Annotated in this window: 72 protein-coding genes, 1 tRNA gene and 1 CRISPR repeat array (2 of these 74 cut by a window edge); of the genes, 27 read left to right on the forward strand and 46 right to left on the reverse strand. The window is 53.3% G+C overall.

Annotation, left to right across the window (positions count from 1 at the left end):
• Nucleotides 1-502: the beginning of a cysteine desulfurase family protein gene (locus NBE99_RS10230; RefSeq protein ID WP_250681979.1), read on the reverse strand. 650 nt of this gene lie to the left of the window's left edge; 502 of the gene's 1152 nt are visible here — the first part of the coding sequence; its start codon is at nt 500-502; the stop codon falls past the left edge of the window.
• A gap of 125 nt (nt 503-627) precedes the next feature.
• Between NBE99_RS10230 and NBE99_RS10235 the strand changes: the two genes are divergently transcribed.
• Together NBE99_RS10235 and NBE99_RS10240 are read left to right on the forward strand one after the other, a co-directional pair.
• Nucleotides 628-700: transfer RNA gene (locus NBE99_RS10235), tRNA-Ile, on the forward strand.
• A 77-nt stretch (nt 701-777) separates the two neighbouring features.
• Entirely contained in the window at nt 778-1149 is a 372-nt protein-coding gene (locus NBE99_RS10240) for a ferredoxin-thioredoxin reductase catalytic domain-containing protein (RefSeq protein WP_250681980.1), read from the forward strand.
• On the opposite strand, the gene NBE99_RS13485 is transcribed toward NBE99_RS10240, so the two are convergent.
• The 33 genes from NBE99_RS13485 to rplC all read right to left on the reverse strand — a co-directional run bounded on the left by NBE99_RS13485 (nt 1146) and on the right by rplC (nt 18637).
• Complete coding sequence (locus NBE99_RS13485) at nt 1146-1406, reverse strand: spore coat protein U domain-containing protein (protein ID WP_399371074.1); 261 nt, start codon at nt 1404-1406, stop codon at nt 1146-1148. The genes NBE99_RS10240 and NBE99_RS13485 overlap by 4 nt on opposite strands.
• Nucleotides 1407-1651: 245 nt before the next feature.
• Complete coding sequence (gene aguB / locus NBE99_RS10245; RefSeq protein ID WP_250681981.1) at nt 1652-2509, reverse strand: N-carbamoylputrescine amidase; 858 nt, start codon at nt 2507-2509, stop codon at nt 1652-1654.
• On the reverse strand, nt 2506-3531 hold the full coding sequence (locus tag NBE99_RS10250; protein WP_250681982.1) for an agmatine deiminase family protein: 1026 nt from the start codon (nt 3529-3531) through the stop codon (nt 2506-2508). Before NBE99_RS10250 ends, aguB begins: the two co-directional genes overlap by 4 nt.
• A gap of 9 nt (nt 3532-3540) precedes the next feature.
• Nucleotides 3541-3816 carry a 50S ribosomal protein L31 gene (gene rpmE, locus NBE99_RS10255; protein ID WP_250681983.1) on the reverse strand — a complete coding sequence of 92 codons (276 nt, stop codon included), beginning with the start codon at nt 3814-3816 and terminating at the stop codon, nt 3541-3543.
• Between the two features lie 39 nt (nt 3817-3855).
• Entirely contained in the window at nt 3856-4269 is a 414-nt protein-coding gene (gene rpsI, locus NBE99_RS10260; protein WP_250681984.1) for a 30S ribosomal protein S9, read from the reverse strand.
• Between the two features lie 2 nt (nt 4270-4271).
• A complete protein-coding gene (gene rplM / locus NBE99_RS10265; RefSeq protein ID WP_250681985.1) occupies nt 4272-4730 on the reverse strand; it encodes a 50S ribosomal protein L13 in 459 nt (152 codons plus the stop codon).
• A gap of 16 nt (nt 4731-4746) precedes the next feature.
• The gene (gene truA, locus NBE99_RS10270; protein ID WP_250681986.1) at nt 4747-5601 is read right to left on the reverse strand and encodes a tRNA pseudouridine(38-40) synthase TruA; all 855 of its coding nucleotides are present in this window, start codon (nt 5599-5601) and stop codon (nt 4747-4749) included.
• 6 nt (nt 5602-5607) lie between these two features.
• Nucleotides 5608-5958, reverse strand: coding sequence for a 50S ribosomal protein L17 (gene rplQ, locus NBE99_RS10275; RefSeq protein WP_250681987.1), 351 nt, complete (start codon nt 5956-5958; stop codon nt 5608-5610).
• Between the two features lie 22 nt (nt 5959-5980).
• Complete coding sequence (locus tag NBE99_RS10280) at nt 5981-6946, reverse strand: DNA-directed RNA polymerase subunit alpha (protein ID WP_250681988.1); 966 nt, start codon at nt 6944-6946, stop codon at nt 5981-5983.
• A gap of 29 nt (nt 6947-6975) precedes the next feature.
• Complete coding sequence (gene rpsK / locus NBE99_RS10285; protein ID WP_011055959.1) at nt 6976-7368, reverse strand: 30S ribosomal protein S11; 393 nt, start codon at nt 7366-7368, stop codon at nt 6976-6978.
• Nucleotides 7369-7395: 27 nt separating this feature from the next.
• Nucleotides 7396-7776 (reverse strand): 30S ribosomal protein S13, encoded by a 381-nt coding sequence (gene rpsM, locus NBE99_RS10290; protein WP_024125578.1) that lies wholly within the window; start codon nt 7774-7776, stop codon nt 7396-7398.
• A 33-nt stretch (nt 7777-7809) separates the two neighbouring features.
• On the reverse strand, nt 7810-7923 hold the full coding sequence (gene rpmJ, locus NBE99_RS10295) for a 50S ribosomal protein L36 (RefSeq protein ID WP_011055957.1): 114 nt from the start codon (nt 7921-7923) through the stop codon (nt 7810-7812).
• A 60-nt stretch (nt 7924-7983) separates the two neighbouring features.
• Nucleotides 7984-8208 carry a translation initiation factor IF-1 gene (infA, locus tag NBE99_RS10300; protein WP_011055956.1) on the reverse strand — a complete coding sequence of 75 codons (225 nt, stop codon included), beginning with the start codon at nt 8206-8208 and terminating at the stop codon, nt 7984-7986.
• Nucleotides 8201-8788: an adenylate kinase gene (locus NBE99_RS10305; protein WP_250681989.1), complete on the reverse strand. Its 588-nt coding sequence runs from the start codon at nt 8786-8788 to the stop codon at nt 8201-8203. The genes infA and NBE99_RS10305 overlap by 8 nt, the downstream gene beginning before the upstream one ends.
• Nucleotides 8788-10098 (reverse strand): preprotein translocase subunit SecY, encoded by a 1311-nt coding sequence (gene secY / locus NBE99_RS10310; protein ID WP_250681990.1) that lies wholly within the window; start codon nt 10096-10098, stop codon nt 8788-8790. Before secY ends, NBE99_RS10305 begins: the two co-directional genes overlap by 1 nt.
• A 12-nt stretch (nt 10099-10110) precedes the next feature.
• The gene (gene rplO, locus NBE99_RS10315; RefSeq protein ID WP_250681991.1) at nt 10111-10575 is read right to left on the reverse strand and encodes a 50S ribosomal protein L15; all 465 of its coding nucleotides are present in this window, start codon (nt 10573-10575) and stop codon (nt 10111-10113) included.
• 13 nt (nt 10576-10588) lie between these two features.
• On the reverse strand, nt 10589-11113 hold the full coding sequence (gene rpsE / locus NBE99_RS10320; RefSeq protein ID WP_011055952.1) for a 30S ribosomal protein S5: 525 nt from the start codon (nt 11111-11113) through the stop codon (nt 10589-10591).
• A gap of 11 nt (nt 11114-11124) precedes the next feature.
• Complete coding sequence (gene rplR, locus NBE99_RS10325) at nt 11125-11487, reverse strand: 50S ribosomal protein L18 (RefSeq protein WP_250681992.1); 363 nt, start codon at nt 11485-11487, stop codon at nt 11125-11127.
• The gene (gene rplF / locus NBE99_RS10330; protein ID WP_250681993.1) at nt 11488-12051 is read right to left on the reverse strand and encodes a 50S ribosomal protein L6; all 564 of its coding nucleotides are present in this window, start codon (nt 12049-12051) and stop codon (nt 11488-11490) included.
• Between the two features lie 18 nt (nt 12052-12069).
• On the reverse strand, nt 12070-12471 hold the full coding sequence (gene rpsH, locus NBE99_RS10335) for a 30S ribosomal protein S8 (RefSeq protein WP_149817898.1): 402 nt from the start codon (nt 12469-12471) through the stop codon (nt 12070-12072).
• A gap of 29 nt (nt 12472-12500) precedes the next feature.
• Complete coding sequence (rplE, locus tag NBE99_RS10340; protein WP_250681994.1) at nt 12501-13046, reverse strand: 50S ribosomal protein L5; 546 nt, start codon at nt 13044-13046, stop codon at nt 12501-12503.
• Nucleotides 13047-13104: 58 nt separating this feature from the next.
• Nucleotides 13105-13458, reverse strand: coding sequence for a 50S ribosomal protein L24 (rplX, locus tag NBE99_RS10345; RefSeq protein WP_226971991.1), 354 nt, complete (start codon nt 13456-13458; stop codon nt 13105-13107).
• Nucleotides 13458-13826, reverse strand: a complete 369-nt coding sequence (gene rplN, locus NBE99_RS10350; protein WP_149817900.1) for a 50S ribosomal protein L14 — start codon at nt 13824-13826, stop codon at nt 13458-13460. The genes rplX and rplN overlap by 1 nt, the downstream gene beginning before the upstream one ends.
• A 12-nt stretch (nt 13827-13838) precedes the next feature.
• On the reverse strand, nt 13839-14087 hold the full coding sequence (gene rpsQ / locus NBE99_RS10355) for a 30S ribosomal protein S17 (protein WP_011055945.1): 249 nt from the start codon (nt 14085-14087) through the stop codon (nt 13839-13841).
• Entirely contained in the window at nt 14087-14299 is a 213-nt protein-coding gene (gene rpmC, locus NBE99_RS10360) for a 50S ribosomal protein L29 (protein WP_206201511.1), read from the reverse strand. Before rpmC ends, rpsQ begins: the two co-directional genes overlap by 1 nt.
• A 2-nt stretch (nt 14300-14301) precedes the next feature.
• Complete coding sequence (gene rplP, locus NBE99_RS10365) at nt 14302-14733, reverse strand: 50S ribosomal protein L16 (protein WP_149817904.1); 432 nt, start codon at nt 14731-14733, stop codon at nt 14302-14304.
• 14 nt (nt 14734-14747) lie between these two features.
• Nucleotides 14748-15464, reverse strand: a complete 717-nt coding sequence (rpsC, locus tag NBE99_RS10370) for a 30S ribosomal protein S3 (protein WP_250681995.1) — start codon at nt 15462-15464, stop codon at nt 14748-14750.
• A gap of 12 nt (nt 15465-15476) precedes the next feature.
• Complete coding sequence (gene rplV, locus NBE99_RS10375) at nt 15477-15845, reverse strand: 50S ribosomal protein L22 (RefSeq protein WP_011055941.1); 369 nt, start codon at nt 15843-15845, stop codon at nt 15477-15479.
• A 30-nt stretch (nt 15846-15875) separates the two neighbouring features.
• Nucleotides 15876-16154 (reverse strand): 30S ribosomal protein S19, encoded by a 279-nt coding sequence (gene rpsS / locus NBE99_RS10380; protein WP_250681996.1) that lies wholly within the window; start codon nt 16152-16154, stop codon nt 15876-15878.
• A 22-nt stretch (nt 16155-16176) separates the two neighbouring features.
• On the reverse strand, nt 16177-17043 hold the full coding sequence (gene rplB / locus NBE99_RS10385; RefSeq protein ID WP_149817908.1) for a 50S ribosomal protein L2: 867 nt from the start codon (nt 17041-17043) through the stop codon (nt 16177-16179).
• Between the two features lie 11 nt (nt 17044-17054).
• On the reverse strand, nt 17055-17357 hold the full coding sequence (locus tag NBE99_RS10390; protein ID WP_250681997.1) for a 50S ribosomal protein L23: 303 nt from the start codon (nt 17355-17357) through the stop codon (nt 17055-17057).
• Entirely contained in the window at nt 17350-17982 is a 633-nt protein-coding gene (gene rplD / locus NBE99_RS10395) for a 50S ribosomal protein L4 (RefSeq protein ID WP_250681998.1), read from the reverse strand. The genes NBE99_RS10390 and rplD overlap by 8 nt, the downstream gene beginning before the upstream one ends.
• Before the next feature lie 16 nt (nt 17983-17998).
• A complete protein-coding gene (rplC, locus tag NBE99_RS10400; protein ID WP_250681999.1) occupies nt 17999-18637 on the reverse strand; it encodes a 50S ribosomal protein L3 in 639 nt (212 codons plus the stop codon).
• A 365-nt stretch (nt 18638-19002) separates the two neighbouring features.
• Here rplC and tgt point away from each other — a divergent pair, with 365 nt between their 5' ends.
• The 3 genes from tgt to NBE99_RS10415 are packed head-to-tail and all read left to right on the forward strand — an operon-like array spanning nt 19003 to nt 21130.
• Complete coding sequence (gene tgt / locus NBE99_RS10405; RefSeq protein ID WP_250682000.1) at nt 19003-20139, forward strand: tRNA guanosine(34) transglycosylase Tgt; 1137 nt, start codon at nt 19003-19005, stop codon at nt 20137-20139.
• Nucleotides 20123-20596: a DUF2752 domain-containing protein gene (locus NBE99_RS10410; RefSeq protein WP_250682001.1), complete on the forward strand. Its 474-nt coding sequence runs from the start codon at nt 20123-20125 to the stop codon at nt 20594-20596. Before tgt ends, NBE99_RS10410 begins: the two co-directional genes overlap by 17 nt.
• Nucleotides 20597-20599: 3 nt before the next feature.
• On the forward strand, nt 20600-21130 hold the full coding sequence (locus tag NBE99_RS10415) for a class I SAM-dependent methyltransferase (protein ID WP_250682002.1): 531 nt from the start codon (nt 20600-20602) through the stop codon (nt 21128-21130).
• Nucleotides 21131-21134: 4 nt separating this feature from the next.
• Here NBE99_RS10415 and NBE99_RS10420 read toward each other — a convergent pair whose 3' ends face one another.
• Nucleotides 21135-22097, reverse strand: a complete 963-nt coding sequence (locus tag NBE99_RS10420) for a transposase (RefSeq protein ID WP_399371026.1) — start codon at nt 22095-22097, stop codon at nt 21135-21137.
• A 236-nt stretch (nt 22098-22333) separates the two neighbouring features.
• Here NBE99_RS10420 and NBE99_RS10425 point away from each other — a divergent pair, with 236 nt between their 5' ends.
• The 5 genes from NBE99_RS10425 to NBE99_RS10445 all read left to right on the forward strand — a co-directional run bounded on the left by NBE99_RS10425 (nt 22334) and on the right by NBE99_RS10445 (nt 25659).
• Nucleotides 22334-22669 carry a hypothetical protein gene (locus tag NBE99_RS10425; RefSeq protein WP_250682004.1) on the forward strand — a complete coding sequence of 112 codons (336 nt, stop codon included), beginning with the start codon at nt 22334-22336 and terminating at the stop codon, nt 22667-22669.
• Nucleotides 22670-22755: 86 nt separating this feature from the next.
• Complete coding sequence (locus NBE99_RS10430; RefSeq protein ID WP_250682005.1) at nt 22756-23187, forward strand: BLUF domain-containing protein; 432 nt, start codon at nt 22756-22758, stop codon at nt 23185-23187.
• A gap of 1 nt (nt 23188) precedes the next feature.
• On the forward strand, nt 23189-23686 hold the full coding sequence (locus NBE99_RS10435; protein WP_250682006.1) for a DUF177 domain-containing protein: 498 nt from the start codon (nt 23189-23191) through the stop codon (nt 23684-23686).
• Nucleotides 23683-25182 (forward strand): AAA family ATPase, encoded by a 1500-nt coding sequence (locus NBE99_RS10440; protein WP_250682007.1) that lies wholly within the window; start codon nt 23683-23685, stop codon nt 25180-25182. Before NBE99_RS10435 ends, NBE99_RS10440 begins: the two co-directional genes overlap by 4 nt.
• 3 nt (nt 25183-25185) lie before the next feature.
• Nucleotides 25186-25659 carry an SH3 domain-containing protein gene (locus NBE99_RS10445; RefSeq protein WP_250682008.1) on the forward strand — a complete coding sequence of 158 codons (474 nt, stop codon included), beginning with the start codon at nt 25186-25188 and terminating at the stop codon, nt 25657-25659.
• A gap of 9 nt (nt 25660-25668) precedes the next feature.
• Here the strand turns inward: NBE99_RS10445 and NBE99_RS10450 are convergent, their stop codons facing one another.
• Nucleotides 25669-26103, reverse strand: a complete 435-nt coding sequence (locus NBE99_RS10450) for a hypothetical protein (RefSeq protein WP_250682009.1) — start codon at nt 26101-26103, stop codon at nt 25669-25671.
• A 151-nt stretch (nt 26104-26254) separates the two neighbouring features.
• Here NBE99_RS10450 and murD point away from each other — a divergent pair, with 151 nt between their 5' ends.
• Genes murD through NBE99_RS10470 form a run of 4 tightly spaced genes read left to right on the forward strand, consistent with a single transcriptional unit; the run spans nt 26255 to nt 30273 of the window.
• A complete protein-coding gene (gene murD, locus NBE99_RS10455; protein ID WP_250682010.1) occupies nt 26255-27619 on the forward strand; it encodes a UDP-N-acetylmuramoyl-L-alanine--D-glutamate ligase in 1365 nt (454 codons plus the stop codon).
• The gene (locus NBE99_RS10460) at nt 27616-28788 is read left to right on the forward strand and encodes an AI-2E family transporter (RefSeq protein ID WP_250682011.1); all 1173 of its coding nucleotides are present in this window, start codon (nt 27616-27618) and stop codon (nt 28786-28788) included. Before murD ends, NBE99_RS10460 begins: the two co-directional genes overlap by 4 nt.
• 4 nt (nt 28789-28792) lie before the next feature.
• Nucleotides 28793-29470, forward strand: coding sequence for a hypothetical protein (locus tag NBE99_RS10465; RefSeq protein WP_250682012.1), 678 nt, complete (start codon nt 28793-28795; stop codon nt 29468-29470).
• A 2-nt stretch (nt 29471-29472) separates the two neighbouring features.
• Nucleotides 29473-30273 (forward strand): DUF1838 domain-containing protein, encoded by an 801-nt coding sequence (locus NBE99_RS10470; RefSeq protein ID WP_250682013.1) that lies wholly within the window; start codon nt 29473-29475, stop codon nt 30271-30273.
• 17 nt (nt 30274-30290) lie between these two features.
• Here NBE99_RS10470 and NBE99_RS10475 read toward each other — a convergent pair whose 3' ends face one another.
• Entirely contained in the window at nt 30291-30596 is a 306-nt protein-coding gene (locus NBE99_RS10475; protein ID WP_250682014.1) for a DUF3780 domain-containing protein, read from the reverse strand.
• Between the two features lie 58 nt (nt 30597-30654).
• Here NBE99_RS10475 and NBE99_RS10480 point away from each other — a divergent pair, with 58 nt between their 5' ends.
• The 5 genes from NBE99_RS10480 to NBE99_RS10500 are packed head-to-tail and all read left to right on the forward strand — an operon-like array spanning nt 30655 to nt 36242.
• Nucleotides 30655-32523, forward strand: a complete 1869-nt coding sequence (locus NBE99_RS10480) for a hypothetical protein (RefSeq protein WP_250682015.1) — start codon at nt 30655-30657, stop codon at nt 32521-32523.
• Between the two features lie 59 nt (nt 32524-32582).
• Nucleotides 32583-33545 carry a transposase gene (locus NBE99_RS10485; protein ID WP_399371026.1) on the forward strand — a complete coding sequence of 321 codons (963 nt, stop codon included), beginning with the start codon at nt 32583-32585 and terminating at the stop codon, nt 33543-33545.
• Nucleotide 33546: 1 nt separating this feature from the next.
• Entirely contained in the window at nt 33547-33765 is a 219-nt protein-coding gene (locus NBE99_RS10490; protein WP_250682016.1) for a hypothetical protein, read from the forward strand.
• Nucleotides 33731-34501, forward strand: a complete 771-nt coding sequence (locus NBE99_RS10495; RefSeq protein WP_250682017.1) for a phospholipase D-like domain-containing protein — start codon at nt 33731-33733, stop codon at nt 34499-34501. Before NBE99_RS10490 ends, NBE99_RS10495 begins: the two co-directional genes overlap by 35 nt.
• A complete protein-coding gene (locus tag NBE99_RS10500) occupies nt 34440-36242 on the forward strand; it encodes a helicase-related protein (protein ID WP_250682018.1) in 1803 nt (600 codons plus the stop codon). Before NBE99_RS10495 ends, NBE99_RS10500 begins: the two co-directional genes overlap by 62 nt.
• On the opposite strand, the gene NBE99_RS10505 is transcribed toward NBE99_RS10500, so the two are convergent.
• The 3 genes from NBE99_RS10505 to NBE99_RS10515 form a co-directional block, all read right to left on the reverse strand.
• Entirely contained in the window at nt 36239-37261 is a 1023-nt protein-coding gene (locus tag NBE99_RS10505; protein ID WP_250682019.1) for an aspartate-semialdehyde dehydrogenase, read from the reverse strand. The genes NBE99_RS10500 and NBE99_RS10505 overlap by 4 nt on opposite strands.
• Nucleotides 37262-37331: 70 nt before the next feature.
• Nucleotides 37332-37868: a 6,7-dimethyl-8-ribityllumazine synthase gene (gene ribH / locus NBE99_RS10510; protein ID WP_250682020.1), complete on the reverse strand. Its 537-nt coding sequence runs from the start codon at nt 37866-37868 to the stop codon at nt 37332-37334.
• A 47-nt stretch (nt 37869-37915) separates the two neighbouring features.
• Entirely contained in the window at nt 37916-38368 is a 453-nt protein-coding gene (locus NBE99_RS10515) for a hypothetical protein (protein ID WP_250682021.1), read from the reverse strand.
• A 139-nt stretch (nt 38369-38507) separates the two neighbouring features.
• On the opposite strand from NBE99_RS10515, the gene NBE99_RS10520 reads away from it, so the two are divergent.
• Genes NBE99_RS10520 through NBE99_RS10545 form a run of 6 tightly spaced genes read left to right on the forward strand, consistent with a single transcriptional unit; the run spans nt 38508 to nt 44042 of the window.
• Entirely contained in the window at nt 38508-39341 is an 834-nt protein-coding gene (locus NBE99_RS10520; protein WP_305879873.1) for a thiazole synthase, read from the forward strand.
• On the forward strand, nt 39338-40486 hold the full coding sequence (locus NBE99_RS10525; protein WP_250682022.1) for a glycosyltransferase: 1149 nt from the start codon (nt 39338-39340) through the stop codon (nt 40484-40486). Before NBE99_RS10520 ends, NBE99_RS10525 begins: the two co-directional genes overlap by 4 nt.
• Nucleotides 40487-40538: 52 nt before the next feature.
• Nucleotides 40539-40709 carry a photosystem II assembly protein Psb34 gene (gene psb34, locus NBE99_RS10530; RefSeq protein ID WP_250682023.1) on the forward strand — a complete coding sequence of 57 codons (171 nt, stop codon included), beginning with the start codon at nt 40539-40541 and terminating at the stop codon, nt 40707-40709.
• A gap of 40 nt (nt 40710-40749) precedes the next feature.
• The gene (gene tsaB / locus NBE99_RS10535) at nt 40750-41328 is read left to right on the forward strand and encodes a tRNA (adenosine(37)-N6)-threonylcarbamoyltransferase complex dimerization subunit type 1 TsaB (protein ID WP_250682024.1); all 579 of its coding nucleotides are present in this window, start codon (nt 40750-40752) and stop codon (nt 41326-41328) included.
• Nucleotides 41318-42772, forward strand: a complete 1455-nt coding sequence (locus NBE99_RS10540; protein ID WP_250682025.1) for a CIA30 family protein — start codon at nt 41318-41320, stop codon at nt 42770-42772. The genes tsaB and NBE99_RS10540 overlap by 11 nt, the downstream gene beginning before the upstream one ends.
• Before the next feature lie 13 nt (nt 42773-42785).
• Entirely contained in the window at nt 42786-44042 is a 1257-nt protein-coding gene (locus NBE99_RS10545) for an exonuclease SbcCD subunit D (protein ID WP_399371076.1), read from the forward strand.
• Here the strand turns inward: NBE99_RS10545 and NBE99_RS10550 are convergent.
• The 5 genes from NBE99_RS10550 to NBE99_RS10570 all read right to left on the reverse strand — a co-directional run bounded on the left by NBE99_RS10550 (nt 44039) and on the right by NBE99_RS10570 (nt 47955).
• Nucleotides 44039-44782, reverse strand: a complete 744-nt coding sequence (locus tag NBE99_RS10550; RefSeq protein ID WP_250682027.1) for a DUF928 domain-containing protein — start codon at nt 44780-44782, stop codon at nt 44039-44041. The two genes, NBE99_RS10545 and NBE99_RS10550, sit on opposite strands and share 4 nt — an antisense overlap.
• A 70-nt stretch (nt 44783-44852) precedes the next feature.
• Nucleotides 44853-45758, reverse strand: a complete 906-nt coding sequence (locus NBE99_RS10555) for a serine protease (protein ID WP_250682028.1) — start codon at nt 45756-45758, stop codon at nt 44853-44855.
• A 175-nt stretch (nt 45759-45933) separates the two neighbouring features.
• Nucleotides 45934-46539 carry an urease accessory protein UreG gene (gene ureG / locus NBE99_RS10560; protein ID WP_250682029.1) on the reverse strand — a complete coding sequence of 202 codons (606 nt, stop codon included), beginning with the start codon at nt 46537-46539 and terminating at the stop codon, nt 45934-45936.
• A gap of 4 nt (nt 46540-46543) precedes the next feature.
• Nucleotides 46544-47467 carry a GTPase Era gene (gene era, locus NBE99_RS10565; RefSeq protein ID WP_250682030.1) on the reverse strand — a complete coding sequence of 308 codons (924 nt, stop codon included), beginning with the start codon at nt 47465-47467 and terminating at the stop codon, nt 46544-46546.
• Nucleotides 47468-47475: 8 nt separating this feature from the next.
• Nucleotides 47476-47955: a biopolymer transporter ExbD gene (locus NBE99_RS10570; protein WP_250682031.1), complete on the reverse strand. Its 480-nt coding sequence runs from the start codon at nt 47953-47955 to the stop codon at nt 47476-47478.
• Nucleotides 47956-48031: 76 nt separating this feature from the next.
• On the opposite strand from NBE99_RS10570, the gene gmk reads away from it, so the two are divergent.
• The gene (gene gmk / locus NBE99_RS10575; RefSeq protein ID WP_250682032.1) at nt 48032-48607 is read left to right on the forward strand and encodes a guanylate kinase; all 576 of its coding nucleotides are present in this window, start codon (nt 48032-48034) and stop codon (nt 48605-48607) included.
• Here the strand turns inward: gmk and NBE99_RS10580 are convergent.
• Entirely contained in the window at nt 48604-49326 is a 723-nt protein-coding gene (locus NBE99_RS10580; protein ID WP_250682033.1) for an ABC transporter ATP-binding protein, read from the reverse strand. The two genes, gmk and NBE99_RS10580, sit on opposite strands and share 4 nt — an antisense overlap.
• Nucleotides 49327-49702: 376 nt before the next feature.
• Nucleotides 49703-51161: a CRISPR direct-repeat array (repeat unit 36 nt; unit sequence GTGCTGGGATTCTTTCCCAGCCGAACTAATGGAAAC).
• Between the two features lie 147 nt (nt 51162-51308).
• Between NBE99_RS10580 and NBE99_RS10585 the strand changes: the two genes are divergently transcribed.
• A protein-coding gene (locus tag NBE99_RS10585; protein WP_250682034.1) for a zinc-dependent alcohol dehydrogenase family protein crosses the window boundary here: on the forward strand, nt 51309-52074 show its 5' portion. It continues 248 nt past the right edge of the window; the window shows 766 of its 1014 coding nt (coding positions 1-766); its start codon is at nt 51309-51311; its stop codon lies beyond the right edge, outside the window.

A 52074-nucleotide genomic window follows, 5' to 3' on the forward strand; every position in this document is an offset into this window, starting at 1 on the left:
GACAGCGGTGACCAATTTCAGCCAAGGGTTGGAGCACGCCAATTTCATTATTCGCGGCCATCACGGACACTAAGATGGTCTCATGGGTAAAGGCTTGCTCTAGCTCAGTTAGATCAATGAACCCTTGCTGATTCACCCCCAGATAGGTCACCCGAAAGCCCAAGGACTCCAGATAGCGGCAGGGGGCAAGCACGGCATTGTGTTCTGTCTGAACCGTAATAATATGGCGACCGCGACCGTAGTAGGCTTCGGCCACACCCTTGATCGCCAAGTTGTCTGCCTCGGTGGCACCACTGGTAAAAATAATCTCCTCTGGATGAGCGTGGATGGCTGAGGCAATGATTTCGCGAGCACGATCAATGGCCGCCGCTGCCTCCCAACCGTAGGCATGGGCACGATTACTGGCATTGCCGGGGCGATCGCTAAAATAGGGCAACATGGCTGCCAGCACTTGGGGATCCACCGGTGTTGTTGCCAGTCCATCTAAGTAAATTGGCTTCATTCCCCGTCTGCTTGACCCCCCCTCTCCTTTAGCCTAGCAAGGAATCCCGCACTCAATGGCCATTCAGACAATCGAGCGGTAGAAGGCGCCAAGGGGGACTATATTGAAAAATGATAGGTATTTGCCCAGGGTTGGCCGAGCGGATGAGGCAGCGAACTCATAATTCGCCATAGGCTGGTTCAACTCCAGCACCCTGGATTTTTTAATCCACTCAAGGCCAATCGAGCGATCGCCTTCCGCTACACTGAAAGAAGTTTCGTGTCGCAAATTTTGCCATGAGTCGCACCTACAAACCCCAACAGGCCTCTGATAAAAATCTTGAAGCCATGCGCAAGTTTGCGGAAACCTATGCCAAGCGCACGGGTACCTATTTTTGCTCAGACTTGGGGACAACAGCGGTGGTTCTAGAGGGATTAGCCAAGCACAAAGATGATTATGGCTCCCCCTTGTGTCCCTGTCGCCACTATGAGGATAAAGAAGCAGAGGTGGAGGCGGCCTACTGGAACTGCCCTTGCGTGCCGATGCGGGAGCGGCGCGAGTGTCACTGCCTCCTCTTTTTAACACCTGATCATCCCTTTGCCGGCACTGCTCAGGAGATTACATTCGAGCAAATCCGCGAGGAAACTAATCGCTTCACCGTGTCCTAGTATTCCAGCGTAACCACAATCGTGTCACTGTAGATGCCCGCAGGAACGAACTGTCGAGGGGGAATGCGGTCAAAAATGCTGAGGATTGTAGGGGCATTATTCACAGGCACTAAGGTTCGCAAAGTGCTCCCGCCAGTACCATCCCCCCAGATTTGGGTGCGAGCGGCATCAATGTAGAGATTGTAATCAAGGCGACCTCTTCCTGAGGTTGTTTGCCGGGGGGTAAAACGACTGGCATTGCCAGTGCTCAGGCGAATCGAATCGTAATTGCGCCTTGGACATTCCTACAGACGAAGATAAGACCTGTGGCATTGTTAGCAGAGGGACTAGAGATGCTGTAGTTGCCAAAGCTGAGACCCGTCACGCTGTTAATTGTGCAGTTTGCAAAAGCAACTGTTGAGAGAGCAAAACTACTGGCGATCGCGAGCAGGATACTGAAATGTGGCTGCACCACTCACAAGTATTTAAGAACAACCTACGCCAATGATAATTGAGCTATAGGTTAGATAACACCATCCGCAGTCAATAGAGCTTTGTAGAGTCCGGGTCGGCGATCGCGAAAAAAGCCATAGGCCGCCCGTAGGCGTTCAATTTCCTCTAAATCAAATTTATGAACCAGCACTGCTTCTTGGGAGCGATCAGCCTCGGCCACCAGATCTCCCCTTGGATTGGCAATAAATGAACTGCCATAAAATACTTGCCCCCCCTCATCACCCACACGGTTCGCTGCCACCACCGGAATCACATTTGCTACTGCATGGCCAATCATCACCCGCTGCCAGGGGTCTTTGGTATCCAATGTGGGATCATGGGGTTCACTGCCAATGGCCGTGGGATACACCAGCACTTCCGCACCCATAAGGGTCATCACCCGTGCAGCCTCTGGAAACCACTGATCCCAGCAGATGCCGACGCCGATTTTGCCGTAGCGAGTACGCCAGACCCGAAAGCCTGTATTCCCCGGTCGGAAGTAAAACTTCTCCTCATAGCCGGGACCATCGGGAATATGGCTTTTGCGATAGACACCGAGGTTGACTCCCCCCGCATCAATCATGGCCACACTGTTGTAATAGACGGTGCCCGCCTTTTCAAAAAAGGACACTGGAATCACTACCTCCAGTTCCCCCGCCAAAGCTTCAAAGTGGGCGATCGTCGGATGCTTTTTCACAGGGTGTGCCCGCTGAAAGTGAATCTCCCGCTCTTCCTTGCAAAAATAGTGTCCCTCAAAGAGTTCTGGCAGGACAATCACTTGGGCGCCCTGCTGATGCGCCTGCCGCACCAAATCACTGAGGTGCAGAATATTGGTTTCAACGTCATCGGTCAATTGAGCCTGAATGGCAGCAACAGTAATGGTTCTCATAGTTCCTGCTGAGTAATGCAATGGAAGGCGCCTCCCCCCTCTAGAATCGTGCGTGCGGGGAGGCCGATGGTTCTGCGACTGGGAAAGAGCTTGGCGATCGCCTCAACCGCTTTGGCATCCGCTTCGACACCATAGGTGGGGACGACAACGGTGGTATTGGCGATATAAAAATTGACATAGCTAGCGGGCAAAATCTCCCCCTCTTGACTCGTCACCCGCCCCGGCGAAGGCACTGGGATCACCTCTAAGGAGCGCCCCTTGGCATCTGTCAGTGTTTGCAACTGCTCATAGATAGCAACCAAGACCTCATAGTTTGGATCCTCAGGGCTTTCGGGTAACATGCAGACCACCGTTGCAGGGGCAACAAAACGCACCAACGTATCAATGTGACCATCGGTGTGATCATTGACTAATCCCGATTCAATCCAGAGGATTTTGCTCACACCAAGAGCGGGTTTGAGGCGAGATTCGACTTCTTCAATGTCTAGGTAGGGATTACGGTTGGGGTTGAGGAGGCACTGCTGGGTCGTCAAGCAAGTTCCTTCGCCATCTACTTCGATCGCCCCCCCCTCAAGAAATAAGGGCACAGCACCATGGGGAACCCCCATGATCATGGCTAGGCGCACGGCCAAGTCACTGTCGCCGGGAAGTTGATACTTTTTGCCCCAACCATTAAAAGGCAAACAGAGGAGTCGCCGCTCCCCTGCTGCATTGATTAAGCTTACAGGTGCTGTATCCCGCAGCCAAATATCGCCGAAGGCCAGTTGATAAAACTGTGGATTGAGATCCCCTAGGTAAGAACGCGCTGTTGCTTCTCCCGCCTCATCTAGCACCAGAATTTTTAGTTGCTCTCCCCGGCACTGTCCAGTGATTGGATCAGGGTCAGCGATCGCCCGACATAGGGCAGCAAATTCTAAACGCACCTGCGGTAATAGTTCTCCCCACAAATCCTCGTGACTAGGGAAAGCTAACCAACAGGCGCGATGGAGCAGCCACTCAGCGGGCTGAAAAAACGGGAACATGAAGAGCGATTAGCCCTTTTTGTTAGTCTTGGGTGCAGGTTTAGCGGCGGTTTTTTTCCCTTTAGCGGTTTGCTGGGGCTTAGCACCGCTGTATTTACGGCGGAAGCGTTCCACCCGCCCCTCAGCATCAACAATTTTCTGAGTACCCGTGAAGAAGGGGTGGTTGCCTGACCAGATGTCCACGTGCAGTTCCGGTTTCGTGGAACCGACGGTCATAACCACTTCACCATCACAATAGACCTTGGCTTCGGGATACCACTGGGGATGAATGTTCGGTTTTGGCATAGAAGTCTCACCACAAACGAGAAGTAAAAAACGAAAATCTTAGCGTTTTGAGTATTGGGGGGCTTTGCGGGCTTTGCGCAGACCGTACTTACGCCGCTCCTTGGCACGGGGATCGCGGGTGAGGTAGCCTTCCGTTTTCAACGGCTTACGGTTTTCGATGTCCAGTTGACACAGGGCACGAGCAATCCCTAAACGAATGGCATCCGCTTGCCCTGTCAGACCACCCCCCGTAGCATTGACATAAATATCGTAGCTACTTTCAAGGCCAAGGGTTTCAAGGGGTGCTTTCACTAAGTTGAGATAGATGGGGTTGTTTTGCAGGTAATCAGCCCCGTTGCGGCCATTGATCAACAATTGACCGCTGCCAGGGATCAGGCGTACCCGTGCCACCGCCGACTTGCGGCGACCAGTTCCCAAGTAAACTACCCGCTTAGACTGATCAGCAATCTGCATCGTTAGGCTCCCGGAATCGTGTTAATGGTCAAAGGCTGGGGTTTTTGCGCTTGGTGGGGATGCTCTGGCCCAGCATAAACTTTCAGCTTGGTAAAGAGTTTGCGGCCAAGGGAATTTTTCGGCAGCATCCCTTTGACGGCGTGCTCAATAATCCGCTCAGGAATGCGGGCTTGCAGTTGTTCAAACGTTTCAACTTTCATCCCCCCTGGGCGTCCGGAGTGACGACGGTAGAGTTTTTGGGAGCGTTTTTTACCGGTAACGGTGACTTTCTCGGCGTTGATCACAATCACAAAGTCACCCGTGTCCATGTGGGGGGTGTAAATGGCTTTGTTTTTGCCCCTGAGAATGCGGGCAATTTCTGCGGCTAGCCGACCCAACCGTTGATCAGCGGCATCAATGACATACCACTGGGGAGCAAGGTCATCCACGGCGGGCAGTGGTGTCTTTACGGTACTGGTCATTACAAACTCCATGGTTCTATGCAATGGACAATTCAGGGGTAATGGAGGCTAACTGAAACTGAGGCATCGCCTCGGTGCACAGGGCAAGGGGGAAAGGCGATTCAGGATAACCCACCCCCAACAGACAAAGACCGGTAGGGGGGGCAGCATACTTGACGAGGTGGCGTTGCTCCCGCTGCCAAATTTCCGTAAAACTGGCGGGCGATCGCTGGCCTTGCCCCACCTGTACCAAGAGTCCCACCAACAGGCGCATCATACCGTAGAGAAACCCCGAAGCTTGCACCTCAATTTCCACAAGGGCACCCCGCCGCTGGCAGCTCACCGCCTGCACCTCCACCCAAGAATGGGCACGATTGGAGCCAGAACGGTGAAAGGCACTCAAGTGATGTCGCCCCACAAGGGGCTTGAGAACCGCTGCCATTTTCTCCACATCCAAGGGGGCATAGTAGTAGTGCCATGTCCAGGGACGCAGAAAAATATTTGGGCAGGGATCGGTATAGAGGGTATAGCGATAGCGACGCCACAGCGCCGAGAAACGGGCATGCCAGTGATCGGGCACCACCGCCGCCGCACGAATCACCACATCGGCGGGCAAGCGAGCATTGAGAATCCCCGGCCAACGATGAACGGGAATGGGGGAGTTGACTGTAACGTGTGCCACTTGACCCGCTGCATGAACCCCTGTATCGGTGCGACCTGCTGCGACAACAGAGACGGGATGATTGACAACGCTGGCGATCGCCTGCTCAATCACCTCCTGTACCGTGCGTTGTCCCACTTGCCGTTGCCAGCCGTGGAAATGGGTGCCTTGGTACTGAATGAGTAGTGCCAAGCGTTGCCCCGTTTGGGGAGGTGCGATCGCCGTCATCATTGCCTGCTACACAAGTTCAATCACAGCCAGTTCAGCATTGTCCCCTCGCCGCCGTACACTGCGGATAATGCGGGTATAGCCACCCTTGCGATCGCCATAGCGCTCTCGCGCTTGAGCAAACAGGGCATGCACCAGTTGCTTGTCGTAAAGATAGCCGAGGGCACGACGACGTGCTGCCAAGGAGCCATCCTTTGCCAATGTGATCATCCGCTCCGCCTCTGCGCGTACCGCCTTTGCCCGCGCTTTGGTGGTGGTAATGCGGCCGTGACGAATCAATTCAGTGGTCAATGCCCGCAGCAGTGCTTTTCGTTGATCGGCTGGCAGTCCGAGCTGGGGAACCCGACGTTGGTGACGCATAGACAAACCTCATTCAATCTCTCTAGTTACGGGCAGTTTTTTGGGGAGGCAGGGTAATTCCCAAATGCTTTTGCAGAGCTTCGATCACTTCTTCGGCAGACTTTTGACCGAAGTTTTTGATCTCCAGTAGCTCTTCTTGGGAATACTCAAGGAGGTCAGCAACCGTATTCACTTGGGCACGCTTGAGACAGTTGTAGGCACGCACCGACAAATTGAGTTGCTCAATGGGAATCTGTCCCGTTTCGTCATGCTCATCGGTGGTGGTGGCCTCAGATGTGTGCAGGGGCACTTCCTTCAAGGGGCTAAAGAGATCAACGAGAATCGTTGCTGCCTGATTGAGGGCATCTTGGGGGGTCAAACTCCCATTCGTCCAGATTTCCAGCTTTAGATAGTCTTGGAGCTGGCGATCGCCCTCTGCACCCGTACTGCGCACCGAATCAACGGTATAGTTCACCCGTCGCACGGGCATGAAAACCGCATCCAACTGGAGATAGTCCAAAGCAAGGCGATCGTCCCGTACCCGCTCCACTGAGCGATAGCCGCGATCCTGTTCAATCTTGAATTCCATTTCCAAGGTTGCCCCCGGCATCAGCGTGGCAATATAGTGGTTGGGGTTGACCACCTCCACTTCAGAGCCAAGTTGCACCATACCAGCGGTGACCGTCAATGGCTCATTCTCAGGGGCTTGGGCAAAAAGGCGACCCATGTGGGGTTCTGAAGTGTGGCTGCGAATCACCAGCTGCTTCATTTGCAGCAGAATGTCCATGACATCTTCGCGCACACCGGGAATCGTTGAAAACTCATGATTCACGCCGGCAATGCGCACCGCTGTCACGGCACTACCGGGTAAGTTGGAAAGGAGAACCCGCCGCAGGGCATTCCCCACCGTAATCCCTTGACCGGGGGCGAGGGGGTGCAGCGCAAATTGGCCGTACTGCCCCTGATCCTCCTCAACCCGTGTTTCCAAACATTCAATTTGATATGCCATAGCTGTGCTCCCAAGTGACCCAAACCAACCTAAACCCGTCGCCGCTTGGGGGGACGGCAACCATTGTGGGGAATGGGGGTCACATCCCGAATGAGGGTAATTTCTAGGCCTGCGGCTTGCAACGCCCGAATCGCTGTCTCGCGACCGGAGCCGGGACCACTCACCATTACCTCAATTTGCCGCATTCCCTGATCAATGGCACGGCGAGCCGCATTATCAGCAGCAGTTTGGGCTGCAAAGGGTGTGCCTTTTTTGGCACCTTTGAAACCACTGGAGCCAGCAGAGGCCCAAGCAATCACCTCACCATTGGGGTCGGTAATTGAGACAATCGTGTTATTAAATGTGGACTGAATGTGGGCAACGCCACTGGGGACATTGCGCTTTTGCTTACGAGGGCCAGAGCGTTTTGCAGAGGGTGCCATAATCTATCCAAACCGTGAAGGAAAAACTTATTTCTTGGCAGCGGGTTTTTTCTTACCAGCCACAGTGCGGCGACCACCACGACGGGTGCGAGCATTGGTACGGGTGCGCTGACCACGAACCGGCAATCCAAGGCGATGCCGACGCCCCCGGTAGCAACCAATGTCCATGAGCCGCTTGATATTCATGGCCTCGAGGCGGCGGAGATCCCCTTCCACTTGGTACTCGTCAATAGCAGCCCGCAGTGCCGCAATATCGGCATCCGTCAAATCGCGGGTGCGTGTATCTGGGTTAACACCCGTTTTTGCCAAAATTTCTTTGGAGCGGGTCAAGCCAATGCCATAAATGTAGGTGAGGGCAATTTCAATGCGTTTGTCGCGGGGTAAATCAACACCAGCAATACGAGCCATGAATCTAGTTCCTATGTGTGCAACAACAGTGGGTTACCCTTGGCGCTGCTTGTGCTTCGGATTGGTGCAAATCACCATGACCCGACCACGTCGCCGAATGACGCGGCATTTTTCACAAATACGCCGTACCGATGCTCTTACTTTCATATCAGGTGCTCATGTAGTCGCAAATTTTATATTTTAGCAGAGTAGCCAACAAAGATCAAACTACTTTTTGCGCAGGCGATAGGTAATGCGCCCCTTGGTCAGGTCATAGGGGGTCAATTCCACCTTCACGCGATCGCCCGGCAAAATTTTGATGTAGTTGCGGCGAATCTTACCGGAAATATGGGCAAGGACATTAAAGCCATTGTCCAGATCCACCCGAAACATGGCGTTGGGCAATGACTCGGTCACTGTTCCTTCAATTTCAATGGCATCCTGTTTAGACACGGTTCACCTCCCCAATACGTGCTTGAATGGCAGCAGTTACCTCTTCAATCGTACGTGTTCCATTAATGTGCACAAACTTGGGATGACTCATGTACTGTTGAATCATCGGTAGGGTTTCCCGCTCATAGACCTGTACCCGCTTGAGGATGGTTTCAGGGGTATCATCGGAGCGCTGCTGACCATTGGCAGCTTGCTTGGCGCGATTGAGGGCGCGTTCTTGGAGAATCGCAGCAGGCACATCTAAGAAGAGCAAGTAATCATAGTCTTGGTGAATGCTTTTGAGCATCTCCTCAAAGACTGCTGCTTGTGCCACATTGCGGGGGAAGCCGTCCAAAAGCCAACCCGCAGCGGTATCTGGCTGTTGCAAGCGATTGGCCACCATATCCACAATCACCTGATTCGGTACCAGTTCACCGCGATCCATGTAGCTTTGAGCCTGTTGACCGAGGGGGGTGCCCGCAGCTCGCTCTGCCCGCAGAATATCTCCTGTGGAAATATGGGGAATCCCCAAGAGCGTGGTCAGAATTGCTGCCTGTGTCCCTTTGCCCGAACCAGGGCCGCCAAACAAAATTAAGCGCATTACTGCTTCACCATCCCCTCATAACGTTGTGAAATCACATAGGTTTGAATTTGTTTTGAGGTGTCAATGGCCACCCCCACCAAGATCAACAGGGAGGTCGCCCCCAGCCCTTGGAATGTTGTTACTTTGGTTGCACTTTCGACTGCCGTCGGAATAATCGCCACCAGACCCAAAAAGATCGCTCCAAGAAAGGTCAAACGATTGAGAACCCGCTCTAGGTAGTCGGAGGTGGCTTTCCCGGGTCGAATTCCTGGAATACTGGCGCCCATTTTCTTGAGGTTCTGGGACATATCCACCGGATTGACGATCAAGGAGGAGTAAAAGTAGCTAAAGAAGAGAATCAAAAGCAAGTAGAAAATGACATACAACCATGGGGTAGGCCCTGCCGGCGAAACATAGCTCGCAAATCGTGCCACGAGTTCGTTACGGGTAAACTGCGCCAAGGTCGAAGGCAGAATCAGTACTGCTGAGGCAAAAATAATCGGCATCACCCCCCCTTGGTTTAAGCGCAGGGGCAGGTAACTGGTTTGCTCGCGGTAGAGTTTGCGCCCCACTTGGCGACGTGCCGAAACGATGGGGATGCGGCGGGTACCCTCTTGCACAAAGACGATGCCGACAATCATGGCCAAAAAGACGGCCACCAGAATAACGATGCCGCCAATATTGCCACCACTTTCCGCAAGGGCGATCGTTTGACCGACGGAGGAGGGTAAGTAGGCAACAATGCTCAAAAAGATTAGCAGGGAGGCACCATTACCCACACCCCGCTCAGTAATCAATTCGGAAATCCACATCACCACGATTGAGCCAGCGGTCAAACCAAGGACAATTTCAGCGACAAACCACGCGCCGGGATGCAATGCCGCACCGGGAATTGAACTCACAAAAATGGCAATGCCAAAACTTTGCAGAACCGCCCAGCCCACAGCGACGTAACGAGTAATTTGGGAAATTTTGCGGCGGCCGGCTTCCCCCTCATCCTTTTGTAACCGCTCCAAGGAGGGGAGAGCGGCAGTCAGCAATTGCATGATGATGGAGGCGTTAATATAAGGCAGGATACCAAGGGCAAAAATCCCGAGGGCAGAGAGGCCACCGCCTGAAAAGATGTCGAGGAAGCGAATCACGGCATTATCTTGGACGCTCTGGGCAAAAACGGCGCGATCGATCCCCGGAATGGGTAGATAGATCCCAAGCCGTACCAAGATGAGTAGCCCAATGGTGATCAGGAGTCGCCCCCGCAGGCCAGCCGCTTGAGCCATCTGCATAAACGTTTCTTGGGCAGTGGGTGCCTTGCCGCGATTCACAATCATATTGGGGTTCCTCTATTCACTGTCGGCAGCAACGGAGGTCTCCACACATACCCCACCAGCGGCTTCAATCTTGCTGCGGGCACTGCCACTAAAAGCAGCAGCATGAACCTCTAGCTTGACGTTTAGCTCACCATCCCCCAGCACTTTGAGGGGATATTTGGCGGTGGTGAGAATGCCAGCCTCAAGGAGAGACTCAACCGTCACTACGCTATTGGCGGGTAGGGTATTGAGACGACCCACGTTGATCGTAGTGTAAACCTTCCGGTTGACGAGGGGAAAGTGCTTGAGTTTGGGGAGACGACGGTAAAGGGGGTTTTGACCGCCTTCAAAGCCGGGACGGGTGGGGCGACCAGAACGGGATTTTTGCCCGCGCATACCAAAGCCACCGCTTGCCCCTTGACCTGCGGCAATGCCTCGACCAATCCGCCGTTTACGCCGTCGCGATCCTGCTTGGGGGTGCAGATCTGGAAACCGCATGGACAACTCCTAACTATTTGCTATAGAGGTTTTCAATGGGGATTTCCCGCTCCTCGGCAACTTCTTGGAAGGTGCGCAAAGCCGCAAGGGCTTCGAGGGCGGCGCGGGCATTGTTGAGGGGGTTGCTGGAGCCCAGTTGTTTGGCCAGCACGTTGCGTACCCCTGCCAGTTCCAGAACGGTGCGCACAGAGCCACCGGCAATGACCCCCGTTCCGGGTGCAGCAGGGCGAATCATGACGCGGGCAGCACCACCTTCACCAAAAGTGGGGTGGGGAATAGAGTTGGATTTGGTAATCGGAACATCAATAAGGTGCTTTTTGCCATCGGCGACACCTTTGCGCACTGCACCAATGACATCGGCAGCTTTACCGACACCCACACCCACTTGGCCACGCTCGTTGCCAACAACAACAATGGCGCGGAAGCTCAGTTTCTTACCGCCTTTGACCACTTTGGAGACGCGGCGGATCTGGACGACCCGCTCTTGCCAGTCGGTTTCTTTTTCAACTTTGCGGGGGTTTTTACGACGATTTGCCATCGGGTCATCCTCTAAAAGTCTAGTCCAGCTTCACGGGCGGCATCCGCCAAGGCCTTGACACGACCATGGTAGATATTGCCACCGCGATCAAAGACAACGCGCTCAATGCCAGCGGCTTTGGCACGCTCTGCAATCAGTCGCCCCACTTCGATAGAGGCGGCACAGGTGCTGCCATCCCCCAGCTTTTGCCGTAGTTCTGGCTCAACACTCGAAGCAGCCACGAGGGTATGGTGCTGGGTGTCATCAATTACCTGGGCATAGATGTGCTGATGGGAGCGAAAGACAGCGAGGCGGGGGCGATCGCTGGTACCTTTGACTTTGCGGCGAATGCGCTGATGCCGACTTTGGCGAGCCGCAGTACGAGTTTGCTTCATCTATTTCTTCCCTGTCTTACCAACTTTACGACGCACCAATTCACCCATATAGCGAATGCCCTTGCCCTTGTAGGGTTCAGGGGGACGTACGGCGCGAATACGGGCAGAGGTGTTGCCGACCAGTTCTTTATCAATGCCACTGACAAGGACAATCGTGCCCTGCTGCACTTTTTTACCTTGGTTGTCCTCAATTTCTAGGGTAATGCCCTCGGGTGGCACAATCTCAACGGGGTGGCTGTAGCCCATGCTGAGGACAAGGTTTTTGCCTTGGAGTTGGGCGCGGTAACCAACCCCTTGGATCTCCAGCTTTTTCGTAAACCCTTGGGAGACGCCTTCCACCATGTTGGCCAGTAGCGTACGGCAGAGGCCGTGGCGTTCTTTGGCGGGTCGAGAGTCATCGCGGCGTTTGACAACAATGGTTTCGCCCTCTTGGGCAACCTTCACCTCAGGCGGAAAAACGCGACTGAGTTGACCCTTGGGGCCTTTGACTGTGACCTGCTGCCCCTCTAGGGTGAGGGTGACATTTTTTGGCAGGGGGATGGGACGCTTGCCAATACGAGACATGTGGGACTTCCTCCGAGCTTACCAAACGTAACAGAGTACTTCGCCGCCAATGCCCTGCTTCCGTGCCTCGCGATCGGTCATGATACCGCTAGAGGTGGAGATGATGGCAATGCCGATGCCACCGAGCACCCGGGGCAACTCACGGGAATTGGCATAGACGCGCAGACCGGGTTTGCTCACCCGCTTGAGCGCAGTAATAATCGGCTGGCGCTGCTTGCCGCGATATTTTAGGGAAACCACAAGATGCCGTTTGATGCCGTCCCCTTGCTCTTCAAAATCGCGAATAAACCCTTCCGCTTTCAGTACCTGCGCAATACTGCGGGTCATGCGCGTGGCCGGAATTGTGGTGGTTTGATGACGCGCAAGGTTTGCGTTGCGGATGCGAGTTAGCATATCGCCAATCGTGTCATTTACTGCCATAGTTGCTCCTTAAAAATCTGCCTCCGGCGTTAGTTCTCACGGAACGGCATGCCCATTGCTTTGAGCAGGGCGCGTCCTTCTTCATCAGTATTGGCAGTGGTGATGATTGAGACATCCATGCCGCGAATTTGATCAATATCGTCGTAGTTGACTTCGGGGAAAATCAGTTGCTCGCGCAAACCTAGGGTGTAGTTGCCCCGGCCATCAAAGCTTTTGGGGTTGACACCGCGAAAGTCACGAATTCGTGGCAGTGCCAAGTTAATCAAGCGATCCAAAAAGGCATACATGCGATCGGAACGCAGTGTCACTGCAACCCCCACGGGCATGCCTTTGCGAATTTTGAAGCCAGCGATCGCCTTCTTGGCACGGGTGACTACGGGCTTTTGGCCTGTAATCGTGGCAATTTCTGCCAGTGTGGCTTCAAGGGCTTTGGCGTTTTGCGCCGCTTCACCGAGACCCCGGTTGACAGTTATTTTGACAATCTTGGGCACTTGGTGAATGTTTTTGTACTGGAATTGCTGCATGAGCTGCGGCACAACGGTTTTGTTGTAGTGATCTTTGAGGCGTTGGGACATGGGGCTTCTCCTAGGGGCATTCTCTGGGCTGGGTCAGAGAGGGGGAAACGAGTTAGACCTAATCAATGATTTCGCCAGTTTTCTTGAGCATCCGTACCTTACGGCCATCTTCGGTGTAGGTGTAGCAGATGCGGCTGGCCACGTTTTGCTTGGTGGAGTAGAGCATCACCTTACAACTGTGAATCGGGGCTTCCTTGGTGATAATTTGCCCGGATTCTCCCTCTTGGCGAGGCTTGACGTGTTTGGTTTTCAGGTTTACCCCTTTGACAATCACTTGACTGGTCTTGGGGAAAACGGCAAGGACTTCCCCCACTTTGGCTTTGTCACTGCCGGCGATGACTTGAACTGTGTCCCCTTTTTTCACGTGCATGCGATAGCGCACAGGCTTTTTGTTTGCTTTCTTGGCCGCCATTAGAGTACCTCCGGTGCCAATGAAACAATTTTCGTGAAGTTTTTATCCCGCAGTTCACGAGCCACAGGACCAAAGACACGGGTGCCGCGAGGGTTGCCCTCTTGGTTGATCAAGACAGCGGCATTGTCATCAAAGCGAATGCTCATGCCACTTTCACGACGGATGGTTTTGCGGGTGCGCACAATTACAGCTCGCACCACATCGGATTTTTTCACTGCCATATTGGGGGTGGCGTCTTTGACGGTGGCAATGATCACATCGCCGACACTGCCGTAGCGACGGTTGCCGCCGCCGAGCACACGAATGCAGAGGAGCTTTTTGGCGCCGCTATTGTCGGCAACGTTGAGATAGGTTTCCTGTTGAATCATGGCTGGCTCTCCTTAGGCAGTGCGAGGACTGAGAATCTCGGCAATGACCCAACGCTTGGTGCGACTTAGGGGACGGGTTTCCCGAATGCGCACGCGATCGCCCACTTTGGCTTCGTTGTTTTCATCATGGGCTTTGTAGCGGCGGGTTTTGACGACAATTTTGCCGTACTTAGGATGGGGGGCGCGGTTTTCGACGGCAACGACGACGGTTTTTTGCATTTTGTCGCTGACGACGACGCCAACACGTTCTTTAACTGCCATTAGTCTTGGCCTCCACTGCGGCGACGTTCATTCTCAAGGGTTAAAAGCTGTGCCAACTCGTGGCGCAAATGCTTAAATTGATGGGGCTTGACCTCTTGGCGGGTGGCTTTTTTGAAGCGCAGATCAAAAAGCTCTTTCTTAATCGCGGCAATCCGATCGCTCACCTCTTGATCACTCAGTTCCCGCAGGTCTTTCATTTTCGTTAGTGCCATTCTTAACCCTCCTGTTGTTCCTCTTCTTGATTGCGCACCAGAAAACGGGTCTTGATCGGCATTTTGTAGGCAGCAAGGCGCATGGCTTCGCGGGCAACTGCCTCCGGCACACCGGCAATTTCATACATAATGCGACCGGGTTTGACCACCGCTACCCAGTACTCCGGTGAGCCTTTCCCTGACCCCATCCGCGTTTCCGCTGGCCGCATCGTCACGGGCTTATCGGGGAAAATGCGAATCCAGATTTTGCCGCCCCGGCGGATATAGCGGGTCATGGCACGACGACCGGCCTCAATTTGCCGTGAGGTGATCCAAGCGGGTTCAAGGGCTTGAAGGGCATAGTCGCCAAAGTGGATGGAGTTACCGCGACTGGCAACCCCGGTCATGCGACCCCGCTGCTGTTTGCGAAATTTTGTACGCTTTGGACTTAACATCGCTGGCTTCCCTGTTAGTTAGAGCGATTTTCAAATTGGGGTAGGCGGCGTTGGGGACTGCGGCGACTGGGTTCCCGTGTTACTACTTCGGTTTGCCTTGGCAGTACCTCACCTTTGAAGATCCACACCTTCACGCCCAAAATGCCGTAGATCGTGCGCGCGGTGCGGTAGGCATAGTCAATGTCTGCCCGTAGGGTATGCAGGGGAACGCGACCCTCCCGTGTCCACTCGGTGCGGGCAATCTCTGCCCCATTCAGGCGACCCGCCACTTGGACTTTGATTCCCTCAATGCCTGCTCGCTGTGCCCGCTGAATGGCTTGGCGCACAGCTCGTCGGAAGGCCACCCGTCGCTCCAGTTGCTGGGTGATGTATTCCGCCAAGAGGCTGGCCTCAGCATCGACACGGTTGACTTCCACCACGTTCACTTTGATCGTGCGGTTGCTGGGGAGCATCTGCCGCAGTTGCTTGCGTAGTTCCTCAATCCCTTGACCCCCCTTGCCGACAACCACGCCAGGACGCGCCGTGCGAATTTGCAACTCCACTTGATCTGCTTTGCGCTCAATGCGTACTTCAGCAATGCCGGCGTTGGCCAATTGCTTGTTAATGAAGGTGCGGATGCGGTAGTCCTCTTGGAGTAGCTCTGGATAGCGATCGCTATCGGCGTACCAGCGGGAGCGGTGTTCTTGAGTAATGCCGAGGCGAAAGCCAATTGGGTGAATCTTCTGTCCCACGGTGGTATCCTTCTACGATTCGTCAGCAGTGTTTTGGGGCGCCACAGCAATCGTGATGTGGCAGGTGGGCTTGCGAATTTGGTAAGCCCGGCCTTGGGCACGGGGGCGAAATCGCTTTAGACAGGGGCCTTGATCGGCATAGGCCTGACTAATCACCAAGGTGGCGGGATCCAAGCCTAAATTGTGGGTGGCATTGGCTGCTGCCGATCGCAAGACCTTCGTAATCGGCTCACAGGCACGATAGGGCATAAAGCGCAGCATAATCAGGGCATCGCGGTAGGTGCGACCCCGCAGTTGATCCAGTACCCGCCGCACCTTGTGGGGTGACATACGGACATACTTGGCGCAGGCACGGGCAGTAGGAGAAGAGGTAGAAACCATAGACGGCTATCCCAGACGCGAACAAGAGAATCAATGGCGGGCTTTTTTATCGCCCTTAACATGACTGCGGAAGTTGCGGGTGGGGGCAAATTCCCCCAGTTTGTGACCCACCATCTGCTCAGTGATGTACACGGGCACGTGCTGCTTGCCGTTGTGGACAGCGATCGTGTGGCCAATCATTTCTGGCACAATCGTTGAGGCACGCGACCACGTTTTGATCACTTCCTTGACATTGCGCTCATTGAGGGCTTCAATCTTGCGTAAGAGATGATCCGCCACAAAGGGGCCTTTTTTTAATGAACGTCCCATAACCTAACTTCTCCGCAAAAAACTAAGACTGACGACCACCGCGACCCCGCTTGGAAGACTTCTTGCGACGACGCACGATGAGGGCATCGCTGAGTTTTTTCTTCTTGCGAGTTTTGTAGCCAAGGGTGGGTTTACCCCAAGGTGTGACAGGCCCAGGACGACCAATGGGGGCGCGCCCTTCACCACCACCGTGGGGGTGATCCACCGGGTTCATTACCGAACCGCGCACCTTCGGACGACGACCTTTCCAGCGATTGCGACCCGCTTTCCCCAAACTGATGTTGTTGGCTTCAACATTCCCCACTTGGCCAATGGTGGCGTAGCACTCCTTGCGGAAGAGCCGCACTTCACCCGAGGGAAGCTTGAGGGTGACCATATCCCCTTCTTTGGCCACCACTTGTGCCATTGCACCGGCAGCTCGCACCATTTGGGCACCGCGACCGGGGGTAATTTCCACATTGTGAACACTGGTTCCCAAGGGAATTTTGCCCAGAGGAAGGGAGTTGCCCACTTCGATAGGGGCATCGGGACTGGCAATAACCTCGGTGCCGGGGGTCAAATCCCGAGGATGGATGATGTAGCGTTTCTCGCCATCGCGATAGTGGAGCAGGGCAATGCGAGCATTGCGGTTGGGATCGTACTCCACGGTTGCCACTTTGGCGGGGACATTGAGCTTGCTGCTGCGGCGAAAATCAACAATGCGATAGCGACGCTTGTGGCCACCCCCCCGCCGCCGACTGGTAATGACACCGCGATTGTTGCGGCCTTTGTCGCGCTTGAAGCCACGGGTCAGTGACTTTTCGGGCTTGTCGGTGGTAATTTCAGCAAAGTCAGAAACAGTTTTTTGGCGAACGCCGGGGGTGTAGGGTCGGTAAACGCGAATGCCCATGATCTACTCCGTTAAACTTCGGGGAAGAGAACGATCTTGCTGTCGGGGGCAAGGGTGACGATCGCCCGCTTGTAGCGAGGACGATGACCAACAAACCGACCCACGCGGCGCTCTTTGGGGGGCAGATGATAGGTATTGACTGCCGTGACTTTGACGTTAAAGAGTTCCTCAATTGCCGCCTTGATTTGCGGTTTGGTAGCGCGCCGATCCACATCGAAGCTGTATTGATTGTTTTCTAGTAAAATCGTGGCCTTCTCTGTGATGATGGGGCGCTTGATGAGATCCGCAAAGGCGCGGGGTTGGACTTTAGTCACCGTACACCTCCTGAATTTTGGCGATCGCTCCTGTGGTGGCAACAATGCGATCGGCATAGAGCAAATCAAAAACATTCAATTGATCGGCACGCAGTAGTTTCAGGGTGGGCACGTTTCGCGCCGAGAGTGCCACCATTTCCGGAATGTTTGCCAGCAGTAGCAGCACTTTTTGCTCTGGCTCAATGCCCCAACGCTGGAGCGCCGTCACGAGTTCCTTAGTTTTGGGACGCGGCAGGTGATCGGCAAACTCTTGCACGACGATCAGGTCTTCAACGCGACTCATCAGGGCTGTCCGTAGGGCGAGCCGCCGCTCCTTACGATTCATTTTTTGGCTGTAGTCGCGGGGCTTCGGACCAAAGATCACACCGCCACCCCGCCAGAGAGGGGAGCGAATCGAACCAGCCCGGGCACGACCTGTTCCCTTTTGCCGCCAAGGCTTACGCCCACCCCCACGCACTTCTGCACGGGTTTTGGTAGAAGCTGTTCCCTGACGCGCATTGGCCAGTTGCCGCACAAGGGCACGATGAACAATATGACTAGCGGTTTCAGGTTTTGCTGTCGCCAGATCAAGGGTGGCTTCACCACTGTCGGCACCCTGCCAGTCTTTAACCACACATGCAACCATAACTACTCTCCAGCCCTTATTTGCGACCGACAACCTTGGCGGGGGTAATGCTCACCAGTGCTCCCGGTTTACCCGGTAGTGCCCCTTTGATCAGGATTAAGTTGCGCTCAGGATCAACGCGCACCACCTGCAACTTGCGAATGGTGACTGCCGTATTGCCCATGCGACCGGCCATCCGCTTGCCGGGGAAAACCCGACCCGGGGTGGTTCCTGCCCCAGTGGAACCGGGGAGACGGTGGTTTTTCGAGCCGTGTGCCATTGGACCGCGCTTGAAGTTGTGGCGTTTTTGATAGCCAGCAAAGCCTCGGCCAATGCTGATGCCGTGGACATCCACAAGCTGCCCCGGACTAAAAACATCCACGGTTATGGCCTGCCCCAATTGGTAGCTAGAGGCATCTTCGAGGCGAAATTCCCGCAGATGACGCATGGGGGGCGTTTGCGATTTGTTGAGGTGGCCGCGCTCGGGGCGACTCAGGTTTTTCTCCCGCACTTCACCATAGGCCACTTGAATTGCCGTGTAGCCGTCGGTTTGGGGGGTTTTGATTTGTGTGATCGGACACGGCCCCGCTTGTACCACCGTAATGGGGACAGATCGGCCCGCCTCGTCAAAGATTTGGGTCATGCCCAACTTTGTCCCTAAAATACCAACTGTCACGATCGCGTTCCTTAAAAATACGAATCACAACAAAACAGCGAGAGGCAGCCGCAAGGCTACACCTCGGCAGATTCCTACAGTTAGGAATGGTGGATTGACCCAGCAGTTACACGGTCAAGACGATGACGCTCAGGGCGATCCATCGTTGATCAAGGACAGGCGCAGGTAAAGATGGCAAGGCTATGATTGCAAGTTGCGAACACGCTGCCACCCCTGGATCAGTGGAACCTAGGACTTAAGGGGGTTGAGGCGATCGCGCCCACTCAGTATCCCTTTTTGGTCACAAGTTTTAATCATAGATCAGTAATTGTGGGTTTGTCTAGGCATTTGGTAACATTTTTTACGCCTTCTCTGGATCGACCCCTGTGTTTGAATTTATCTGCCAGCAGAAATGCGCCCATACCCAAGCACGGGCAGGCCTGTTTCACACGCCCCATGGCACCGTGGCTACGCCGCGTTTTATGCCGGTGGGCACCTTGGCCAATGTAAAAACCCTCACTCCAGAACACTTAAAGGCTGCGGGTGCGCAAATGGTGTTGGCCAATACATACCACCTGCATTTACAACCAGGAGAGGACATCGTGGCAGCAGCGGGGGGGCTGCACCGTTTTATGGGCTGGTCAGGGCCGATTCTCACGGATTCGGGGGGGTTTCAGGTCTTTAGCCTCAGTGAAATGCGGCAAATTTCCGATCAGGGCGTGGTGTTTCGTTCCCCCCACGATGGTCAGATCATTGAATTGTCGCCGGAGCGGGCGATCGCCATTCAAGAGGCCTTGGGGGCAGATGTGATCATGGCCTTTGATGAATGTCCTCCCTATCCTGCTAGCCGGGAGGCGGTGATCCAAGCTACCAAACGCACGCTGCATTGGTTAGAGCGCTGCATTGCTGCCAAGCAACGATCCGATCAAGCCCTCTTTGCCATTGTTCAGGGGGGGGTGTATGCTGACCTGCGGCGAGAATGTGCCGCGGCCATGGTGCCCTATGACCTGCCGGGCTATGCCATTGGTGGCGTGAGTGTTGGTGAACCCAACAGTGCCATGCACGAGATTGTGGCGCTGACGGCTCCTCTGTTGCCTTTCCATAAGCCACGGTATCTCATGGGGGTGGGGACTCACTTGGAAATGTTGCGGGCGATCGCCGCTGGGGTTGATCTCTTTGATTGTGTCATTCCCACCCGCTTGGCTCGCCATGGCTGCGCCATTGTCCAAGGGCAGCGCTGGAACCTGAAAAATGCCCGCTTTCGCCGCGATTATGAGCCTTTAGACCCCACCTGTTCCTGCTATACCTGCACCACGTTTAGCCGAGCCTACTTGAGTCATCTCGTGCGTGCCAAGGAGCTACTGGCCTACACCCTACTCTCGATCCATAATGTGACCGAACTGATCCGCTTTACCCAAGCAGCACGGCAGGCGATTTTAGAAGAGCGATTTGCGGCCTTTGCGGCAGAATGGGAGCAGCGACTAGTGCTGGATGCTGAGGAACCGGATGCTGCGCTTCTCTGATGCCGTTTTATCAAGACAGGAACGCTTGAGCCGCTGGGGCTTTTTGGGACTGACCACAGCACCTTTAGTGGGAGCAGTGGTATTTAACCATACGGGAACGCCTCCTTTTTTACTTTGTCTCTTTCGAGCGACAACGGGCATTCCCTGTCCGGGGTGCGGTCTGACACGTTCTTTTATGGCGATCGCCTGCGGCAATGTTGAAGAGGCTCTGAGAATGCATCTCTTTGGTCCTGTGCTCTTTCTGGCATTTACAGTGGCCGCTATATTGATGGCCATTGAATTGAGAGCGGGGCGACGATTGCAGCACACCCCCTTTCGTTACATCAATGAACGCATTCAAAACTGGTGGTGGCTGGGGGTGATTTATCTCGGCTACTATGGCCTGCGGCTGTACAGCCTATTTCACACAGGGGAATTTTACATTAATCCCCTAGAAAGCGTTTTTCTGAGGAGTTGATCAATGACGGTCTCCATTCACTACGTTGATCCCAAGACGAAAGCACCACTCAGAAAGGATGATACTGCGTACTATAGTGAGACGGGTTCTGTTTATCCAATTGTTAATCAGATTCCTAGGTTTGTAGATTCAAGCCAAAACTATACTCAAAGTTTTGGTCTGCAATGGAATACATTCTCAAAAACACAAATAGATGGTACAGATCAAAAACAATCTGAAACTCGATTTTTTGCAACAACCAACTGGAAACCTGAAGAGCTTGCTGGCAAAAACATTCTAGAAGCAGGTTCAGGTGCAGGTAGATTTACGCGGGTCATATTAGAAAAAACATCTGCTCATCTTTGGAGTTTTGATTATTCAGAGGCCGTTGAGGCAAATTGGCAAAATAATGCTGATATTGCTGGTGGCAGACTGCACCTATTTCAGGCCAGCATTTATCAAATTCCTTTACCCGAAGTGACTTTCGATAAAGTTTTTTGCTTTGGTGTCCTACAACACACACCCAGAAGTGTTGAATTCTGCAACAAAACTTAACATCCTAAGTGACAAGTAGCTCTGGCTGCCAATCAAAGCTCCAATGCACTATCGAGCAGCGGCGACTCAGTTCCAGTTGCAAATATCGCAATTTGTCTAATAGCTTCCTGCCAAAGTATTCAGGTATCTCCATTAGCTCTAAAATTAAGTACCCAATCAAAACCATATAAATCTGATTTATCACCCCATTCAAACTCTTCGTAATCAGCTTGTCTAATGATAAATGCATCTTTAGAAACTTCCATAAGTTCTCAATCCCCCACCGATGCCGATACAGCTCACTCACTTCCTCATCACTTAGATGCATTAGATTCGTCGCAATACGAAACTCTGTTCCATGCTCATCAAAAAATTGAACCACTCGGTATCTCTCATGATTGAGCTTCATTCTCATGTTATTCTTGATACGCACAACAAATAAACACTTCCTCTCACTCAGCCGCTCTAAAAATCTCCAACTCGCAAACCCTCTATCCATGATGGCAACGGCATTCTCAGGGATCATTTCTAAAATCTCGTCTTGAAAGCTTAGGTCATGTCTCTCCCCAAAAGAGACTACTGCCTTACCCAGGATGTTCTCTGTTAAATCAAATCCTGTAATTAACTTCACTTGATGGTATTTGTAGAACCAAAAGAGCTTACTCGTCAGGGTAATGACGGTTGAATCAATAGGAAACAGCATCAGACTTGAACAACGATGTCTCTTGCGAGCTTGAGACATGAGATGAGTGTAAATCCTCTCAAATAAGGTGGTTGTTCGAGTTTTGTTCGCCTTGGAAAACGTGGACATATCCACTGTAATCCCCGAATGATTCAAGCGATAAAATAAGGCTCTCATGCTGGTTAATCCTTGGTCGAGAATGTAGGTCAACCAGATTTTGAAGAACAATTGAGAGTTGAGGACGGGGTAGTCGCAAGGGCTGAGCTGCTTGAGAATAGACTTGACAAGAACTGAAAAAGATGCCATAGTAAGCTGATTACTTTTTCTTCTTTTGAGGGAAGAATACGACATTTCTTCCCTTTTTTCTAGCCTCTTAAACTATCTTTCAACACTTCTGACACACACCTAACTTTGAAGACTCTGTAAAAAGTCTCATTAAATACGCAAAGATAGGTGGTGAGATTGTAGTTGATTTCTATCCGATTAAAGGCTTTTGGACAAAAATACATGCAAAATATCTTTTAAGACCTATAACAAAGAGGATGTCGTACCAAACTCTTTTGAAAATCATTGAAAAGAACATAGATAGTTTAATGACTGTTTTTGATTTTTTAGTAAAAATTAAACTAGGTGTACTGACTCGATTTCTGCCAATCGTTGACCTGCGAACAATTCCCAGTACGGTTGATCAACAAAAACGTCGTGAATGGGCAATTTTAGACACTTTTGATATGTTCTCTCCAGAGTATGATCACCCCCAAAGAATCAAGGATGTTGCTGCCATGTTTGAACGTAACGGAGCCAAGGTTACTTTTGCAGGATTTGTGAAATCCAGTGCCGGCACTAGTGCAGTCGTCAGGGGAGTTCGCGAAAGTTAACGTAATAATCGCAGGAATCGTATTTAGTAATGTTCCTTTTCATGGGATATTGAAATCGGTTGTGTTCGATCGAGAACAGGAGACCCATGAGATTACATCGCCTGCTCTATCTCAGTTGTGCTATGGATGGCCTGTCCTATCCAGACCTGCGGGACATTATGGCCAAGTCAGAGGTGAATAATGTCCGTGATGGCATGACAGGGATCCTGTGCTACGGCAATGGTATGTTTCTGCAAACCCTTGAAGGCGATCGCCAGAAAATCAGTGAAACCTATGCCCGCATCCTCAAGGATCCCCGCCACCACAGCGCTGAAATCATTGAATTTAAGGCGATTGAAGAGCGGACGTTTATCCACTGGTCAATGCGTCTGGTGCAGTTGGGCGAGATGGACAGCGATACCATTCGGCTGCTGCGGTTAAAATACTCTGCAGCAGCAACGTTTCAGCCTACCTCCATGACGGCTGAGCAATGCTTCAATTTTCTAAAAGCCCTGTATGAAATGAGTCAGGGAACCTAGCGTGACCCTTGCCCACTGGCTAACTATTCCAGAGTTGTTACGGCTGCCCGCCCAGACCTATGAGTGGCGGGTAGATACCGATTTTCCTGACTTGGAAACCCTGACGCCTGTCCAAGGGAGTGTCACCGTCAGTCACCGCCACACCTACTTAGAAGTTAGTGCCAGTGTGAGTACGATTGTTACCCTCTGTTGCGATCGCTGTTTGCAGCACTATAACCACCGCCTGGTGTGTACAACGACGGAACTCATTTGGCTTGCGGCAACGCCAGGGAGTCAACCGCAGGATGATTTGGTGGAAACCTTGCCGGCAACCGGTCGCCTTGATCTGGCGGACTGGCTCTACCAGCAACTGTGCCTTGCCCTGCCCTACCCCAAGTACTGCGATCTCAACTGTGGCGGTATTCACCCCCCCGCCCCTGCGGAACCCCCCATCGATCACCGCTGGGCGGTGTTGGCGCAATTACAATCGGCTCTGGAGCGTTCGGAACCATCGTCGTGAGTGCTCAGTCTGACCTTGAACTGCTGCTGCGAGCACGCTATCCCCTGTTGTACGTGGCCACAACGGAGGAGGAACGCCTTGAAGCGACACTGCACACGATTAGCGATCGCCTAAACCAGCGCTCCCTCTACATTTGGGATTTTGTCGAGGGGTATCAGGGGAATCCCAATGATCTAGGAGTAGCCAAGCGCAATCCCCTCAGTGCCCTTGAATTTGTGGAACGACTACCGCCACCGGCAGCGGCAATGATTCTGCTGCGGGATTTTCATCGCTTTATTGAGGACGTAGCCGTCTCCCGCAAACTGCGTAACCTCGCGCGGCAGCTCAAGTCCCAGCCCAAAAACCTGATTCTCTTGGCGCCGACGGTACAGTTGCCGCCGGAATTGCGGGACGTGATCACTGTTGTTGAGTTTCCCTTGCCCCAACGGGAGGAAATTCGCCTTGAACTGGTGAAGCTCTGCCAAAGTCTCGGCAGGATTCCCCCTGAATCCATTCTCGATGAACTAATCCGCGCCTGTCAGGGCTTGACCCTAGAGCGCATTCGTCGCGTGATTGGTCGGATTATTGCTCTCCACGGCATGCTCGACGGCAGCCATGTGGATTTGATCTTGGAGGAAAAGCGGCAGATCCTGCGGCAAACCCAAATTCTGGAGTTTTACCCTACCCAAGAAACGATTGCCGACATTGGCGGCCTCGATAATCTCAAGGAGTGGTTGTTGCGGCGTGGCGGTGCTTTTTCCGAGCGGGCACGGCGCTATGGGCTACCCTATCCCCGTGGGGTGCTACTAGTGGGGATTCAAGGCACTGGTAAATCCCTAGTGGCGAAGGCGATCGCCCACCAATGGCACTTGCCTCTGTTGCGATTGGATGTCGGGCGACTCTTTGGTGGCCTCGTGGGGGAATCCGAAGCGCGAACCCGCGAGATGATTCAAATTGCTGAAGCCTTGGCGCCCTGTGTCCTCTGGATTGATGAGATGGATAAAGCCTTTGCGGGCCTTGATGGCCGAGGGGATAGCGGTACTAGTAGCCGCGTTTTTGGCACGATTATTACTTGGCTGGCGGAGAAAACCTCTGCTGTTTTTGTCGTCGCAACTGCCAACAATGTGCAAGTCCTGCCCCCGGAACTCCTGCGCAAGGGGCGCTTTGATGAAATCTTTTTTGTCGGGCTGCCCAATGTGGATGAGCGGCGAGCCATTTTTGAAGTGCACCTCAGTCGTGTGCGGCGCGATCGCCTGCAAAACTATGATCTAGAGCGATTGGCTTACGAAACGATTGACTTTTCTGGGGCTGAAATTGAGCAGTGTATCATTGAAGCGATGCACCTAGCCTTTAGCCAAGATCGCGACTTCACCACCGAAGATCTGCTCCACGCGGCCAGTGAGATTATCCCCTTGGCACGCACCGCCCGTGAGCAAGTGCATCAATTGCAGGAATGGGCAGCTTCCGGTCGGGCACGATTTGCTTCACGGGTTTTGTCTCCCCCCACAGGGCGGTAACCTATGAAACCGGTTTTGCGTGTGCTGCAATGGCTCTTGGGAACATTTTTGGGTTTAGGCCTGATTGCCCTTGTGGCCGCAGCAATCATTACGCCGCTGGTGTTTAACTTGCTCTGGACACCGCCGCGTCCCGATGTGGAGGCGCAAAATTCCCCACCCCCACCGTCGCCAGAACCCTCTGCACCTTCAACCCCCCCTACGCCCTCTCCTGAACCCACCCCTACCCCCTCGCCAGAGATCAAACCCCAAGGGCGAGTGATTTATGGGGACGGACTGCGGTTGCGCGATCGCCCCAGTCGCGAGGCAAATGCCCTAGGCAGTGTGGCTTTTGATGAGGTGGTGACGATCCTAGAGCGCAGTGAGGATAGGGAATGGCTGAAGGTTCGCACTAAAAATCATCTTGAAGGCTGGGTACTGGCCTTTGGTGTGCAGGAAACGACGGCTCAATCTCCCACATCCAATGGGACGCCCCAGTAGGCCACTCGGCTATTGGGAAAATTCCTGCATTTGCTGAAACGAACGGTACTCGCGATCGCCACTCAGCCATTCCACCAGCGTAATTTTCACTCGTCCGCCCGCATTGGGAGTTGCCAAAAACTCCGCCTCTCCTTCGCTATTAATCACGCGATTGCGCAACTGGGTGGATCCCGCTTCCAGTAGTCGCTTGCTCATCGGGTCATAAATCTCGTAGTAGATCTGGACATTGCGCGCTGGTGTAGCCGTTTCATTGCGCACCCGCCCTGTCAGGCGGTGGTACCACACCCCCGCAATATTTTCGCTTTGTAACTGCACAGCAGTGACTCGCACCACTTTGGGCGCTTCGCGGCGGCGGGCGATCGCGGGCATGCCTTCAAGCGACAAGAACCCGACACTGGTTGTCAACAGCAGACCGCAGAGCCAAATTGTGCGTAAGCTAGGCATTGTTCTCTATCCGGTGTGACAATAATAGAGTCTAAGACGCAACATTCAGCGGGAGCGATCGCCTTGTAGGTCTCATTGCCCTTGAGCATATCACCTTGGTGAGGACTTCCCTGAGCCTGTCACTGCTGGATTGGATTCACCCCACTTAACTATGCCAACTGTTCATGTGATTGGTCTTGGTCGCTCTGGCATCGCCGCCGCCCGTTTACTGAAACGTCAAGGCTGGCAAGTGGAGGTGAGTGATAGTCGTCAAACCCCCGCCCTACAATCCCAGCAGCAACTTCTAGAAGCTGAAGGCATTTCTGTTCAACTCAACTACGACTTTGATTTGCAAACCCTCACCAGCGTTGGCCTGCGTGTTCCCGATGAAATTGTTATTAGTCCCGGCGTCCCTTGGCAGTCCCCTGCTTTGATTGCTGCGCGCCAAGCGGGCATCCCCGTTCGCGGTGAAGTGGAAATTGCGTGGCAGACCCTCGCCCATCTGCCCTGGGTATGTATTACTGGCACCAACGGCAAAACAACCACCACCGCCCTCACCGCTGCCATTTTTCAAGCCGCGGGGTACAATGCACCCGCCTGTGGCAACATCGGCAACAGTATTTGCGAAGTGGCTTTGACCGCTAGCGCCCTTGATTGGGTGATTGCTGAGATTAGTAGCTATCAATTAGAGTCTAGCCCCCCCCTGCAACCCCAATTTGCCCTTTGGACAACCCTCACCCCCGATCACCTTGAACGCCACGGCACCCTCGCGGCCTATGTGGAAACCAAAGCCCACCTGATGAACGGTGCCAAACAAGTGATCCTCAATGGGGATGATCCCTACCTGCGCCAACACATGGTGAATCGTTGGCCGGAAGCTTGGTGGATCAGTACCCAAGGGGCGGCAGCCCTACCCAAGGGGATTGAACAGGGCATCTATATTGCTGGGGATCAAGTGTGGTTTCAGGATCAACCCCTGCTGCCTACCCATGTCCTGCGAATGCCGGGTCAACACAATCAACAAAACTTTCTCTTGGCCGTGGCCGCTGCGCATCTGGCTGGTATTCCTGCTGAAACAATTGCCAAGGCAGTGGCCGGCTTTGCTGGTGTGCCCCATCGTTTGGAGCGCGTTCGCCAATGGCGACAGGTGGAGTGGATCAACGATAGTAAGGCCACCAATTATGATGCGGCCGAAATTGGGCTGCGTTCGGTGGCCGGTCCTGTGATCCTGATTGCGGGTGGGCAGGCCAAAAAGGGGGACGATCGCGCTTGGCTACGGCTGATTCAGGAAAAAGCAGCGTGGGTGCTGTTGATTGGTGAAGCGGCACCGCAGTTTGCGCAGCGCCTAGAAGCAATTGGCTTTACAAATTATGAGATCATGGAGACACTGGATCGGGCAGTGGCGGCTGCTGCTGAACTGGTGACCCAGTACCCGATCAAAACGGTTCTCTTTTCCCCTGCCTGTGCCAGCTTTGACCAATATCAGAATTTTGAAGAACGCGGTGATCACTTTCGTCAACTGTGCTTAGAGCTATGAGCCAATCTGCGGCCTCGGGTCACTGGTGGAATCGCCTCTCCATTGCCAGTCGCTTTTTGATTATTGGCTTGGCAGGCCCTGTTCTGACGCTGAATTTCTGGGCGTTTGCAACGATTCTCAAGTTCTTTGGGCCGCTGGTGGCGGTGCTAGTGCTGGCTTCTCTATTTGCTTTTTTGCTGAACTATCCGGTGCGCTGGATGGAGGAGCAGGGAAATCCGCGAGGGCCGTCGGCAATTTTCGTCTTTCTGTTGGCACTGGTACTGATTGCCATTATTGGCTTGGTGGTGGTGCCCAATGTCTTTAATCAGGCACAACAACTGATTGCTCGTCTGCCGGAATGGTTTAACTCTAGCCAACGGCGCCTCTTGGAATTTGGCCAGTGGGTGGACTCCCTGAACCTGCCGGTGACGGTGGATGTGGATGCCCTTGCCAATCAACTGTTGGAAAAACTCAAGGATCAACTGCAAAGCTTGGCCCGTGAGGCCTTGAATTTAATTTTGGGCACCCTCAGCAGTGCGGTGGATGTGCTGATTAATCTGATTTTGACCGTTGTGCTCACGTTTTATTTGCTGCAGCATGGGGATGAATTGTGGGATGGCCTCCTCAGTTGGTTGCCAGACACGCTCCGCCCCACGGTCTCAGAAACAATTCGTAGAAGTTTTGAGAGCTATTTTATTGGTCAGTTGGTGCTGGGGCTGTGCATGGGCATTGGCTTGACCACAATTTTCATTTTCCTTAAGGTGCCCTATGGCCTGCTCTTTGGCGTCATTATTGGCGTCATGGCTTTGGTACCCTTTGGCGGAACAGTGGGGATTATTTCCATTAGTTTGCTGGTGGCGCTTCAGGATGTTTGGCTCTCCCTCAAGGTGGCGGGATTTTCGTTTCTCTATCAGCAGTTTTTGGAGAATGTGGTTGCCCCTCGGATCATCGGTAGCTTTACGGGCTTAAATCCAGTCTGGGTCTTTTTGGCAATTCTAACGGGAGCACGGGCTTCGGGCTTGGTGGGGGTCTTGATTGCGGTTCCGATCGCGGTGGTGATTAAAACCTTTCTTGTGAGTGTGCGATCGCGCCTCAATGCCGAGGATGTGGACGAGACCGTAGCTTTGCCCAGTAATCCACCCCCCTTGCCCCCTGTCTCTTCGTCAATGAAACCATCTTCAGTGGAGTAGAACGATGCTGCGTGCCCTTCACCCCGGCGTTCTTACCTCGCTTGTGCTGATCAGTACCACAACCGCCATTACCCTGATCACGGCTTTGATGGGCTACCATTTGGGGCGAGACTCCTTGCGTGGGGTGTCCCAGCCCGTCATGAATCCGATTCTGGGTAGTGCTGTGAATGCTGATAGCCCAGCCCAAGGGGAGCGATCGCCCATTCTGGACGAGGCAGAGATCATTGCCCAAACCAAAGCCCGCATTGCTGAAATGACTCAAGGTTCAGGGGAGCGTGAGATTGTCCCTGCCCCCACCACTGCCAGTGAACCCCAAACAGCGGAACCAGCCGCACCTCAGACTCTGCCCATTGTCGCTGAGGATAAGGGGGTGCGCTTAGAAATTAGCCATGTGGACACCATTGGCCAAGACTTAGCCCTGCACGTCAGCTTGAAAAACGACAGTAGCCAAGGAGTGCAGTTCATTTACACTTTCCTAGAGATCAAAAACGACAAAGGCAGCCTTTTGAGTGCCCTCACCGAAGGCCTACCCACGGAATTGCCCCCCGGCAGCGATCTGGTCAAGGGCACCATTCTCATTCCCAAAAGCCTTCTAGGCGATACGAAAACACTGACGCTGCGCCTTGCCAGCTATCCGAATCAGGATGTGCAATTGCAGGCTGCCAATATTCCTGTGGAGTAGCTATGCCCGCTGCTGAATTTGTTCAAAAATGGTTGAGTGCCCGCGATTGGGTGCGAGTACGGGCGGATTTAACGGGTAAGACCACCTTTATGGCGTGGCAGGGAGCGGTGTATAGCTTTGTTCCCCAAGAGCGTCGCCGCCATTTATTTAATATCGTTGGCATGAGTGCGGCTCGCTGCCTGCCCCATCCAGAGGGGGGATGGTATTTTCTCTCCCGTGAATTGACGTTCTATCTTGATCCAGAGACTCAAACCCTTTGCGATCGCTGGCACAATCCTTGGACGAATGAAACAGTCCCTGTGATTCCTGTAGCCAATGATCCCGTGCAGGGGCTATTTCGTCGCGACGTACCGGCCCAAGTGAATGAGCGCATCACAACATTTCAGTTTGATCTGTTTCCCTACTACGACAATCCCCTCGCGAGCGACGAACGGTTTCAGGCCTATAGCCCCCAGCCCATCTACCAAGCGGCAGAACTCTTTAAGTTAACGGTGGCCACTGCCGATTTACACCCAGATACGGAGACCATTGCTCATGTGCATTTGTGTTGGAGCCGGATTGGCCCTTGGTTGCCTTGGATGAAGATGGGCGATCGCCCTGGGTATCTCATCTACAGTGCCACCGGCTGCAAAGCCCTAACAGTTGAAGAGTTACCGTCGCTCTTACAAGCTCAATTAGAACAACTGCCCCTATACCGTGAAGCACCAACGGAATACCGTGAGGGTGCCGATATGACCTCTTGGTTGTATTTTCAGGAACACTTTGAAGCTTATTTGGAGGGGGCACTCTTTCCGCTGACGTGATGAATAGAAACCGGCACCTATTCCCGTGGCGGCAGGCTAAAGAGGGGCAACTCCGTAAACTGTGGTTCGGCAGGACGGGGTGAACGGGGGGTTGTTGGTGGGGCATCGGAGAGGGCAAAATACAGCGCACGTCGCCAACCGCGATCGCGATCTTCGGGGAAACCCGCTTCCGCCACCGTTTTTAGAAAGAGCCACCAGCGTTCTTCAGGACGTAGAGCTAGCCATTTGCGGCAAATGGTGGGAATTTGAGTGTCACTGGCTTGTTCCGCTGCCCAAGCCAAAACGCAAAGTTCTCGTCCGAGGAGGCCGTCAAGGTAATTCATCTATTGGAAAGGCCGCAAACCCCTGATCCTTGCCAAGGCCTGCATTTTGGGATGTCTCTTGCCTGCCACAGATGACCCGCAGCGCGATTTGGAAATTTTTGAACTGCTGATGGGCATGGATGATGCCTCCCTCCCTGCCCGCGCCAAAAAGAAACCCACACCCAAAGAAATTGCTGCCAAAGTCACGCTTGCTCGCCTACAGGATTTTTTCGATATTTCACCGCCTCACTTGCTTCTGCGCGCTGCCCCTGTGGATTGGTCGAACCCCCTGTATGCCGATGTGAAGTTGCAATGGCGCGATGATGTGCCCCTGTGGGATCGCCGTCACCTTGAAGCCGAACTCCTGCCCAAAGTGCCCTATCGGCAGCGCATTGAAAACCTCTACCGCCCCGAAGAAGTGGCCGATGTCCACGATCACATTTGGCAGCGGGTCAATGCCCACCTAGGAACCCATGCCCACTCCTTTCCTGAACTCATTGAACAGCTGGGTATTTTGCGCTTTGGTCATCGCCCCCGTGTGGCAGATACCTTTTGCGGTTCGGGACAAATCCCTTTTGAGGCTGCTCGCCTTGGCTGTGATGTCTATGCCAGTGACCTGAATCCCATTGCCTGTTTGCTAACGTGGGGAGCATTTCACATTGTCGGTGGCACCCCCGAAGAGCGAGCACAACTGGAGCAAGATCAACAGGAACTTGTGGCCAAAGTCCAAGCCGAAATTGACCAACTCGGCATTGAAGAGGATGGCAATGGCTGGCGTGCCAAAGTCTTTTTATATTGTCTTGAAAGTCGCTGTCCACAAACGGGCTGGTGGGTGCCGCTCTTGCCCACGCGGGTCATTAGCAAAGGCTATCGGGTGATTGCCGAATTAGAACCAGAGGCCAGTGAGCAGCGGTATCGCATTCGCATTCGTGCTGGTGTCAGCGATGCAGACCTCAAAGCCGCCGAAAAAGGCACCGTGCGCTCCGATGGACGCGGCCAAGACCCCTACTTGATTCACACGGTCAACGGTCGTGAGTATCGCACCAAAATTTCCACCCTACGGGGTGACTACAAAACCCCTGATGGCAAAACCGCCAACCGCCTCCGCCGCTGGCAAAAATCCGACTTCAAACCCCACCCCGATGACATTTTCCAAGAGCGACTCTACTGCATTCAGTGGATGCGCCCCATTGCCAACACCAACCGCTATGAATATGAATTTCGCGAAGTCACTGCCGCTGATTTAGAACGCGAGCGAATTGTTGAAGACTACGTGGCCAAACACCTGACTGAATGGCAGGAAAAAGGCTGGGTGCCTGATATGCCCATTGAACCAGGGGATGAAACAGCTCGCCTTTTACGAGAAAGAGGGTGGACGTATTGGCATCACTTGTTTAATCCTAGGCAGTTATTGCTGAGTGCAATTACGAACCGATACAGTAATGCCCCTCTCAAGGTCGGTCTAATAAAGCTCTTGAATGCTAATGCTCGCCTCAGTCGCTGGGATCCCAATAGCGGCGGTGGTGGTTGTGTACAGCAAGTTTTTGATAATCAGGCTCTAAATACACTCTATAACTATGGTTGCCGATCTTCTATCTATAGTCTTTCTAGTGCGTTTCGACCCACTTTCCACACTCCGCTTCAATACAGGCAAGAAATCATTGAATCTGCCCCTGCTAGTCAATGTTGGTTTAATGCTGACTTATTTATTGTGGATCCCCCCTATGGCGATGCAGTGAAGTACGAAGAAATTACCGAGTTTTTTATTGCTTGGTTGCGCAAAAATCCACCGCCAGAGTTTGCCAATTGGGTTTGGGATAGTCGCCGTGCCCTCGCCATCAAAGGAGAAGGGGAAGAGTTTCGCCGCAATATGGTCGAGTCCTACCGCCGCATGACGGAGTGCATGGCGGACAATGCAGAAGTGTTGAAAGATAGTTTAAGAGGCTAGAAAAAAGGGAAGAAATGTCGTATTCTTCCCTCAAAAGAAGAAAAATTAATCAGCTTACTATGGCATCTTTTTCAGTTCTTGTCAAGTCTATTCTCAAGCAGCTCAGCCCTTGCGACTACCCCGTCCTCAACTCTCAATTGTTCTTCAAAATCTGGTTGACCTACATTCTCGACCAAGGATTAACCAGCATGAGAGCCTTATTTTATCGCTTGAATCATTCGGGGATTACAGTGGATATGTCCACGTTTTCCAAGGCGAACAAAACTCGAACAACCACCTTATTTGAGAGGATTTACACTCATCTCATGTCTCAAGCTCGCAAGAGACATCGTTGTTCAAGTCTGATGCTGTTTCCTATTGATTCAACCGTCATTACCCTGACGAGTAAGCTCTTTTGGTTCTACAAATACCATCAAGTGAAGTTAATTACAGGATTTGATTTAACAGAGAACATCCTGGGTAAGGCAGTAGTCTCTTTTGGGGAGAGACATGACCTAAGCTTTCAAGACGAGATTTTAGAAATGATCCCTGAGAATGCCGTTGCCATCATGGATAGAGGGTTTGCGAGTTGGAGATTTTTAGAGCGGCTGAGTGAGAGGAAGTGTTTATTTGTTGTGCGTATCAAGAATAACATGAGAATGAAGCTCAATCATGAGAGATACCGAGTGGTTCAATTTTTTGATGAGCATGGAACAGAGTTTCGTATTGCGACGAATCTAATGCATCTAAGTGATGAGGAAGTGAGTGAGCTGTATCGGCATCGGTGGGGGATTGAGAACTTATGGAAGTTTCTAAAGATGCATTTATCATTAGACAAGCTGATTACGAAGAGTTTGAATGGGGTGATAAATCAGATTTATATGGTTTTGATTGGGTACTTAATTTTAGAGCTAATGGAGATACCTGAATACTTTGGCAGGAAGCTATTAGACAAATTGCGATATTTGCAACTGGAACTGAGTCGCCGCTGCTCGATAGTGCATTGGAGCTTTGATTGGCAGCCAGAGCTACTTGTCACTTAGGATGTTAAGTTTTGTTGCAGAATTCAACACTTCTGCGGACAATGGCCTGCAAGTGATCATGTTTACCCATCAGTCGGGGGCAATTTGGGCAGACATGGCCAATATTGTTTGGGCAGCAGGCTTGCAGGTAACAGCAGCATGGTATGTGGTCACTGAGACTGATAGTGGGTTTCGCAGCGGCAGTTATGTCAAGGGCACCGTTCTGCGATCCTGCCCTTGAAGCTGCCCTCTATCGTCCCCAATACCGTCGCCTCTATGAATTGCTCCGCCAAGGCAACCTCCAGATTCGGGTCGTGCCCGCCCAGCAGCTTTTTCTCCACGGCAAAGCAGGGGTGATTGAATCCGCCACAGGCCACAAAACCTGCTTTCTCGGATCTGTGAATGAGTCCAAACGGGCGTTTAGCACCAACTATGAACTCCTCTGGGAAGATCCCACCCCCGAAGGTGTGGCTTGGGTCGAAGCGGAATTTGCTGCCCTCTGGGAGATGGGCATTCCCCTGCCCGACGTCATTATTGAGCAGATTCACCGCATCGGCGATCGCCAAGAAGTCAAACTAATTGACCTTGCCCCCCCAGACCTCCCCGCTGCCGCCCTTGCCGAAAGTCCCCTCTACCGCCGTGGCGAAACCCTCCAACCTTGGCAACGGGACTTTGTCGCCCTCTTCCTTGAGCACCGCCAAACCTATGATCAAGTCCGCCTCCTGCTCGCTGATGAAGTGGGGCTTGGCAAAACCCTTTCCCTTGCCACTGCTGCCCTTGTTGCCAATCTGTTGGGGGATGGCCCAGTTCTCATCCTCTGCCCTGCCCCCCTCACCCTGCAATGGCAAACTGAACTTCTCGACAAACTGGCTATTCCCAGCGCCGTTTGGATGTCCCAAGGCAAATACTGGCAGGATGCCCCAAGGCAAATACTGGCAGGATGCCCACGGCCACATTATCCGCACCCGTGGCGTTGAGGACATTGCCCGCTGCCCCGTCCAAATTGCCATTGTCTCTACGGGCTTAATCATTCAGCAATCTCCTGAATGTGAGGTTTTGCTCAGTCGTCGCTATGGCACCGTCATCCTCGATGAAGCCCATCGGGCACGGCGACGGCTGGGGATCGGTCAAAAAGCGGGTCAACCCAACCACCTGCTAGAATTCATGCAGCAAATTGCCCAACGCAGCCGACACGTCCTCTTGGGTACGGCCACCCCCATTCAAACCCAAGTCTATGAACTCTGGGATCTCCTCAGTGTTCTCAACCAAGGGGCAGGCTTTGTCCTAGGAACCTACTCCCGCTGGCAAACATGGGAAACTGCCCTTCCCATTGTCAAAGGCGATCAATCCCCCACTACTCCCCGCGAAATGTGGGAGTGGCTGCAAAATCCACTACCCCCCGCCAACGAACACCCCATTTTTGCTACCATCCGACTCCAGTTAGGGCTAGATGAGAAAGAGTACCGCATCAGCACAGGATTTGCCAGTTTGCCGACCGTTATCCAGACACGCTTAGAGCTTGAGCTTCCAGCAAACTCTGAATTCCTCTACCACCACAATCCCATCGTTCGCCATACCGTTGTGCGCCGCCGCCGCACCCTTGAGGAAAAAGGCCTCCTAGAGCGAGTGGGGGTCATTGTCCACCCCCAACCCGATGCCCCCCTAGGCAGCTATGGCGACGTTCCCTTTATAGGTGTCGGTCTCATGGCCAACTACACCTTTGAGTGTGCCTATAAAGCGGCTGAAGCCTTTAGTCATGCCCTTGGCCAACGCACTCGTGCCGCTGGCTTTCTCAAAACAATCCTCCTGCAACGTCTGTGCTCTAGCTTTGCGGCTGGACGGATCACTGCTGCCAAAATCCTCAGCCATCAATCCCTCGACGACGACAGCGAACTGGCCACCGCCACTTCCATCCTCAGTGACCTCACCCCTGCCGAGCAGCAAGCCCTTGAACAGGTGATTGCCGAGCTAGAGCGCCCCGACGCCCGCGATCCCAAACTTACTGCTGTCTTGGCCTTCCTCACCCAGCCCCTCACCGCCGCCCAACCTTGGCTAGAGTATGGCTGCATTATTTTCAGTCAGTTTTACGATACCGTGACCGCCGTGGCCACTGCCCTGACCCAAGCCCTCCCCAGAGAACTCATTGCTGTGTATGCGGGGGTTGGCAAAAGTGGTCTTTGGCAAGGGGGTGAGTTCACAAGCGTGGATCGCGAGGCTATCAAGGAGGGCGTCAAGCACCACCGCATCCGTCTCGTCATTGCCACCGATGCCGCCTGTGAGGGGTTGAACTTGCAAACCCTTGGCACCCTGATTAACGTTGACCTCCCTTGGAATCCCTCCCGTCTGGAGCAACGGTTAGGTCGGATCAAACGCTTTGGCCAACGCCGCCCAACTGTGGAAATGCTCAACCTGGTCTATCACCAGACCCTTGATGAAAAAATCTATGAAGCCCTCTCGCGCCGCATGAAAGATCGCTATGACATCTTTGGTAGCCTGCCCGACACCCTTGAGGATGAATGGATTGACAACATCGAGCAACTCGAAGACCTGATGGACAAGTACCTCCACCTCCGCCAAGAAGCCCGCAACGCCTTTGAACTGCGCTATGAACGCCATGTCAGCGACGATCCCGATCAATGGCGCAACTGTGCGCGGGTACTGGCACGGCAGGACATCCTCAATGTCCTCAGCCAACCATGGTCAGCCCTTTGTCCTTAGATGAGTCCTTGGGCAATCAGGGATTCAGCAATTTGCACCGCATTCAAGGCTGCCCCCTTGCGGATCTGATCGCCACAGAGCCACAGTTCAAGGGCATTGGGTTCGGAAAGATCTTGGCGCAGCCGTCCTACGAACACTGGATCTTTACCCGTTGCATCCAAGGGCATGGGGAAATAATGGCGCTGCCAATCCTCCACAAACTGGACGCCTGCTGCCCGTTGCAGGCGATCGCGCGCCTCCTGAAGCGGAAAAGGCTCAAAAAATTCAACATTGAGTGCTTCCGAATGGGCACGTAGCACAGGGACGCGCACACAGGTGGCCGTTAGCCGCAACTCGGGGGCATGAAAAATCTTGCGGGTTTCATTGACCATCTTCATTTCCTCTTGGCAGTAGCCCTGCTCATTGAGGGGAGAATTGTGGAGAAAGAGGTTAAAGGCCAAAGGATAGGGAAAGGCCTCTGTGCGCGGTGGTTGCCCCTTGAGAATATCGAGGGCTTGATCCTTGAGTTCTTGCATCGCTTTTGCCCCTGCCCCGCTAGCGGACTGATAAGTTGCCGCTACAATTCGCCGAATCGGCCGCACCTGATGCAATGGCCATAGCGCAACCGTCATCAAAATAGTTGTGCAGTTGGGGTTGGCAATGATGCCTTGGTGTGTTTTTAGATCTTCAGGGTTGACTTCAGGCACCACTAAGGGAACGTTGGGTTCCATGCGATAGGCACTAGAGTTATCAATGGCGATCGCCCCCCCCCGCACCGCAATCGGCAACCATTGCCGTGACACACTCGCTCCCGCTGAAGCCAGAATCAAATCCAGTCCTTTGAGGGTTTCTTCACTCACTGGCTGTACGGGCAGCACTGTCTCACCAAAAGAAAGCGTTTGCCCCGCTGAACGGGGTGAGGCCAACAGACGCAACTCCGCCACTGGAAAGGATCGCTCTGCCAAAATGGCCAAAATTTCCGTGCCAACTGCCCCTGTGGCGCCTAAAATGCCAACCCGTAATCCCTGTGCCAAGGTCATCACTCCTAGGAATATAAGCTCATTTTACGATTGCCGGGGACTGAGGCATCACTCAGTTGCAGGTTTGGCGTTACCCCTCGGTGAGCACAGGCGTACTAGCGGTTAATTTCGCCGTTGGTGCATTTATATTGCCGGAGAGGATTTGCATTAGGTTCGCCATTTCGAGGGCATTGAGGGCATATTCCCAGCCTTTATTACTTTTAATGCCCGCCCGTTCTAGCGCCTGTTGCATCGTGTCCGTGGTGAGAATGCCATAGATAATCGGCACGCCAGTTTGCATAGAGGCCGTCGCAATTCCCTTGGTCACTTCAGCAGCCACATAGTCAAAATGGGGAGTTTGGCCACGGATCACTGCCCCCAAGCAAATGATGGCAGCATAGCGACGAGTGGCCGCAAGTTGTGCCGCCACCAAAGGAATTTCAAAGCTGCCGGGTACCCATGCGTAGTCCACTTGAGAACCATCGGGATTGGGGTCAACGCCATGGCGACGCAGGCAATCTTGGCAACCCTCTAACAGCTTGGTGGTAACCAAGTCGTTGAAGCGGGAAATCACAATACCAAAGCGAGGCGTTCCCAGAACTTGATAGGTGCCTTCAAAAACAGCCATAGGTGGAGGTGCCAAATCCTATCCAAAAGAGTATAACCTGCAACCGGCTAAGGGGAGCGATCGCCCTGCTCCACCAGGGCGTCTGGGGGCTGCCACTGCCGCACAATGCTGGTTAACTTAGTAACAAATGCGTCAGGTGCCAAGTCGGGATGGAATTCACTAATTTTGGTCTCAGTATGCGTTTCTGCCGGGCGAGGAGAGGGTGGCTCAGGCACACTAATGGGTAGTGACTGGCAGATAATGGCTTCAAACTCGCTATTGAAGTGATAGATGGGTTGTTCACGGCGTTGCCACAGTTCTAGAATTTGCTCTACGGAAATGGCTTTATAGCGCCCCAGATAAAGGGCTTCAATGAGGGCGAGGCGAATCCAGCGGGGGGGAAAGTGGCGCAACCAACGATCGAGGATGGCCTCAACAGACGAGCCATCTAAATCAAATCCATATTGACGTAGCAGGCGATCGGCAGCCTGAATGGCGGCATTGTTGCCAATATGTGCCATGCACCAATTTTGCACTCCCAAAGTTATGGTGCCTCTATGATGCCACAAGTTTTCCAAGGCCGCAGCCGCACTGAATCGCTGTATAAAAGGCGGTATCGTAGAAAAGCAAACCCTCGTGCTTTTACTTGACACGTGCCTTATGGTGACCGCTCCTCCCCCTGAGCTGCTGATTGAAGATACCCCCCTCACGATCGCGGGGCGACAATTTCGTTCACGCTTGATGACCGGTACGGGCAAATATCGTTCCATTGCGGATCTACAGGCTAGTGTTGCCGCGAGTGGCTGTGAAATTGTTACCGTCGCCGTCCGTCGCGTCCAAACCAATGCCCCCGGTCATGAAGGCCTCGTGGATGCCCTTGACTGGAGTAAAATTTGGCTGCTGCCCAATACTGCCGGCTGTCAAACCGCTGAGGAGGCGATTCGCGTTGCCCGTTTAGGCCGAGAAATGGCGAAGCTCTTGGGTCAAGAGGACAACAACTTTGTCAAGCTAGAGGTGATTCCCGACCCGAAATATTTACTGCCCGATCCCTTTGGCACGCTTGCAGCCGCAGAACAACTGGTCAAAGAGGGATTTGCGGTTCTTCCCTACATCAATGCGGATCCACTACTGGCTAAACGGTTGGAGGAAGTGGGCTGTGTCACCGTGATGCCCCTTGCCTCCCCCATTGGCTCCGGACAAGGTCTGCGCAATGCCGCCAACATTCAAATCATTATCGATCAGGCCAAGGTTCCCGTTGTTGTCGATGCGGGGATTGGCACCCCCAGTGAAGCAGCTGCGGCGATGGAGTTGGGGGCAGATGCATTGTTGATTAATACCGCGATCGCCCAAGCAGGGAATGCGCCGGCAATGGCCAAAGCCATGGCGCTGGCAACAACCGCTGGCCGCCTTGCCTACTTAGCGGGTCGAATTCCAGTCAAAGCCTATGCCAGTGCCAGTTCGCCAATGACTGGGACAATTACAACAGCACCATGATTGTCCTGCTCCTGAGCCTGTTGAGCCTGACGGGGACGGCTTCTTACCTCATTGCAGGGGGGTTGACGCTCCAGTTTTTTGGTCAGAAAATCCCTCCATACCTCGATCCTGCACCGGCAGTGTCGTTACTGGTTCCTGTGTGTGGCCTCGATGCTGGCGCATGGGAAAATTGGTCATCGCTGTGTGAGCAGGACTACGGAACCTATGAAGTTCTCTTTGGGGTTCAGAGTCTTGAGGATCCAGCCTTACCACTACTGAAAAAACTTTGCCAAACTTATCCCGATCGCGCCCGCTGGTACCTTTGCGATGAGATTCGCGGCATTAACCGCAAGATGAGTAACCTCTCGCAACTCTTTCCCCATGCCCGCTACGACGTGATTGTGTTAGCCGATAGCGATGTGCGCGTCACTCGTACCTATCTCAGGAGCATTACCGCTCCCTTGGCGGATGCAACCATTGGCGTGGTTACCTGCGGCTACATTGACCACCATCCCAAACGCTTAGGGGCTGCTTTCCTAGCCATGGGGCGCTGTATTGACTTTATCCCCAGTGTGCTCATTGCTCGCTTTCTCGATGGCGGATTGCGGTTTGCCATTGGCCCAACGGTGGTGCTACGGCGGCGGGTGCTTGAAGACATTGGCGGCTTTGAGATTGCCCTCAACCGCATTGGGGATGACTACCGACTCGGCTATACCGCTTGGCAGGCAGGTTATCGAGTGGAATTGTCTAGGTACATCCTTGACAATGATTGTAGTGATGAATCTTTCCTAAAGGCCGTGCAACGGGAACTGCGCTGGTCACGCACGATTCGCTCCAATCGCGGCAATCAGTATTTTGGCATGGTGTTTATCTTTGGCACTGTCTATAGTGCCCTGCTGTGGGGACTATTTCCAACCCCATGGACCCTCAGCGTCTTTCTCGCGGTTCAGGGCATTCGCTGGTTGCAGGCGATCATTAGCATGGTTTTGATGGGTACCCCTCGGCTGCTGTTGTGGCTCTGGCTATTGCCCCTGCGGGATGTGATGAGCTTCCTGATTTGGCTAGGGGGCTGCTTTGGCAATCGCATCTACTGGCGCGGTCGCTGGTTGCAGGTGTATCGCCACGGTCAATTGCAAGAAATTGTTAAGAATTCTCAAGACCCGTAAAGTTCGCTTGTTAGAATAGCTGCACTGTAACGCTGAATTGAGGTTTGTTTCGATGCGCTATACCACCGATGAGGGCGGTCGTCTCAACAACTTTGCTATTGAACCCAAGGTCTATCAAGCGCAGCCTTGGACGCCGCAGCAAAAAGTACGGGCAGCCCTATTGGTTCTGGGGGGCTTGCTCTTAGTGGCAGGCTTGGTGGCGATCGCCGTCGGAGTGAGCTAATCTGCTTTGTCTTGGTTTTGATACGAGCGATGCCACACTGGTGGCCGGTCTCTATGATTTAGGGTCAGATCAACTGCTGGCGGTGAAAACATGGTCCTTGGGTCGAGAACTGGCCAGCCAACTTCACCCCTGCCTTGGGGAACTCATGGGTCGCTTCACTTGGGGTGAACTAGGGACGATCGCCATTGGCTGTGGGCCGGGCAGCTTTACAGGAACGCGCTTGGGGGTAGTGACTGCCCGCATCCTAGCCCAACAACTGGAAGTTCCCCTTTTGGGTCTGTCTAGCCTTGGCACAATGGCGTGGCACTATCGTGATGAACTCCTAGAACAGGATGGGATGGTGTCGCGTCGTGCCCAGCAGGGGCATCAGTACCTTGGCATTTACCGTTATCAGGGGGGGAGTCTCAACTCTCTTTGGGGCGATCGCCTGCTGGCAGACCACGAAGCAGAAACGCTTTTAGCCACTTGGCCTCACCCCTCCAAACGCCTGAGTCCCCCCAACCCCACTGACTATGGCCGCGCTCTCCTGACATGGGCAGCCCAACAGTGGCACGATACACTAAGGGCAGGGGAAAAGCTCCCCCATTGGTCAAGCGTGGTGCCCCTCTATGGCAAATAACTGGGAACTCGGTCGCTTTCTCGATACACTGCGCTTTTTTCAAACCCTCCCCTTTGTGGGAACGCTGGAGCCACTCCGCCCTGTGCTGTCACCCCTTCTACCGGATCTCTTTAAGCCGCCTGCCTATCGGGGCAGTGGTCTGGTTGTGGTGATGGGGGCAACGGGTCGAACTGGTCAAGCAGTGGTGAAAACCCTCTTGGGTCAAGGTTATGCGGTGCGGGCAGGGGTGCGCGATCGCGCCAAAGCGGAACGGGTGCTGCCCCCAAATCCCTTTTTGGAAATCGTAGTTGCTGACGTGACTCAGCCTCTGCCGGAGGATCTCTTGCAGGGCAGTCGGGCGGTGATTAACTGTGTCGGCGCAAAGGTACAGCCCAACCCCAACGCGCCACCCCCCGGCCTTGAAATTGTTGGTGACAGCCCAGAGGCGGTTGAATTTGAGGGGATGCGGCATCTGTTGGAACGTGCCCAACCCTATTTTCAAAGTCAACCCAACACCTATCCCCTCTTTGACTATCGCTATCCCACGCCCCCGCTGAAGGAAGTTTGGGGTGCCCTCGATGATGTGGTGATGGGCGGTGTCAGTGCTAGCCAGTTCTATCTCAAGGAACACAGTGCCCTCTTCACAGGGCTGGTTTCTACGGAAAATTCTGGGGGGTTTGTCTCGATTCGCACCCGCAACCTCACCCCATCCCTGAATCTCCAAGGTTATACCGGTATTCAACTGCGGGTTCGCGGCGATGGCCAGCGCTATAAATTTTTCCTGCGCAGTGACCCCGCTTGGGATGGCGTCGGCTATGCCATGTCCTTTGATACAGTGGCCGATCAGTGGATCACGGTCCAGTTGCCCTTTAGCCATTTTATTCCGGTGTTTCGGGCACGCACCGCCACCAATGCGCCGCCCCTGAATGTGGGGCAAATTTACTCGCTGCAACTGATGCTCAGCAAATTTGAGTATGATGGCGCCCTCAACCCCCACTTCCGCCCTGGCACCCTCAGCTTGGAGATTGAGTCGATCCAAGCCTATGGGGGCTTGCCCTTGCCCCGCGTGATTCAGATGAGTTCTGCGGGGGTGACCCGTCCGCAACAACCCGATCTTGACCTGAAGGGGCAGCCCTTGGCGGTTCAATACAACAACCAACTGGGGGGCATCCTGACATGGAAGCTGGCAGCAGAAAATATGCTGCGCCAAAGTGGCCTTCCCTATACGATCGTTCGCCCCTGTGGTCTGACGGATCAGCCCGGTGGCAAAGAACTGCGCCTTGATCAGGGCGATCGCCTGACGGGTTCTCTGAGTCGTGAAGATTTGGCCGCGTTTCTGGCCAGCTTGCTGAATTTGCCCGTGGCCTGCCATCGCACGGTGGAAGTGGTGGCCACAGACCAAGCCGCAGAAGCCTATCCCAATTGGGCGGCACGCCTTGCGCAAATCCCTAGCGATCGCCCCTAGGAGACAGTGTCAAATGGTGCGGTTTCTCCATGTTGCCGATGTCCACCTTGGCTGCAACAAATATCGCCAAGAGAATGCCAACCGTACATTTGACTTTTTCACCGCCTTTGACAGTGCCCTACAAACCTATGCCATCGAAGCCCAGGTGGATTTTGTCCTGATTGCCGGTGATCTCTTTGAGGAGCGGCTGATTACCCCCGGCATTCTCAATCAAGCGGAGTATGTCCTCGACAAGGTGCGCTCAGCAGGAATTCCCGTGCTGGCGATCGAGGGCAACCACGACAACCGCCCCTACGGTGTCAAGTCCAACTGGCTCCGCTATCTCTGTGAAAAAGACTATCTCTATCTTTTGGAACCCGATGAAACGGGTACTCTCCATCCTTGGGATTCAGAAACGGCTCAGGGGGGGTATATTGATCTTCCCTGCGGTGTGCGGGTGATTGGCTCCCAGTGGTATGGTGCCAGTGCCCCCCGTGCAATTGAGCGCCTTGCTGAGCAAATTCAGGCCTTGCCGCCTACTGCTGGTGCCACCCTCCTCCTCTTTCACCACGGCCTTGAGGGTCAAATTGCCCGCTATCAAGGAGCCTTGCGCTACACTGACCTATTGCCGCTGCGCCGAGCCGGTGTTGATTACTTGGCCTTGGGGCATATTCATCGCTACTACACGGCGGAAAATTGGATTTTTAATCCCGGTTCCGTTGAAGCCAACTCCATCGAAGAAAATCAACAGCAAAATCGGCGCGGTGTTCTCCTAGTTACCCTCAGCAATGGCCAGCCCCAAGCGGAACTAAAGCAGGACTATTGGCAACGCCCGATTTGTCGTTACACGCTCAAGCTCTCCCCCAGCGATACCGTGACCCAAGTCGAGAGCCAACTGCGGCAGCTGGTGCAACAGCATCGAGCAGAGATGGCAGAGGCCATTGTTGAGATTCGCCTCCAAGGAGAAGTTGGATTTGAGCGCCGTGAGTTATCTGTGCGATCGCTCCAAGGGGAACTGCAAGAGCTGTCTGGGGCTTTTATTTTTCGCTTGGGGTTTGCAGCAACCCCCGTTGCCTATCAAACCTACCGGGATACCACCGCTGAGCCACCGCCTCGTGCCCAAATCGAAGAACAGGTGTTTACGGATCTGCTCGCCAGTGTTGCTGCGTATCGCGATCGCGCCGCACCCTTGGCAAAGGTTTTGATGCAAATGAAAGCGGATCTCCTCCAGCCCCATGCGAATATTCCTGCCCTCTATGAATGGCTGGCCAACTTATCCCTAGAGAGTTAAGGTTGAGGGGGTAAGGGGACGAGGGGTTGATTCGCTAAATTCGCCAATTGCACCGCGGGAGACTGTAACAGGGCTTGCCATTTTTGCTGCACTTGGGTATCTTCCGGCTGCGCCAGCCGTTGTTTGGCCAGTTGATTGAGCGCATCGTACCAGTAGCCCGCCATGGCAAAGGCAGCAGCCGCATCCCTTGCTTGGACAATTCGCTGCTGTTGGCTTGGCGATAAAGGCATCAGTCGAAACCAGCTGGCGGTTTTGATGGCTGTGGTGCCATTGGTGCAGGTGAGGGTCAGCTCCCACTGGTAGTCCACACCCTTTTTGAGCGAGACATTCTCCACAGGCCAGCCAACGATGCCCGCTTCGGTCGGGGCAGGACGCTCTTGGCGATAGACTTCTGTGCCTTGGGAATCCCGCAGCGTCAAGGTTAAGGCTGCGCCCCTGTTGGCAGGAATAAAGCTATAGAGGGTGGGGGTGGGAGTGCTGCTGAGACCATTGTTATCCTTGGGCACAAGGGCAACCACGGTTTGCTTTGGCTCAGTCAGACAGCTCTCGGTGCCACCGGTACTCTCGCGCAATAGCATGGGGCGAGCAATCCGCGTTGCCGCTCCTTCACGGTTACCGGGGCGGCCAATGTTGGCAGGTGGACGATAACTCGCCCAAGAGGCATGGGCGATCGCCCCCATCATCACCACTGCCAAACTCAGGGGAACAGCAATGGAACGAATCCCCAACGGAATAACCATATCACTTCATCCTCAAAAGTTGTGCCATCAATGCATTAGGACGCCACTCAACAGGGGATGCGGGTGCTGTCTAAAAGCCAAAGAGGCCGCGGATGACACTGACACCTGTATTGACCGTATTCAGAATCGAATTGATGTTCTCAATGCGATCGCGACTATCGGGTTGACTCGGTGCCGTCACAACCACAGGCGCAGTGCTACTGGCGATCGCCTGATTATCCACTTGCAGCGATAGGAAGATACCTGCCGCCGGCGCCCCTGCTAAGAAGGTGTTAATGGGAATGGCATAGTTGAACCCCGGCTTAATCAGACTGGCAATACTGGCTGCGGCCTCTGGACTCAAGCCTTGGCGCTCAAGGGAACGGGGGTCTTCGGTATCCCCTAGGCCATGCACCCCAACCACACGCCCGGCACTATCTAGAACAGGGCCTCCACTCATGCCGCGACGGGTCACGTTGGTGTAAATCATTTTGTAGCCATCAATGGGTTCAATCAAAAAGCCGGAGATACGACCATCGGTAAACTGCCGCACCAACTGACCACTGCCGCCCGGTTGCGGCCACCCGGAAATAAAGACCTGTGACCCCTCCTTGGCCAAGTCCGAGTTTGTCAGCGTAGCCACCTGATAGTCTTTCTTTTCGCTTGTGAATTCCACAATAGCTAAATCCGTATTCGGCAAAAATTTAATCTTATTGAAATCAACGGCATAGGCCTGCTGATCAATGGGAATCACGCGGTAATTATCCTTGCGATTAACAACGTGCTTTGCCGTAAGCACATAGTAGGTCGAGCCGGAACGGGAAATAATCGCGCCAGAACCATGGGAATCTTTCCCCACAATCAAGACCGTAATGTTGCGGGCAATCTCGTTAATTTGTTCACCACTCAGGGGTTGGACTTGACCCACTGCGGGTAAAGCCATTGCCACTAACCCCGTCGCGCCTAGCGTCGCACTCCTCACCCATGCGTAGTTCATAAGACTTCCCTAGCTAACGACACCGATAGGACGATTCTAAAGGGGAAATTGTTTCGCAGTCAGTGATATTGATCAACTATCCCTTGTGCGTTCAGTCCAACTCGCGCTCTGGGGGCAGTTTCCGTGTGGTTAGTGATCGTATTTGATTAATTTAATTCCCCAATTGCCGTTGAATTCACGCCTCTAAATGGGAGGTGAGAAAGGCAATCACTTGATCTAGACCAACGCCCGTTTTCAGGTTCGTCATCACATAGGGGCGATCGCCCCGCATTTTTAGAGTATCCCGTTTCATCACTTCCAAATCAGCACCCACATAGGGTGCAAGATCAATTTTATTAATCACTAGTAAATCGGACTTAGTAATCCCCGGCCCGCCCTTGCGGGGAATTTTATCGCCGGCAGCCACATCAATGACATAGATGGTTAAATCCACGAGTTCTGGGCTAAAGGTTGCTGCCAAATTATCGCCGCCGCTTTCAACAAAGATGAGATCTAAAGGCTGAAGCGCTGACTCTAATTGCTGAATCGCCGCTAAATTGAGGGAAGCATCTTCCCGAATAGCAGTGTGGGGGCATCCCCCCGTTTCAACGCCGAGAATTCGCTCTGGGGGAAGGGCTTGGGAACGCACTAAAAACTGGGCATCCTCTTGCGTGTAAATATCATTGGTCACGACCGCTAGGCGGTAGCGATCGCGCAAAGCTTTACAAAGGGCATCCACAAGGGCGGTTTTACCTGACCCCACAGGTCCTGCCACACCCACTCGCAATGCTGTTTCTGCCATTGGCTCAATCCTTCTCAATTCGATAGCCCAACTCCATCAAACGCAACCGATCCTGCCGCCAGCGGGGGCGCACCTTCACAAAGAGTTCTAGATAGATTTTGCCGCCAATGAGCGTTTCAATTTCTTGGCGGGCAGCCGTGCCCATTTGTTTGAGCAACTGACCCCCTTGGCCAATAACGATTGCCCTTTGACTGGGACGCTCCACATAAATGGCGGCGTTGACACGGGTAATGTGGCGCTCCTGCTGCACCTGTTCAATCGTCACTGCCACCGAATGCGGCACCTCTTCGCGAGTGTGGTGCAAAATTTGCTCACGGATCAATTCCGCCATGATAAATCGCTCTGGCTGATCGGTCACCATCTCTGGCGGGTAGTAATAGGGGCCGAGGGGCAACTGCTGCTCGATCGCCCCCTGAAGCGCAGCAACTCCTTCGCCCGTGAGAGCTGAGCAGGCATAGACTGGCCAAGGACCGAGGGTTTGATACGCCTGTTGTCGCTGTTCTCGCTCCCCTTCTAGCAGCAGGTCAATTTTGTTGATCGCCAAAAGCACAGGGGATTGTGTTTTAGCCAGTAATTCTGCTACGTAGCGATCGCCCCGACCAGGAGGACTGGCGGCATCCACCACAAAGACAATGGCATCCACCCGATTCAGCACCCCCTTGGCATTGTGCACTAGCACCTCTCCGAGGCGATGGTGGGGCTTATGGATGCCCGGTGTATCCACAAAAATAAATTGCGCCGTTGCCGTTGTCAGGATGCCCCGCAAGCGATTGCGCGTGGTTTGCGCCACCGGTGAGGTAATGGCCACCTTTTGTCCCAAGAGATGATTAAAGAGCGTTGATTTGCCCACATTGGGGCGCCCCACGAGGGCAACAAAGCCAGAGCGAAAGTCTGGCGGCGCAACGGGAATAGGAGCGATCGCTTCCACAGCAGCCTCTATTGATTGGGAACAGGGGGTGGCAATGGCAAGGGTTCAGGCGTTTTCTCCGTCCTCAGAACCGGTTCTTCTACTGGTTGAGTGGCCAAGCCCACACGATTGCCTCCCACTGAGCGCAGCAGATCCAAGACTTGAATCACTTCGTTGTAGCTGACCACTTTTGAAGCCCGCAAAATCACCATTCCTTGGGGATTGGTTTTCAAATAGGTGGCCAAACGTTCATACAGCTCACTGCGGTTCACGGGGTCTTTATCCACAAAGAGTTGCCCCGCCGGGTCAATGCTCACCACCAGCATCTTTTGCGACTGCGCTTGGCTAGTACTGGCTTGGGGCAGATTCAAGGTAATCGCCTGCTGCCGTGTGAGGCTCACTGCTGCCAAGATGAAGAACGTCAGAATGCAAAAGACCACATCAATCAGGGGCAGCATTTCAATACGCACATTTTCACTGTCAGTGGGCAAATGAATCTTCACGGCCATTCCTCAACCACGCTGCCTTAATGATAAAACTCTGAGCAAACAGAGTAGGATCAAAAGGTTTCCTGCCAATGCAGCTATGACCAGTGCAACGCCCCAGCCCGGACAATTGATTGTGATTACTGGCCCCAGCGGTGTGGGTAAAGGAACCCTCCTGCGGCAACTGCGACAGCGACATCCAGAACTTGCCCTTTCGGTTTCAGCCACAACTCGCCCCCCGCGTCCCACAGAGGTTGAAGGGGTGGATTACTACTTTGTCTCCGTGGAAGAATTTCAAGCAATGATTGCTGCGGGGAAACTCTTGGAATGGGCGGAATTTGCAGGTCATTACTACGGTACACCGCGGGATCCACTGCTGCAACTCATTGAGCAGGGGCAAACGGTCATCCTAGAGATTGAGCTACAAGGGGCACGCCAAGTTCGTCAGTCCTACCCCCAAGCCCGCCACATCTTCATTCTGCCGCCCTCCCTTGAGGAGCTGGAGTATCGGCTGCGCAGTCGTGGCCAAGATAGCGAGGAGGCGATCGCCCGCCGCTTAGCCCAAGCGAAAACTGAAATTGCTGCGGCCCCCGAATTTGATGTCCAAATTGTCAATGATGATCTCGAAAAGAGCCTAATTGCTCTTGAAACGGCGATTTTGAGTCCTGCTCCCTAAGGTTCTGCCCGCACAATTCCGAGGTAGAGTTCACCCACCTTTGGATCATTCAGCAGATCGGTGCCGAGTCCCTCATAGCGATCTTTCCCCATTTCCAAGACATACCCGCGATCGCTCATTGCTAGGGCTTTGCGTGCATTTTGTTCCACCAAAATAATGGCGGTCCCTTGGGCATTAATCTCCTTAATTTTGGCAAAGACATCATTCACTAGAGCTGGTGAGAGGGCAGCAGAGGGTTCATCCAAGACCATAATTTGCGGATCCAGCATCATCGCCCGTCCCATAGCCAGCATTTGCCGTTCTCCCCCCGAAAGAGTGCTAGCCCGTTGCTGTCGGCGCTCCGCCAAGCGGGGGAAGGTATCGTAGACCCGCTCTTTGAGGGCCTTGAGGTTGCCGGTTTTGGTAAAGGCACCCATCTCCAGATTTTCTTCAATGGTGAGTGTACGAAAGACATTGGCAATCTGGGGGACGTAGCCGATGCCCTTTTTCACAATTTGATTGGGACGCAAGTAGGTAATATCCTCTCCCGCTAAGGTAATCGTGCCAAGGCGGGGCGTGACCAAGCCAGCGATGGTTTTTGCCAAGGTTGATTTGCCAGCCCCATTCGGGCCAATCACGGCCACCAGTTCCCCGGCTTCGAGGCGAAAATTTACCCCCCGCAAAATATCCACATCGGGAATATAGCCGGCATAGACATTAGAAACTTGGAGCAAGCTCATGGTGCAAAAAATATCGCCAGAGGGTCAACATCCTAAGTATAGAGGCTTCACCCCCTTGTCCACGGCTGCAGGCAAGGCATTCCTATTGTTGCAAGGCGGATCAAATTCATATTCCTAAGGGGGCGATCAAGCACCTCTGGACTAAAATATTCTCCCAGCTCAGCAATTTTCTCAAACCCAATCTCCACAAGGCTTTGAGCAGTTTCTAACAGATTTGGAGGTGCTTGAATTTTCTCAAAACTCAGTTCTAGAGCGACTTTCGCTTCCTATGACCCCGCGGATCTAAAAATTTTACAAAAACAAAAAATGATCTCCTCTAGGTGCTTGAAAATGACTTGTGCTATAGTACTCACAGAGCACCTTCTAGAAGGGTGCTGTGCTGGGATTCTTTCCCAGCCGAACTAATGGAAACGAAAATTTCGAGGGGGGGTTTACCCCCCCCTCACGTGCTGGGATTCTTTCCCAGCCGAACTAATGGAAACCTCGAAACTAAAGTCGAGAGAATCGGGGAAATTCTCGAAGTGCTGGGATTCTTTCCCAGCCGAACTAATGGAAACCTCTGGCGGGTGGGCGCAGGTTACGAACCGGCCAGTGTGCTGGGATTCTTTCCCAGCCGAACTAATGGAAACCCCCCAAGAAGCAGAGTCGTCCCTTTCTCCGGGTTGTGCTGGGATTCTTTCCCAGCCGAACTAATGGAAACGTTTCCCGCCAATTCAAAAAGGCGGAGGAAACCTAGTGCTGGGATTCTTTCCCAGCCGAACTAATGGAAACTCTCCTTCTTGAAATCGGATGAAAATCATTTTCGTGCTGGGATTCTTTCCCAGCCGAACTAATGGAAACTTCAAAAACTTTTCGCAAATAAAGGAAGTAACCTATGTGCTGGGATTCTTTCCCAGCCGAACTAATGGAAACAAATCCAGCCAAGGGCGCTCAAAATAGAAGTTGGTGCTGGGATTCTTTCCCAGCCGAACTAATGGAAACTCAAGATCTTCGGCTCTAGTTTTGAAATTTGCGAGTGCTGGGATTCTTTCCCAGCCGAACTAATGGAAACGTAGAAAAACCCCGGTTCCGAGTCTCCCGGTTCTGGTGCTGGGATTCTTTCCCAGCCGAACTAATGGAAACACTAGTATAAGTGCCGGGCAACGCCGTTGTCGAGAGTGCTGGGATTCTTTCCCAGCCGAACTAATGGAAACTTTGAGCTTGCGCCGCGCCGAATCGCGCACGCGGCAGTGCTGGGATTCTTTCCCAGCCGAACTAATGGAAACGGGATTTGGCGAAAATCCGAGAAGTTCTCCCGAGGGTGCTGGGATTCTTTCCCAGCCGAACTAATGGAAACACTTCCGGAGGAAGAGCGTTACTTGGTATCGGAATACGTGCTGGGATTCTTTCCCAGCCGAACTAATGGAAACACAAGAACATTTGGATTAATTTCCGCGAGAGCGGAGTGCTGGGATTCTTTCCCAGCCGAACTAATGGAAACCATTTGACGATTTTCTGCAATCCCAAGCCACAATTTTGGTGCTGGGATTCTTTCCCAGCCGAACTAATGGAAACGTTCCCTTGAGAGGTTTAATAGGAATATAATGTGCTGGGATTCTTTCCCAGCCGAACTAATGGAAACTTTTCAAGATCGGGAATAACTAATCCCGTCAAAAACGTGCTGGGATTCTTTCCCAGCCGAACTAATGGAAACAGCGACAAAGGATCGGGAATTTCTAGCAGGAACACGTGCTGGGATTCTTTCCCAGCCGAACTAATGGAAACAGCGACAAAGGATCGGGAATTTCTAGCAGGAACACGTGCTGGGATTCTTTCCCAGTCGAGCTAATGGAAAAACGAAGTGGTTAGATCAGCGCCTAAACCTGAGAGGGTAAGTAAGGTCGCGGAACCAGTAACAAGCATCCCTGACCTTTAGGGCGGGGAGTATGCCAAAATTGGTGCTAAGTAGTCCACCGAGGGGAGTCAACGGAAACGTAAAAACAATGAAAGCTGTTGCTATTGCAGAATTTGGTGAACCTGATGTTTTAGTACTACGGGAGGTGCCTGAGCCGCAGATTCAAGCTGCCAATGAGGTGAAAATTCAACTGCGGGCTGCTAGTGTTAACCCCATTGATACGAAGCTGCGACAGCGAGGAACGTTTTTTCCCGATCGCCGGCCTGCCATTCTTGGTTGTGATGGAGCAGGGGTGGTGGTGGCTGTCGGTTCAGCAGTGCAGCGGTTTCAGGTAGGAGACGAGGTCTATTTCTGCTATGGGGGGTTGGGCGATCGCGGGGGGTGTTATGCCGAATACACTGTTGTTCCTGAAGCGGCTGTTGCCCACAAGCCGAAAACCCTCTCATTTATTCAGGCGGCTGCCTTGCCCTTGGCCGTGATTACCGCTTGGGAAGCCTTGGGCGATCGCGGGGCAGTCCCACCTCTCAATGTGCTTGCAACTGTAAAAACTGTGCTGATCCATGCCGGCGCTGGCGGCGTAGGGCATCTCGCCATTCAACTGGCTCGGCGATCGGGGGCACAAGTGGCCACCACAATTAGTTCCGCGGCAAAAGCACGATTTACCCAAGACCTCGGTGCCACCCTTGCCATCAATTACAAAACCACTGACTGGATACAGGCAGTTTTAGATTGGACGGGGGGTCGAGGAGTGGACTTTGCCCTTGATACCGTTGGTGGTACGACCTTTAGCGACACCTTCAAAGCGGTGCGTCCCTATGGCACCCTCGCCACCCTCTTGGAACCCGCCGCCGATA

It is taken from the genome of Thermosynechococcus sp. HN-54, from assembly GCF_023650955.1.
GTDB lineage: Bacteria > Cyanobacteriota > Cyanobacteriia > Thermosynechococcales > Thermosynechococcaceae > Thermosynechococcus.

Excerpts from the sequence above, each read along its gene's own strand:
- NBE99_RS10240 (WP_250681980.1), top strand. The coding sequence starts at position 778 with ATGAGTCGCACCTACAAACCCCAACAGGCCTCTGATAAAAATCTTGAA.
- aguB (WP_250681981.1), bottom strand. The coding sequence starts at position 2,509 with ATGAGAACCATTACTGTTGCTGCCATTCAGGCTCAATTGACCGATGAC.
- NBE99_RS10250 (WP_250681982.1), bottom strand. The coding sequence starts at position 3,531 with ATGTTCCCGTTTTTTCAGCCCGCTGAGTGGCTGCTCCATCGCGCCTGT.
- rpmE (WP_250681983.1), bottom strand. The coding sequence starts at position 3,816 with ATGCCAAAACCGAACATTCATCCCCAGTGGTATCCCGAAGCCAAGGTC.
- rpsI (WP_250681984.1), bottom strand. The coding sequence starts at position 4,269 with ATGCAGATTGCTGATCAGTCTAAGCGGGTAGTTTACTTGGGAACTGGT.
- rplM (WP_250681985.1), bottom strand. The coding sequence starts at position 4,730 with ATGACCAGTACCGTAAAGACACCACTGCCCGCCGTGGATGACCTTGCT.
- truA (WP_250681986.1), bottom strand. The coding sequence starts at position 5,601 with ATGATGACGGCGATCGCACCTCCCCAAACGGGGCAACGCTTGGCACTA.
- rplQ (WP_250681987.1), bottom strand. The coding sequence starts at position 5,958 with ATGCGTCACCAACGTCGGGTTCCCCAGCTCGGACTGCCAGCCGATCAA.
- NBE99_RS10280 (WP_250681988.1), bottom strand. The coding sequence starts at position 6,946 with ATGGCATATCAAATTGAATGTTTGGAAACACGGGTTGAGGAGGATCAG.
- rpsK (WP_011055959.1), bottom strand. The coding sequence starts at position 7,368 with ATGGCACCCTCTGCAAAACGCTCTGGCCCTCGTAAGCAAAAGCGCAAT.
- rpsM (WP_024125578.1), bottom strand. The coding sequence starts at position 7,776 with ATGGCTCGTATTGCTGGTGTTGATTTACCCCGCGACAAACGCATTGAA.
- rpmJ (WP_011055957.1), bottom strand. The coding sequence starts at position 7,923 with ATGAAAGTAAGAGCATCGGTACGGCGTATTTGTGAAAAATGCCGCGTC.
- NBE99_RS10305 (WP_250681989.1), bottom strand. The coding sequence starts at position 8,788 with ATGCGCTTAATTTTGTTTGGCGGCCCTGGTTCGGGCAAAGGGACACAG.
- secY (WP_250681990.1), bottom strand. The coding sequence starts at position 10,098 with ATGATTGTGAATCGCGGCAAGGCACCCACTGCCCAAGAAACGTTTATG.
- rplO (WP_250681991.1), bottom strand. The coding sequence starts at position 10,575 with ATGCGGTTTCCAGATCTGCACCCCCAAGCAGGATCGCGACGGCGTAAA.
- rpsE (WP_011055952.1), bottom strand. The coding sequence starts at position 11,113 with ATGGCAAATCGTCGTAAAAACCCCCGCAAAGTTGAAAAAGAAACCGAC.
- rplR (WP_250681992.1), bottom strand. The coding sequence starts at position 11,487 with ATGAAGCAAACTCGTACTGCGGCTCGCCAAAGTCGGCATCAGCGCATT.
- rplF (WP_250681993.1), bottom strand. The coding sequence starts at position 12,051 with ATGTCTCGTATTGGCAAGCGTCCCATCCCCCTGCCAAAAAATGTCACC.
- rpsH (WP_149817898.1), bottom strand. The coding sequence starts at position 12,471 with ATGGCAGTAAATGACACGATTGGCGATATGCTAACTCGCATCCGCAAC.
- rplE (WP_250681994.1), bottom strand. The coding sequence starts at position 13,046 with ATGTCCCAACGCCTCAAAGATCACTACAACAAAACCGTTGTGCCGCAG.
- rplX (WP_226971991.1), bottom strand. The coding sequence starts at position 13,458 with ATGGCGGCCAAGAAAGCAAACAAAAAGCCTGTGCGCTATCGCATGCAC.
- rplN (WP_149817900.1), bottom strand. The coding sequence starts at position 13,826 with ATGATTCAACAGGAAACCTATCTCAACGTTGCCGACAATAGCGGCGCC.
- rpsQ (WP_011055945.1), bottom strand. The coding sequence starts at position 14,087 with ATGGCAGTTAAAGAACGTGTTGGCGTCGTCGTCAGCGACAAAATGCAA.
- rpmC (WP_206201511.1), bottom strand. The coding sequence starts at position 14,299 with ATGGCACTAACGAAAATGAAAGACCTGCGGGAACTGAGTGATCAAGAG.
- rplP (WP_149817904.1), bottom strand. The coding sequence starts at position 14,733 with ATGTTAAGTCCAAAGCGTACAAAATTTCGCAAACAGCAGCGGGGTCGC.
- rplV (WP_011055941.1), bottom strand. The coding sequence starts at position 15,845 with ATGGTTTCTACCTCTTCTCCTACTGCCCGTGCCTGCGCCAAGTATGTC.
- rpsS (WP_250681996.1), bottom strand. The coding sequence starts at position 16,154 with ATGGGACGTTCATTAAAAAAAGGCCCCTTTGTGGCGGATCATCTCTTA.
- rplB (WP_149817908.1), bottom strand. The coding sequence starts at position 17,043 with ATGGGCATTCGCGTTTACCGACCCTACACCCCCGGCGTTCGCCAAAAA.
- rplD (WP_250681998.1), bottom strand. The coding sequence starts at position 17,982 with ATGGTTGCATGTGTGGTTAAAGACTGGCAGGGTGCCGACAGTGGTGAA.
- NBE99_RS10410 (WP_250682001.1), top strand. The coding sequence starts at position 20,123 with ATGCTGCGCTTCTCTGATGCCGTTTTATCAAGACAGGAACGCTTGAGC.
- NBE99_RS10415 (WP_250682002.1), top strand. The coding sequence starts at position 20,600 with ATGACGGTCTCCATTCACTACGTTGATCCCAAGACGAAAGCACCACTC.
- NBE99_RS10420 (WP_399371026.1), bottom strand. The coding sequence starts at position 22,097 with ATGGCATCTTTTTCAGTTCTTGTCAAGTCTATTCTCAAGCAGCTCAGC.
- NBE99_RS10425 (WP_250682004.1), top strand. The coding sequence starts at position 22,334 with ATGTCGTACCAAACTCTTTTGAAAATCATTGAAAAGAACATAGATAGT.
- NBE99_RS10430 (WP_250682005.1), top strand. The coding sequence starts at position 22,756 with ATGAGATTACATCGCCTGCTCTATCTCAGTTGTGCTATGGATGGCCTG.
- NBE99_RS10445 (WP_250682008.1), top strand. The coding sequence starts at position 25,186 with ATGAAACCGGTTTTGCGTGTGCTGCAATGGCTCTTGGGAACATTTTTG.
- NBE99_RS10450 (WP_250682009.1), bottom strand. The coding sequence starts at position 26,103 with ATGCCTAGCTTACGCACAATTTGGCTCTGCGGTCTGCTGTTGACAACC.
- murD (WP_250682010.1), top strand. The coding sequence starts at position 26,255 with ATGCCAACTGTTCATGTGATTGGTCTTGGTCGCTCTGGCATCGCCGCC.
- NBE99_RS10460 (WP_250682011.1), top strand. The coding sequence starts at position 27,616 with ATGAGCCAATCTGCGGCCTCGGGTCACTGGTGGAATCGCCTCTCCATT.
- NBE99_RS10465 (WP_250682012.1), top strand. The coding sequence starts at position 28,793 with ATGCTGCGTGCCCTTCACCCCGGCGTTCTTACCTCGCTTGTGCTGATC.
- NBE99_RS10470 (WP_250682013.1), top strand. The coding sequence starts at position 29,473 with ATGCCCGCTGCTGAATTTGTTCAAAAATGGTTGAGTGCCCGCGATTGG.
- NBE99_RS10475 (WP_250682014.1), bottom strand. The coding sequence starts at position 30,596 with ATGAATTACCTTGACGGCCTCCTCGGACGAGAACTTTGCGTTTTGGCT.
- NBE99_RS10485 (WP_399371026.1), top strand. The coding sequence starts at position 32,583 with ATGGCATCTTTTTCAGTTCTTGTCAAGTCTATTCTCAAGCAGCTCAGC.
- NBE99_RS10490 (WP_250682016.1), top strand. The coding sequence starts at position 33,547 with ATGTTAAGTTTTGTTGCAGAATTCAACACTTCTGCGGACAATGGCCTG.
- NBE99_RS10495 (WP_250682017.1), top strand. The coding sequence starts at position 33,731 with ATGTCAAGGGCACCGTTCTGCGATCCTGCCCTTGAAGCTGCCCTCTAT.
- NBE99_RS10500 (WP_250682018.1), top strand. The coding sequence starts at position 34,440 with ATGCCCCAAGGCAAATACTGGCAGGATGCCCACGGCCACATTATCCGC.
- NBE99_RS10505 (WP_250682019.1), bottom strand. The coding sequence starts at position 37,261 with ATGACCTTGGCACAGGGATTACGGGTTGGCATTTTAGGCGCCACAGGG.
- ribH (WP_250682020.1), bottom strand. The coding sequence starts at position 37,868 with ATGGCTGTTTTTGAAGGCACCTATCAAGTTCTGGGAACGCCTCGCTTT.
- NBE99_RS10515 (WP_250682021.1), bottom strand. The coding sequence starts at position 38,368 with ATGGCACATATTGGCAACAATGCCGCCATTCAGGCTGCCGATCGCCTG.
- NBE99_RS10520 (WP_305879873.1), top strand. The coding sequence starts at position 38,508 with ATGGTGACCGCTCCTCCCCCTGAGCTGCTGATTGAAGATACCCCCCTC.
- NBE99_RS10525 (WP_250682022.1), top strand. The coding sequence starts at position 39,338 with ATGATTGTCCTGCTCCTGAGCCTGTTGAGCCTGACGGGGACGGCTTCT.
- psb34 (WP_250682023.1), top strand. The coding sequence starts at position 40,539 with ATGCGCTATACCACCGATGAGGGCGGTCGTCTCAACAACTTTGCTATT.
- NBE99_RS10540 (WP_250682025.1), top strand. The coding sequence starts at position 41,318 with ATGGCAAATAACTGGGAACTCGGTCGCTTTCTCGATACACTGCGCTTT.
- NBE99_RS10545 (WP_399371076.1), top strand. The coding sequence starts at position 42,786 with ATGGTGCGGTTTCTCCATGTTGCCGATGTCCACCTTGGCTGCAACAAA.
- NBE99_RS10550 (WP_250682027.1), bottom strand. The coding sequence starts at position 44,782 with ATGGTTATTCCGTTGGGGATTCGTTCCATTGCTGTTCCCCTGAGTTTG.
- NBE99_RS10555 (WP_250682028.1), bottom strand. The coding sequence starts at position 45,758 with ATGAACTACGCATGGGTGAGGAGTGCGACGCTAGGCGCGACGGGGTTA.
- ureG (WP_250682029.1), bottom strand. The coding sequence starts at position 46,539 with ATGGCAGAAACAGCATTGCGAGTGGGTGTGGCAGGACCTGTGGGGTCA.
- NBE99_RS10570 (WP_250682031.1), bottom strand. The coding sequence starts at position 47,955 with ATGGCCGTGAAGATTCATTTGCCCACTGACAGTGAAAATGTGCGTATT.
- gmk (WP_250682032.1), top strand. The coding sequence starts at position 48,032 with ATGACCAGTGCAACGCCCCAGCCCGGACAATTGATTGTGATTACTGGC.
- NBE99_RS10580 (WP_250682033.1), bottom strand. The coding sequence starts at position 49,326 with ATGAGCTTGCTCCAAGTTTCTAATGTCTATGCCGGCTATATTCCCGAT.